Raw genomic sequence first — 57,671 nt, forward strand, 5'->3', positions numbered from 1 at the left:
CGCAAGCGCCCTGGCCGACGGCAGCCACACCGTGAGCGTCACCGATACCGATGGCGCAGGCAATACCGGTACCGCATCGGTCAGCTTCGTTCTCGATACCAAACTGACCGCGCCGACCGTATCGCTGACGACTGACAGCGGCAAGCCCGGCGACGGCCTGACCAATAAGGCCGGCCTCACCTTCAATACCGCCGATAGCGACGCAACACGGGTCATCACCGTCGACGGAAAAGTCGTGAACAGCTACGATGCCAGTGCCCTCGCAGACGGCAGCCACACCGTCAGCGTCACCGATACCGACAACGCCGGCAACACCGGAACTGCATCGGTCAGCTTCACGCTGGATACCAAGCTGACCGCGCCCACCGTCGCGCTGACGACTGACAGCGGCAAGCCCACCGACGGCCTGTCGAACAAAGCCGGACTCACGTTCAACACCGCGGATAGCGATGCGACCCGCGTCATCACCGTCGACGGCAAGGTCGTGAACGGCTACGATGCCAGCGCGCTGGCTGACGGCAGCCACACCGTCAGCGTCACCGATACCGACGGTGCGGGAAATACGGGGACCGCATCCGTTAGCTTCACACTCGACACCAAGCTGACCGCGCCGACCGTAGCGCTGACGACTGACAGCGGCAAACCCGGCGATGGTCTGACGAATAACGCAGGCATCACCTTCAACACCGCCGACAGCGATGCCACCCGCGTCATCACCGTCGACGGCAAGGTCGTGAACAGCTACGACGCAAGCGCCCTGGCCGATGGCAGCCATACCGTCAGCGTCACCGATACGGATGGCGCGGGCAACACAGGCAACGCTTCGGTCAGCTTCACCCTCGATACCAAGCTGACCGCACCCACCGTCGCGCTGACGACTGACAGCGGCAAGCCCGGCGACGGCCTGACCAACAAAGCGGGCCTCACGTTCAACATCGCTGACAGCGACGCGACCCGCGTCATCGCCGTCGACGGCAAGGTCGTGAACAGCTACGATGCCAGCGCCCTGGCCGACGGCAGCCACACCGTGAGCGTCACGGATACGGACGGCGCGGGCAACACCGGCACCGCATTGGTCACCTTCACCCTCGATACCAAGCTGACTGCGCCGACCGTCGCGCTGACGAATGACAGCGGCAAGCCCGGCGACGGCCTGACCAACAAAGCGGGCCTCACGTTCAACATGGCCGACAGCGACGCAACCCGGGTCATCACCCTCGACGGCAAACTGGTGAGCAGCTACGACCCGAGCGCCTTGGCCGATGGCAGTCACACCGTCGCCGTCACCGATACGGATGCCGCGGGCAACAGCGCCAGTGCATCGTCGACTTTTGTCCTCGACACCAAAGCGCCCGTGTTCACTTCCCCGGCGACCGCCAGCATCGCGGAAAACATCGGCACGAACCAGCTCGTGTATTCGGCGCTTGCAACCGACGATCACGCGATTGCGTTCAGCCTGGGCGGCGCTGATGCCGGCAAATTCGACATCAGCTCTTTGGGCGCCGTGACGCTCAAGGACAATCCGAATTACGAAGACATCAACCTCTACCACTTCTCCGTGGTCGCGACGGATGCCGCTGGCAACCATACCGAACAGGCCGTGGCGCTCGGTATCACCAATGTCAACGAAGCGCCGGTCGCTTCGCCGTCCAGCGTGTCGACCATCGAGAATTCCCCGATCACTTTCCAGTTCTCAGACTTCACCTTTGATCCGGATGCCGGGGACAAGCTCACCCTTTCACTCGCATCGGTGAAGGCCAGCCTGAGCTGGGCGAATACCGATCCCGCCGCCCCAACGACGCTGATCAATCCGGTCACGCATACCGCAGTTGACGTGTCATCGCTGAATGTGCAGGCCAGTATCTCGGCCGACGGCACGAGTATCACGCTGACGCCCCCTGCGGAACTAAACTGGATGGCCACAGGCCAGGCGGTGAAAGCGACATTCAATTACACGGTAACGGACTTGGGAGGCCTGTCGAGCAGTAACGCGATCACCCTGGTCATGACCGGTTCGACTAGTGACAAAGGCGTGAATCTGGTCGGTGGAAATGGCGACGACACGCTTTCGGGGAATCCGAATAACAATGCGGAAGACATCATCCAGGGTGGGAATGGCAACGACACTATTTCCGGCTACGGTGGCACCGATGTCCTTTACGGCGGCAACGGTGACGACAAGTTAAGTGGCGGCTCGGGCATCGACTATCTTTACGGAGACAGTGGCAACGATACCCTGGACGGCGGCGCCGACGGTGACTACCTTTTCGGCGGCAAAGGCAATGACATCCTCATCGGCGGCACCGGCGCTGACAAGTTCGTATTTGAACCGCAAAGCGGCAACGACCGCATCCTCGACTTCAATGCGGCCGAAGGCGACAAGCTGTATTTCGCGAACATCTTCCCGACCTCGATGACGGTAGACGCCTTTATTGCGAAGTACGTCACCGACACCGGGAACGATTTGTTGATCACTCTTCCCGGAGGTTCGATTGTGTTGGTCGGTGTCCCGAACGTCAGCGCATTGGCTGGCGCAATCTCCTTCGGCATGCCGTCATAAATACACCAACAAACCGTAAGTCCATCAAGGATGACCTTGAACTACAATCTCCCTGCGCTGATCCGATCAGCCTGAAAAACAAAATCAGCAAGGGGAGCATTGGTTTGAAATTTATTCGCATTATCGGGGGCACGCTGCCCCTGTTTATTGGTTTGACGAGTGTGGCGGCGGCACAAGACAGGCGCGAAGTCACGGAGCCGGTAGTGCCTTCGGCCTGCACCACGCTGCATGCGGAAAAATTCGTCGCCGACGACAGAAAATTATCGGATGCCGACGAAAGCAAACCCGACACACGGCTGATCCAGGCGGCGCTGGATCACTGCGCCCAAGGCAAGGCGGTGGAACTCGCAGCATCCCCTGGCAAAAACGCCTTCATGAGCGGGCCGCTTCAGGTGCCGGACGGCGTCACGCTGTTGATCGGCAAAGGCGTGACTCTGTACGCCTCGCGCAACCCGGCCGATTACGATTATCTTTCCGCTCGCGGAGTGTGCGGCACTTCCGAAGCGACCGAGCGGAAGTTTGGTGAAGCGGCTGCAGCACCGGAAGGCTTGCGCTCCATTTCCGGGCCGTCGAAGCCGATGGGCTGCCAAGCGCTAATTTCGATCATCGATGCAAAAAATGCGGCAGTGATGGGTGAAGGCACTATCGACGGCGGCGGCGACATGCAATTGATCGGCCGCGACTACAGCTGGTGGCAAATGGCGCGCAAGGCCGAACCCGGCAACAAAAAATATTACAGCGTAAAGCTGATCGTCGCGCGCAATGCGGACGGTCTGGTCTTATACGGCATCACCCTGCACAACTCACCGAACTATCACGTCACGGTCAACAATACGAACGGATTCACGGCGTGGGGCGTGCACCTGCAGACCCCGACCGTGGCGCATACCGATGCGCGTAATACCGACGGCATCGATCCTGGCAGTTCGACCAATATCACCATCGCCCACAGCTGGATCGATAACGAGGACGACAATATCGCGATCAAGACCGGCGTGACGCATATGAGCGTGCTGCACAATCATTTTTACAGCGGACATGGCATGTCGATCGGCAGCGAGACCTATAGTGGTGTCAGTAACCTGCTGGTCGACGATCTCGTCGAAGATCACACTACCAGCGGCATTCGCATCAAGAGCAATGTGACGCGTGGCGGTCCAGTGCATGATCTCGTGTACCAGAATATCTGCATGCGCGATGTGCAGGTGCCGATCGCCATCAGCCCCTACTACAACAACGGCACGATCGATCAGTTCTTCGATCCTGGATTCAAGGGCACCCGCATTCCAGACTACAAAGCGATCACCCTGCGCAATATCTCGGTCATGACGCCAGGCGACGTGCTGATCGCCGGCGCCGACGAAAGCCACCGCACCGCGGTCAGTCTTGAGAATGTGACGATCGCGGGAATACAGCCGGCCCTGGTTCACATAAAATTGGCGGACATCACCCACGCGCGCAGCAATATCCCGTTTGGCGGCCAGCCGGCGGACCTGAAGTTCGTGCCTGCCAGCGTGCCGGCGCCGGCCACTCCGTACAGCTGCGAAGGGAAATTCCTGCCGATGCGCTAAGTGCGCGGCGCGAGCTGCGCGCCCAGCTTGATGACCGCCGCGACATTGCGTCCGGCCTGGCGCAAATTGGCTTCGGCCTCCGCCAGCGCCTCGGCAACCGTGCACGGCCTGCATACGGCGCCGAACACCGCATCGATGCCATGCGTGTGCACGACGCCGACATCCTTCGCGAGGCTGCCGCCGATGCCGATCACGGGCTTTCCGTGGCGGCGCGCCACGTTCGCCACGCCGACCGGAGTCTTGCCGTTGATGCTCTGGCTGTCGATTCGTCCCTCGCCAGTCACGACGAGGTCGGCGTCGCGCACCGCCGCGTCGAGCCCGATCGCCTCGGCCACGATTTCCGCGCCCGGCCGCAGCCGGCCGTTCAGGAACACCAGCATCGCCAGCGCAATCCCGCCACCTGCGCCAACGCCCGGCACCTGCGCCGCATCCTTGCCAAGGTCCCGCTTGATGACCTCCGCATAATGGCTTAGATTGGCGTCGAGTTGCTCGACCATCGCAGGCGTCGCGCCTTTCTGTGGCCCGAAGATCGCCGACGCGCCTTGCGGCCCGACCAGCGGGTTGCTGACGTCGCAGGCGATGTCGAACACGCAGTCGCGCACGCGCGGGTCGAGGCCGGAAGCATCGATGCGCACGAGCCGCCCCAGTTCGCCGCCGCCTGGCCCGATCTCGGCGCCGTGCGCGTCGAGCATTCTCACGCCGAGCGCCTGCATCATCCCGGCGCCGCCGTCATTGGTGGCGCTGCCGCCGACACCGAGCACGAAGCGGCGCGCCCCGGCATCGAGCGCCTGGCGGATCAGTTCGCCCGTACCGTAGCTTGTGGTGACCAGCGGGTTGCGCGCATCGGGCGGCACCAGTTCGAGGCCGCTGGCGGCCGCCATCTCGATGACCGCCAACTGCCTGTCGCCGGCAAGGCCGTAGAAAGGCTGTACCGGGGCGCCGAGCGGGCCCGTCACCGTGCCGAACACGCGGCGCCCGCCCGTGGCGTCGATCATGGCCTGGACCGTGCCCTCGCCGCCGTCGGCCATCGGCTTCCTGACATACTCGGCGTCGGGGAAAATCTCGCGGAAGCCTTGCTCGATGGCGCTGGCCACCGCCATCGCCGACAGGCTTTCCTTGAATGAGTCAGGCGCGATAACAATCTTCATGTGACAGGCCCTGGTGCCTAGCGATTGACCAGTTTGGCGGGCACCAGCATCACGAGGAGCGCGCCGGCAAACAGGACCGTGGAAAGAATATACAGCGCGAGGTCGGTGCTGTGCGTCATATCCTTGATCCAGCCGACCAGGAAGGGGCTGACGAAGCCGGCGATCTGACCCAGCGAATTGATCAGGGCCAGGCCGCCGGCCGCCGCCGCGCTGCCGAGGAAAGCCGCCGGCAGCGGCCAGAACATCGGCAGGCCGGTCAGTGCACCCATCGTGGCGATGGTCAGGCCGACCATCACGATCAGCGGATTCGACGAGAACTTGGCGGCCAGCAGCAGGCCCACCAGCGCCATCAGCATCGGCACCGACAAGTGCCAGCGGCGCTCGCGGCGCTGGTCCGCGGAACGACCGGCGAACACCATGAATACGCCCGCGAACAGGTAGGGAATCGCACTCAGCCAGCCAACTGTCGCCGGATCCTTGAAGCCGAGCGCCTTGATGATCGACGGCAGCCAGAAGTTGATCGCGTACACGCCCATCTGAATCGAGAAGTAAATGGCGCCGAGCATCCAGACGTGGCCGTTGCGCAGCACGCTGGCGAACGACTGGCCGGCGTGGCTGATCGTGCGGCGGCTCTGTTCGTCCGCATCGAGCGCGGCCTGCATCGCGGCCTTCTCGTCTTGCGTCAGCCACGTCGCGTCGCGCAAGCTATCGGAGAGATAAAACAGTGCGATCACCCCGAGGATCACGGTCGGCAACCCCTGCAACAGGAATAACCATTGCCAGCCTGCCAGGCCACCCTGACCGCTGGTGAAATGATGCAGCATCCAGCCCGACAGCGGACCGCCGATCAGGCCCGACACCGGGATCGCGGACATGAACAGCGCCATCACGTGGCCGCGCTTTTCGGAAGGGAACCATTTGGTGAAGTACAGGACCATGCCGGGAAAGAAGCCGGCTTCGGCGACACCCGTAAGGAAGCGCAGCACGTAGAACGAGGTCGGATTACTGACAAACAGCATCGCCGCGGACAAGCCGCCCCACAGGATCATCATGATGCCGATGCAGCGCCGCGCACCTAGCCGGTGCAGCGTCAGGTTGGTTGGCACGCCGCTGAGGACGTAGCCCAGGAAGAAGATGCCCGCACCCAGCCCATACACGGTCTCGCTCAGCTTGAGCGCATCGAGCATCTCAAGCTTGGCGAACCCGACGTTGACCCGGTCCAGGTAATTGAACAGATAGCAGATGAAGATGAAGGGAATCAGGCGCCAGGTGGCTTTCCGATAGGCGCTGGCCAGGACCGATGTTGTTCCGTCCGCGCCCGGAAGATCGTCCGCGCCACCGCTGTACGCGCTCATGGCTTTGTTCATGATTGTCTCCGCTGTTATGTAGGTAGGGATGACGGCGATTATCGCGAAATGCTGCGCACAAATCCTCGTTCAGGCGCACTAGCCTGGACGGCGATTTTCTGCCATTTCTTGGGCATTTGCACAATCTGGAGTCGATCGATCAAACGGCAGGCATTTTTGTCAATTGGCAGGACTGCAGTCAAATCGTTTAGAGTTCAGGTCATGGATATCATAAACGCCGCCCTGGCAAACGACATCGTCACGCGAACGATGCACATCATCCCGTTCAACGTCAACGTCATGGACGTGCATGGCGTGATCCTGGCCAGCGGCGAACCCGGGCGCGTCGGCGAGCAGCACGATGGCGCCTTGCTCGCGCTGGCCCGGAAACAGACGGTCGAGATCGATGCCGTGTCGGCCAGGCTGATGCACGGCGCAAGGCCGGGCGTGAACCTGCCGCTCACCGTCAACGGGCAGATCTGCGGCGCGGTGGGGCTCTCGGGCGAGCCGGACGAGGTGCGCAGGTATGGCCAACTGGTGCAACTGACTGCCGAGATGATCTTGGAGCAGGCGAGCCTGGCCAGCGAACTGCAGCACGATTCGCGCTACCGCGAGGCCTTCGTGCTGAACCTGATCCGCTACGACGCGGCGGCGCGCCCGGAGCTTGAGGCGTGGGGACTGCGCCTTGGGGTGAACTTCGCGCGCATGCAACTGGTGTTCCTGCTCGAATTGCGGCCCGATCCGGCGCATGCGGACCGCGCGCTGGGCGAGATCCAACGCCTGCAAATGCGCCTGCTGGCGCGGCAGCCGGGCGTGCTCGCGGCCACCGTCGGGCCGCGCGAGATGGTCATCGTCGATTCCTTCGACCCAAGCAAGAAAGCGGACGCGATGCCGCAACGCCGCCTGCACGCGTTCGCGGCACTCATGCAGGAGGAATGCCAATTGCCGTTCACACTGGCAATGGGAATTGCCCGCGTGGGCGTGGAGGGCGTCTCGATTTCCTACCAGAGCGCCAGGGACACCGCGCGCCTGGGCCGGCGCCGCCAGCCGCACCAGCAATACTTCAGTTACTACGACCTGACACTGCCAGTACTGCTATCGGGCCTGGCGTCGGGCTGGCAGGCCGAACAGCTACGCGTGCCGATCGCGCGCATCGACCAGGACAAAAACAGGGAAATGCTGCGGTTGACCCTCGATACATGGTTCGCGCACAACGAGAATTCGAACCGCACAGCCCGCGCGCTGGACATCCACCGGAATACGCTCGACTACCGGCTGCGGCGCATCGCGGAGCTGACCGGACTGGACCTGACGCGCAGCGAGGATAGGCTGCTGTTGTATGCGTCAGTGCTGCTGTCGCCGGGGACTGCCAGCAGTAAGCAGCAACTACCGGCCATCCCGGCTGCCGGTGAATAGCAGCTGGCCGCCGCGAATGGTATAGCGGACGTCGGAGAAAGCGCGAATGCCGTCAGTCTTCGGATCGGCTCCAAGAACTGTCAGGTCGCCATCCATCCCCGGCGAGACTCGCCCCTGATGGCCGTCGATTTTGAATAACGCGGCAGGAGCCGTCGTCAGCATGGTCAGGATGTCGTCGGTTCCGAGACCGGCCAAGGTCAGCTGCCTGAACTCTTCGGCGACATCATAGTCAGTGAGGAAGCCCGTGTCGGTTCCGAAGACGAGACGAACACCCGCACGATGGGCCTGCAGGACGACGCTGCGGATCTCGCCGATGTTGTGGTCCTGTGAAAACAGCTTCAATGTCGGGATGATCGCAAGCCTCTTTCGCGCGAGTTCTCGAATCAGGGAAGAATCAATGCCCCCCACGTCTTCCGGTGCGTGAGCAAGGACATCCACTCCACTTGCCATCGCCACCCGGACGCCTGCGAGGTTTGTCGCATGCGCGAAAACCAGCAAGCCGAGCTGGTGGGATTGCAGGACAGCCGCGGCTGCGATGTCCTCGCGCATCGGCACCACCTTGTCTGGCGCCACGATCGATCCCGTAAAAAGCTTCGTGATATCCGCGCCCTCGGCACGATTGGCCAGGACGATGCGCCGCGCCTCATCGGCAGACTCTGGCTGGGGAAGCATGGCCCTGACCTCCGCAGGCAGGCCAGCAAGGTAAAACGGCAAGGCGTGCGCCGGATACAAGGGCAAGCCGGCGGTCCGGATGTGCGGTCCCGCTACTTCCCCGCTGTCGATACGGCGGCGCAGCGCGGTTGTGACGCCCGGGTCCGACCCGGTGTCGACGACTGAGGTAAAGCCCGCATGGGTGAGCATGTCCCGCAGCTGCTGCTCCAGCTTGTCGCGAGGAAGCGTCGAGGCGCCCAGCCACTTCGGCTCAGTGAAATGAACGTGCGCATTCCAGAAGCCGGCAAAGACAACGCAACCGTCGCAGGGCAGCACCGTTGTACCGCTCGGTAGCGGCACGTCTTTCGACACGGCGGCGATGCGGCCATCATGGATCAGCACCGTACCGTCGACGACAGGCGCGGCGCCGGGCTCCTTGTAGATCTTCGCATGCACGATGGCGAGGTCGGAAGCCCAGCAGTTTCCGAAAGCGAAGCTCATGGCTGCGGCGAGGATTACACTCTGCATCTTCATCTGACACTTCCTTCCGATGGTTTAGTCGAGGCAAGTGTAACTATATAATGGGATGAGTCCTTTCTGATGAGGTCGTCGATGGCTATTCCCAAGCGCATGCAAGCCTTCGTGTTGAAGGCATATGGCGGACCCGAGCTAGCGTCCCTGCAGGAGGTTCCGGTGCCGGAACCTGCTCCCCGGCAATTGCTCGTCAGGGTTCATGCTGCAGGATTAAATCCAGTCGACTTCAAGACGCGACGTGGCGACTTGCGCGTCGTGCAGCGCTATCCGCTGCCCGTTGTTCTTGGGAACGAGCTCGCGGGCGAGGTGGTCGCATGTGGCGCGCAAGTGCGTCGCTACAATGTGGGCGACCGCATTTTCGCGCGCGTCGACAAGAGCAGGATGGGTGCGTTCGCCGAGTTCGCCATTGTCGAGGAAGACCACGCGGCCGCGATGCCCGCAACGCTGGACTTTGCGACGGCCGCCGCCGTTCCGCTGGCCGGGCTCACCGCGCTGCAGGCTTTGCGCGATGAGCTGCACCTTGCGAGCGGCCAGCGCATCTTCATCTCAGGCGGCGCCGGTGGCGTCGGCACTTTTGCCCTGCAAATCGCACGGCATCTTGGCGCCCAGGTTGCGACGTCCGCTTCGCCGCGTGGAGAAGCGCTGGTCCGCCAGCTGGGCGCCGACACCGTGGTCGACTACACCCGCGAGCGCCCGGCCGATGTCCTCTCCGGATACGACGGTGCGTTCGATCTCATCGGCGGCGATTCCCTTGAACAGGCCTTTGCCATTGTGCGGCCCGGCGCATCGGTTGTCAGCGTCGCCGGCATGCCTGAGCCGCAAACGGCATCGAAAGACCTTGGCCGAGGGCTGGGATTGCAGGCGCTGTTCTGGGCCGCAAGCTTCTCGCTCAGGCGCCTGGCCAGCAAATACGGGGTACGCTACCGCTTTCTCTTCATGCACGCGAGTGGCGAAGAGCTGTCGGAACTCGCACGCCTGATCGACGGCGGAGAGCTCAAGGTGATTGTGGACAGCGTCTATCCGTTCGAACGAGTCGCCGAGGCGATGGCGCGGCTCGAAGCAGGCCACGCCAAGGGCAAGATCGTCGTCACAATGGCCGACAAATAAAACTGTATTTACCTGTTATTTGCCGCAGACCTGGCCTATTGTGATGTACGGAACCTGGGGAGATCTCCCTGCGAAGTGAGTGCCTCCTCAAGCTCTGATCTCATTTGCTTACAACAAACAAGGAGCACATCATGAGAAAAGGCAACTTGATCTCGATCTTTTTCGTCGGCGCCTGCTTCAGCACGTCGCTGGCTTTGAGCTCGCCTATGAGCAACGTCATCATGGTCGCCCCCGACCAGATCAAATGGGTGGACCTGCCCTTGATACCGGGCGCACAGATCGCAATCCTCGAAGGCAAGATGGATAAGAAAGGCCCGATCACGGCGCGCATCAAATTTGCGCCCAACACAAAGATCGCGGCGCACTGGCATCCGGGAATCGAGCGCGTGACGGTGCTGTCAGGAACCTTCAACTACGGCATGGGCGACAAGCTCGATGAAGGGAAAACGACAGCCCTCGGCGCGGGCAGCCTGATCGTCATGCAGCCCAAGATGCATCATTTTGCGTGGACAAAAGACGAAACCATCGTCCAGCTCAACGTGACGGGACCGTGGGCCATCCACTACGTCAATCCGGCTGACGATCCACGGAAAAAATAACGGTGAAGCATCGGGAAAATCATCGTCTGGAGCATCTTGGATGGCTGCGCGCTGCGGTTCTTGGCGCAAACGACGGCATTATTTCCACATCGAGCTTGTTAGTCGGAATCGCAGCGGCCCATGCATCGCATAGCAACATGATTTTGACCGGGCTAGCCTCGCTGGTGGCGGGCAGCATGTCAATGGCAACCGGTGAATATGTTTCGGTTTCCTCCCAGGCCGACACCGAAAAAGCGGCACTCAAACTGGAGAAAGCGGAACTGGCGCACGACCCGGAGGCGGAACATCGCGAGTTGGCCAACCTTTACATGCAACGCGGACTGGATCGCTCGCTAGCGCAAGCGGTAGCCACACAATTGATGGCGCACGACGCGATCGGCACGCATGCGCGCGATGAGCTTGGCATTTCAGAAATCACGCAAGCGCGGCCCTTACAAGCTGCGCTCGCTTCTGCATTGAGTTTCGCCGTCGGCGCGGCCATGCCGCTGGCGATTACAGCAATCACGCCGGGCCGCCTGCTCATCGGCGTTCTCGTTGCAGCGACGCTCGTCGGTCTTGCCGGGCTGGGGGCACTGGCCGCAAAGACCGGCGGCGCGCCCGCCCTGCCTGCCGCGATTCGCGTGACCTGCTGGAGCGCATTGGCGATGGGCTCCACGGTCGCGATCGGCAGCGCGTTTAATGCAAGCGTCTGAGATTTGCTGCTGATCGGGGAGTTTACGTGTAGACAGGACGAACAGAAGCCCCGCGTTCGGGGCTTCTGTCGGGGGTAAAAACCCACTCTCTTCTAGCTCATCGGTGGTGCCAACACATCGCCCCTTGGACGCAGCACCGCCGCCAGCGCGCGGCCTATGGAGCGGCTCAGAAGTATCGGACCCACGCCTGCTTCGACGTTCGTTTATAGCGCGCGAACGCGCGGCACGGGAAATATAGCACCGGCATCAGCGCCAGCGCCACCAGCCAGACCAGCCAGACGTGGTCAACACCGTAGCGCGCGCCGTGGTTGGCGCCGAACGTCGCCACCAGCAGGCGCTGCAGCCCCAGCAGCACATACAGGTGCAGCAGGTAATAGAACATCGGCGCGCCGCCAAAGGTGGCGCAGGCGCGCGTGAACCAGTTGTCGCGCGGCTCCAGCGCGGCCAGCGTCAGCGCCCCGATCCCCAGCGTCAGCAGCAGGTAGTCGAGCGAGGGTGGGTACTTGGTCAGGGCCAGGAAGGACATGACGGAGCGAATGGCGCTGTCCTGCACGGTCCACGGCAATTCTTCACCGTAGATGTTAAAGCCGCGCAGCAGCGCCAGCAGCAGCAAGGCGCAGACGCCGGCGGCGACCAGGATGCGGCGACGGCGTTCCGGGGCCATGGTGGCGGCGTACACAGGTCCCGCCGCGTAACCAGCCAGGATCACGCCGATCCAGGGCAGCAGCGGATACGCGACCTTCACCTTGACCGCGCCGTCGGCGACCAGATAGCCGCGGTGCAGCAGGAGCGTCCACGCGTCGTAGGCCACGGTGCCCGGCGCGAACGACATCCAGGTAAGCGCATTGTGGCCGAAGATGATGGCGAGGCCGACCGCGCCCAGCAGAGCGATCGGCAGCTTGTGCACCAAGCCCAGGAAGACCATGGACAGGCCGATCACCCAGATCACCTGCAGGAACACGGTCTGGGGTGGAAACACGCCGTACCAGGCGAAGTTGACGACCACCAGTTCGAGGAACACCAGCAGCAGGCCGCGCTTGACCAGGAAACCGGTCGCCGAGCGCGGGCCCGAGGCGGGATGCGCGTACAGCCAGGCCGACAGCCCCGTGAGGAACACGAACAAGGGCGCGCAAAAATGCGTTGCGATACGCGTGAAGAACAGCGGCGGGTCGGTATGGACCGCGTCCAACGGATCACTCAAGGGGACGTGCACATAGATCGCTTCGCGCACATGATCAAACAACATGATGAGCATGATGAGTCCGCGCAAGACGTCGATCACGGCGATGCGCGAGCGCGCCGGCTGCACCGCGGCGCGGGCCGCTGCCGGCGCGCTCGGGCCATTCCAGGCGGCGGTATTGTACAAAGTGGTCTGGTCCATCTGTCTGCCTTCGATTCAAGTTGATCATGGACTGCTGCCGCACCGTGGATCGCGCGACCAGACCATTGTAAGGAGACCGTTCCGAATTTTATGCTTAGTTCCCACTGCGCGGCAGTGCCAAGGCATCGAAAAAGGAAGCGAGATAGCATTTCGTATGGCATCCGCAGCGCTCCGGACTGCTGGCACGCCATGTCGTATGAAGACCCCAAAACCACTTTTTCTGTTTCCGGGACGGTCTCAAACAGGTCAATCTCACCTGACCGATATGTTGTAATGATCGGGACAGATGGCCGGCCCCCCGCGCGAGCGCGCCTCCACCTGCGCAAGCGGTCGGCATGGCCATGCTGGTCCAGCAGCCGCTCATGGGTTCGGCGACGATACCTGGTTCGCCGCCTGATTACCACTACGGAGAACATCTTGCCAACGACCTCATTACCGCTTCGAATCGGCCGCCTGCTGCTGCCGCTCCTGCTCGTCCTTGCCGCCGGCGCGGCCTGCGCCCACGGCGTCGCCGAGGACGACAAGGCGTATTTCGAGCAGACCAGCGGCGCCCACATCCTGCCCTTCATCTACCTGGGCGCCAAGCACATGGTAACCGGCTACGACCACCTGCTGTTCCTGTTCGGCGTGATCTTCTTCCTGTACCGCCTGAAGGACGTCGGCGCCTATGTGACCCTGTTCGCGCTCGGGCACAGCATCACCCTCCTGAGCGGCGTGCTCAGCGAAACGCGGGTCAATCCCTACATCATCGACGCCATCATCGGCTTTTCGGTTGTCTACAAGGCGCTAGATAACATGGGGGCGCTGCGGCGCGTCCTCGGGTTCCAGCCGAACACCAAGGCCGCGGTGCTGGTGTTCGGCCTGTTCCACGGCTTCGGCCTCGCCACCAAGCTGCAAGAGCTGGCACTGTCCAAGGATGGACTGGTGCCGAACATCCTGTCGTTCAACGTCGGCGTCGAGATCGGCCAGATGCTGGCGCTGTCCGCGATCCTGATAGCGATGGGCTACTGGCGCCGCAGCGCCACTTTCGGCCGCCAGGCATTCAACGCGAACGTCGTGCTGATGATCGCCGGCTTCGTCCTTATGGGGTACCAACTGACCGGCTTTGCCGTCGCTTAACGAGGAAAACATGACTACCTACGACACCAATCTGCTCCCTACCCTGCCTCAACTGGGCAAGGCCACCGCGGTCGCGCTTGCGGTGGCCGGCACGATCCTGGTCGGCGCCGTGCTGCCGGCCGAATACGGCATCGACCCAAGTGGCATCGGCAAGGCCCTCGGCCTGACGCAATTGAACGGCGGTGCCCGCCCGGCCGCGGAGGTGGCGCCGGCAGCCAGCGCCGCCGGCGCCACGACGGTCACCAAGACCGCACACCCATTCCGCAGCGACGAGATGAGCATCACCCTGCAGCCGGGCGAAGGCGCCGAGGTCAAGGCCGCGATCAGCAAGGGCGAGCAATTCGTGTTCAGCTGGTCTTCGGAAGGCGGGCCGGTCAAGTCCGACATGCACGGCGAGCCGTTCAACGCCGGCCCGCGCGAATTCAGCACCTACTGGAAGGCGGCGCAGCAGGAATCCGGACGCGGCACCTTCACGGCGCCGTTCGACGGCATCCATGGCTGGTACTGGCGCAACAAGGGCACGGTGCCGGTGACGATCCATGTCCAGGTCAGCGGCTTCCACGACAAGCTGTTCCGCCCTGCTCCCGGAGCCTGATCAGAATGTCCTGCTCGGGAATGCAAAAAAGGAAGGCCGAGGCCTTCCTTTTTTTTTGCGTCCCTTGAACTGCCGCTTACTTGACGACGAAGGTCGCCGGCACCTTGGTCTTGTCGGCCAGGACCACCAGCGCGATCACCTTGGCGCCCTTGGCAGCCTGCGCGCCGACGGCTTCGAGCTTGTTGCCGCCGGCCGGCTTGAGCACGTAGTCGGTCCTGGCGCTGCCGTTCTGGATGCTCACGTGGCCGCTCAGGCCCGCGCTCGGCATCGGGTCGCCGTCGTCCTCGACATACAGTTCGATCTTGCCGCTCGCGGGCACCAGTTCCAGCCAGGTGTCGCCCACCGCCTGCACGATGCCGCCGTGGTTCGGGGTCGGCGTGCCATGGCTGTGGGCGGTCGACAACGCCAGCGCGGCGGACACCGCCAGTAACACGGACAGGGATTTCTTCATCATCTAGTCTCCAGAGGTAATACGACGTTTATTCCGGTGCGTGCGGAAGCACGAAAGAAAGCGAGGCCAGGTGTTCCAGGTGATCGTACTTCTTCGGCTCTTCGGAAGGTGAGTTCAGGATCGCGACGATCACATTCAGGCCCTGGTTGCGCACCGGGATGGTGACCGTCCCGTCGGCGCCGGTCAGCACTGGCTTGCCGTCCGGGTCGTTGAGCCAGTCGTGCATGACCCTGGCGCCGGCCACCGGCTTGCCCTTGAAGTACACGCGCAGCTTGATCGGCTGGCCGAGCAGCGCGGGCAGCTTGTCCTCCACCGGTACGATCTGCAAGGTCTGCTCCGGCAGCAGCGGAAGCGGCTTGGTGAGCGGGCCGATGATGTGCACCGCGTACTTGGTGTTCTTTTCGCTGACGGTGGCGGTGGGCTGCTCGTCGCGCCCCTGCTTGTGCCACTTGCCGTCCGGGGTATGACTCCAGGTGCCGTTGTCCAGCACCGCCGCGACGATGGCCGGCTGGTTCTCCAGGTCGGCCAGTACCAGGCGGCCATCGATATGCAGCGAAGTGGGAACCGGCTTGCCGTCGGCGTCGTAGCCCTTCATGCTTGTCACCATCGAAAAGCGCTTGACGATATCGAGGTCGTCCGCGCCGATACCATACAGCAGCGCCAGCTGGGTGGCGCGCTGGGCGAACCAGATGCCATGCGACTGCGCCGCGCTGCTCGCGCCCAGGCCCGCGACCAGTGCCATGAGTGCCACTGCTTTGTTCAGACGTTTCATGATCTTGCCTCTTTTTGACGTGTTAAAAGCGGTTCAAAAGGAATGGCGTACGTTCAGCGACACCGTGCGCGAGGTGCCCGGCATGACCCATACCTGGCTGTACGAACTGGCGTAATAGCTCTTGTTGAACAGGTTGTCGACGTTCAGCGACACACGCGTCTTCTTGCTCGGAGCGTACGACGAAATCAGCCGGAAGATCGTATAGGCCGGCAATTCGAAGTTGGTGGAAGCGGCGACGTCGCCCAGGCGCGCACCGACGTAGTTGACGCCGCCGCCCAGCGAGGCGGTGCCAGAGCCGAGCGAAAAGCTCTGCGTCAGCACGACCGAGGCACTGTTCTTGGGGACGTTGGGGAAGCGGCTGCCGGTCACGATGGTAGCGTCGCCATGTGTGACGATCGCATCGGTATAGGCATACGAGGCCGACAGCTTGAGATTGCGCGCCAGCTCGCCCGAGACGTCGAGCTCCACGCCCTTGCTGGCGACCTCGCCGGCCGCCAGCGCGAAGTCGGTGTTGATCGGATTGGTGGTCAGCACGTTCTGCTTGGTGATGTGGTACAGCGCGAGAGTGCCGCTCAGGCGGTCATTGTCGTACTTGGCGCCGACCTCGTAGGACTTGCTCTTCTCGGGCGGAAAGGCCTGGTTCTCGATGCTGACGCCGTCGTTCGGACGGAAGGCGCGCCCGGCGGTGGCATACAGCGACAGCTGCTTGTCCGGCTGGTACACCAGGCCGGCACGCGGGCTGGTGGCTTCCGGGCTCTGCGTGCTGGTCGCGCTCACGCGGTAATTGACGACCGACTGGTCGGCGCTGTCGCGGCGCACGCCCAGCAGCATCTTCCACTGCTGGCTCAGGTCCACCTGGTCCTGGGCGTACACGCCGTGCGCGCGCTGCTCGGACTTGGTGTCGATCGACAGCGTCATCGGATCGGCGACGCCGCCGTAGACCGGGTTGTAGATGTCGATCGCGTACGGGTTGGTGGCGTTGGGATTGCGGCGGTACTGGATGCGGCGGTCGTCGAACTTGAAGGCGTCCACGCCGAACAGCAGGTTATGCTGGACCGGGCCGGTCGTGACCTTGCCGAGGATTTCCAGCCGGCCGGAGCGGTCGATCGCCTTGTTGTCGTTCAGGCGGTGCTGGCGGCGCAGCGTGCGGCCGTCGGCCAGCACGTTGTTGGCCTGGCTCGACACGCCATACAGGGAGCTGCTGCGGTAGGCCACGCCGGTCTGCAGGGACCAGTCGTCGTTGAACGGATGCTGGACGAAAAACTGCTGGCCGACCGAACGGATGGTCACCGGGCCGTCGGCTGGCTCGCCCAGGAAGCGCGATACCGGGATCAGGCCGAGCACGCCGTTGACGGCCAGGACGCCGCGGTCGAACGGCGCACGCTGCTCCACCGCCTCCACTTCATACGATACCGTAGTCGCCTCGCCGACCAGCCAGACGAAGGACGGCGACAGGAACTTGCGATCATGATTGAGCCGGTCGCGGAAGCTGTCGCCCTTTTCCCAGGCGGCGTTCAGGCGGTAGGCCAGGGTTTCGCTGATCGGGCCGGTAAAATCGACCGCACCGCGCCGCGTCCTGTAGCTGGCAAGCGTGCCCTCGATCGTGTACTCGGGCTGGAAGCGCGGCTTCTTGGTGGTGATGTTGACGGTGCCGCCTGGCTCGCCACGGCCGTACAGCGCGGCCGCCGGCCCCTTGAGGATTTCCACCGACTGCGTGTTCACGCCATCGCGCAGGCCGTTGTAGCCGCGGCTCGAACTGAAGCCGTTGACCATGTAGTCGGAGCCGAAGTTCGGGTCACCGGTGAAGCCGCGCATGGCATAGCTGTCCCACAGGCCGCCGAAGTTGCTGGCGCGCGAGATGCCGCTGGAGAGGTCAAGCGCGCCGGCGAGGTCGGTGACGCCCACATCCTTGAGCAGGTCGGCGGTGATCACACGGACGCTTTGCGGCAGGTCCTGCAAAGGCGTGTCGGTCTTGGTGGCGCCGGTGGCCGACAGGCTGCGATAGTTCTGGCGCTGGCCGGTGACGACCACTTTCGTGGTCGGGTCGCCGCCCGCCGCCGGCGCGGCGTCGTCAACGGCGGGCGACGCGACAGGGGCGGCGGCGGGCGCCTCGGGTGCTGCGGCCAGTGCCGCGATCGGATAGGTGGCGGCCAAAAACAAGGCCAGAGTGTGGTGCCGGGACGGATACATGCGAACTCCTGGTGTCGTAAGGTGTACTGGTGAACTTTGCGAAGTCTCTTCTGATTCCCGGCCGATGCTGTCGACCGTCGCTTCCACGTCCTTTCCCTGCTTCCTGCGCAGCGTCGTCCGCGGTGTTGATGCTGTTGATTACAACACGCCGAAACCGCGGGGTTATCGTGTAATGGCGCCGTCACAAAACAGAAACGGTTGTTTTCGACCCGCTATTTAGCACAGCTTGCTGTCCGCCCCGAGGTCGCACGCCTGCGGTGCACTCCTCCCACCGGCGCCCCTCGATGACGCACGCGCATGCACCGGATTGCGCATGCGCCGATGGGCCGGCCGGGCGCGCAAAGTCCAGGACCCGCGGTGAACGGCAACTCGCGAGCACATATGAGAACGCCCCCTCGGCCTTGCCTTCCGGTGTACAGCACAGCAATTCATGTTGTCGGGCACCCCCAAAACCGTAGTTTCTCTTCTACCCATCCTCGAAATCGCGATAATGTGACGACGCCGGTATGGTGTAATTCTTATCGGAAGCACGGTCGCCGCGCTGAAGGCCCGACGCGGGCGCTGCAGAACGGATAGCCCGGCCTTGACCTGCTCATTTACTTGATCGAACCATGCACAAAGGCGTCATTTGCGCGCTGCTCGCAGCAGCCCTGTTCGGTGCCAGCACGCCATTCGCGAAGCTGCTGGTCGGCTCCGTGCCGCCGCTGGTCCTGGCTGGCATGCTTTACCTGGGCAGCGGCCTCGGACTGCTGGCCTGGCTCGGGCTCCGCTCCTTGCGCAGCTCGAATGACCTGGACCGCCCCGCCGGGCTGACGGCACCCGACTTGCCCTGGCTGGCCGGCGCGATCCTGGCCGGCGGCGTCGCAGGCCCGGTACTCTTGCTGGCTGGCCTGGCGCTGACGCCCGCATCGTCCGCCTCCTTGTTGTTGAACATGGAGGGGGTGCTGACGTCGATGCTCGCGTGGTTCGTGTTCAAGGAGAATTTTGATCGCCGTATCTTCATCGGCATGCTGTTCATTGTCGTCGCAGGCGTCGTGCTCTCATGGGAGCAGGTGCCGGCGCTTGGCGCTCCGACCGGTGCGCTGGCCATCGTCGGCGCCTGCCTGTGCTGGGCGATCGACAACAACCTGACGCGCAAGGTCTCGGCCAGCGATGCAGTCCAGATCGCATGCGCCAAGGGCCTCGTGGCTGGCGCCGTCAACCTGGGGATTGCCCGCGCGCTCGGCTTTGGCTTGCCCGACATGAAAGCGATGCTGGGCGCTGCCGCGGTCGGATTTTCCGGCTATGGCCTCAGCCTGGTCATGTTCGTGGTGGCCCTGCGGCACCTGGGCAGCGCACGCACAGGCGCCTATTTTTCCACTGCGCCCTTCGTCGGCGCCGCGATCTCCTTGCTGATGCTCGCAGAGACGCCGACGCCGGGCTTCTGGCTGGCGGCCGGCCTGATGGGCGCCGGCATCTGGCTGCACCTGACCGAGCGGCATGAGCACGAACATGTCCACGCGCCGCTTTTCCACGCGCACACGCACGTCCACGACGAGCATCATCGGCATGAGCATGACTTCGACTGGGAAGACGCGGCGCCACACAGCCATCCCCATCACCACGCGCCGATCCGGCACACGCACGCGCATTACCCGGACATCCACCATCGGCACGAACACTGACAAGAGGATTTATGTTGACGTCCAACCTTTGCGCTACGATCGTAACATGACGCGTTTGTTCTTCCGCCTGGTCCTATGGCTGTCGATAGCGGTGCTGTCCCTTCACGGCGGCGCTGCAATAGCCATTGGACAAGCTGAAGCGCCCGCGCACCCAACGATGTCCATGGCGGGCCATGCACATCATCATATTGCCTCACAAAGCGGCGGCGACCACTGCTGCGAGTCCGGTTCCAAAGCGCCGGCAACTTCCCACGCAAAGTGCACTGCTGGCGCAAGCTGCTGCGCCGGCAGCGCGGCGCCTCCAGCCCAGCTGCCGCACTTCCATGCGCAGTCGACGGCGACCTCGCCACACGCGAGAGTGGAAGCCGCCATGACTTCCTTCGTGCCCTCCACCCTGGAGCGGCCGCCGCGGGACTTGTTCGTTTGATTTTCCAGGCGCGCTGACATGCGCATCGGGGCCGCACATCGGCCTTCAATCGACACGAACTAAAAATATGAAATTTTCACACCTGCTGCTGTTCGCGGCCGGCATGCCGTGGTTTGTTTTCGCGCAAATCCGAAAAACACCGGGGAGCGCCCCCATGAATTCACTGACAAGACCAGGCCTGCGCCGCTTGGCTGTCGCGGCAAGTGCCGCCTTCTTGGCGGGCTGCGCCAGCCTGTCCAGGGATGGCGGCACTGATGACGTTGCTCGCATGACGCAGGAACGCATCGCCCAGCCGGCGCCATGGAAGCGGGATCAAGCCGCGGAGGCCACGCAATCGGAAGTGAAGGCCGTTCTTTCCAAGCCGATCGGCGCTGACGCCGCGGTGCACCTTGCCCTGCTCAACAACCAGGGGCTACAGGCATCGCTGGCCGAGTTGGGGGTCGCCGAAGCGGACTTCGTCCGGGCCGGCCGGCTACCCAACCCGGGCTTCAGCTTCGGCCGCATCCGAGGTGGCAGCGAGACCGAGATCGATCGCAGCCTGTCGTTCGACCTGGCCGCGCTCCTGACCATGCCAGCGCGCAGCGGCATCGAAAGCCGGCGCTTCGAGCAAGCCAAGCTCCAGGCGGCGATGCAGGCAGTGCGACTGGCCGCGGACACGCGCAAGGCCTGGTATGTCGCCGTCGCCGCGGCGCAGGCATCGACTTTCGCCGGCCAGGTGCTTGGCGCGGCCGAGGCAGCCGCCGAGCTTGCCGCGCGCATGCAGGCTGCCGGCAACTGGAGCGCATTGGACGCCGCGCGCGAGCGTGCCTTTTACCAGGACGCCGTGACCCAGCAGGCGCAGGCGCGCCTGCTGGCCGACACGGCGCGCGAGGAACTGGCCCGCCTGCTGGGCCTGTGGGGACCGTCCCTTGACTTCACCCTGCCGGACCGGCTGCCCGACCTTCCGGCCCAAGCACGCGCGCCGGCGAATGCCGAGGCGGACGCGCTGTCGCAGCGGCTCGACGTCCTCGTCGCGCGCCACGACGCGCAGGCGACGGCGCAGGCGCTCGGCTTGGCGAAGACGACGCGCTTCATCAACGTCTTCGATGCCGGCTATGCCAACAAGAGCACGACCGGCGCGCCGCGCGAGAACGGCTATGAAGTCTCGCTCGAGCTGCCGCTGTTCGACTGGGGCGGCGCACGCCTGGCGCGGGCGCAGGCCTCGTACATGGCGGCGGTCCACCGTACCGGCGATGTGGCTGTGAAGGCGCGCTCCGAGGTGCGCCAGGCCTACGCCAGCTACCGCACCGCCTACGACATCGCGCGCCATTACCGCGACGACATCGTCCCGCTGCGCAAGCAGATCGCAGACGAAGTCCTGCTGCGCTACAACGGCATGCTCGCCAGTACCTTCGAGCTGCTCGCCGAGTCGCGCGAACAACTGGCCGCCGTCAATGCCGCGATCGCCGCGCAGCGTGATTTCTGGATCGCCGACACCAACCTCCAGTTCGCCATGAACGGCGGCACCACCGATGCGAGGAGCGCACAATGATTTCACGTCGAGATTTTTTCAGGGGCGCCGGCGCGGTTGCCGTGAGCACGGCGGCCGTCAGCCGCGTGGGAGCGGCGTCGCTGCCCGAAGCGGTGGTCATGGACAATGCGAAAACCCATGTGCCGCCACTGCCCGCCACCGGATTGCCATTCAACCCCGTCGTGACGCTGAACGGCTGGTCCCTGCCCTGGCGGATGAACAATGGCGTCAAGGAGTTCCACCTGGTGGCCGAGCCGGTCGTGCGCGAGTTCGCGCCGGGGATGAAGGTCAAGCTGTGGGGTTACAACGGCCAGTCGCCGGGTCCGACGATCGAAGTGGTCGAGGGCGACCGGGTGCGCATTTTCGTGACCAATAAACTCCCCGAGCACACCAGTGTGCACTGGCATGGGCAGCGCCTGCCCAACGGCATGGATGGCGTGACCGGCCTGACCCAGCCCGGCATCGCGCCAGGCAAAACCTTCGTCTACGAATTCGTGGCGCGGCGTCCCGGCACCTTCATGTACCACCCGCACGCGGACGAGATGACGCAGATGGCGATGGGCATGATGGGCTTCTGGGTGACGCACCCGAAGGACCCGGCGAAGTTTGCCGTCGACCGCGACTTCGTCTTCCTGCTGAGCAGCTACGACATCGACCCGGGCAGCTCCACCCCGAAGGTCAACACCATGCTGGACCAGAACCTGTGGACCTTCAACAGCCGGGTCTTCCCGGGCATCGACTCCCTGCCGGTGCGCCAAGGCGACCGGGTGCGCATCCGTGTCGGCAACCTGACCATGACGAACCATCCGATACATCTGCACGGACACGAGTTCGAAGTCACCGGCACCGACGGCGGCTGGACGCATCCGGCAAGCCGCTGGCCCGAGGTGACGACCGATGTCGGGGTGGGCCAGATGCGGGCAATCGAGTTCATCGCCAACGAACCCGGCGACTGGGCCCTGCACTGCCATAAGGCCCACCACACGATGAACGCGATGGGCCACAACGTGCCGACCATGATCGGCGTCGACCACCGTGGCATCGCCGAGAAGATCAGCAAGATCGTACCGGACTACATGGTCATGGGCGACCAGGGAGGCTCGATGGGCGGCATGGAGATGCCAATCCCGGAAAACACCCTGCCGATGATGACCGGCGACGGCCCGTTCGGCGGCGTCGAGATGGGCGGCATGTTCACCGTGCTGAAGGTGCGCCACGACCAGAAGCGCGGCGACTACAGCGATCCGGGCTGGTACAAGCACCCGGCAGCTACGCTCGCCTACGAATGGACTGGCCAGCTATCCGAGCCCGAACGCAGCCATGCCGCGGGACGCAGCCTGATGCCGGCGGCCGGCAAGCGCGACGTCGAGCTGCAGGTGCGCAAGCCGACCGGGCACGGCGAACACTGACGGCGTGGGAGCACGAAATATTTGCCTTCTCTCGACTGTCATTGAAACGGAACCGCCAGCGGCCGGCATGGTCGTTGTACGTCCACACCATCATGATAAATTTGCTTTGGAGCTTACGATGACTCGTTTATTTTCTCTGTTTGGCGCCCTGTTCGTCACTACCGGTCTTGCGCTGGCGGCGGCCGGTGCATCGGCACGCATGCAAGTGCAGATGCCCGGTCACGACCAGCACGCCGCCATGGCCATGCCTTCCCAGGATGATCCGGATACACTATCCGAGGGAGGAATCCAGAAGGTCGACAAGGACGCCGGCAAGCTGACGGTCAAGCATGGCCCGCTGAATAACCTCGGCATGCCTGCCATGACGATGGCGTTCAAGGTCCAGGACCCCGCAATGCTCGACCAGGTGAAAGTTGGCCAGCTGGTCCGGTTCCGGGTGGAGCGCGCCAATGGCAGCCTCACCATCACCAGACTCGAAGTGTCCAAATAAAGTTGGCCGTCCTGTGACCCGGCACACGGGGAAACAGGACGCGCATTTACCCTTACTGACTCAATTAACCTACCCAAGGAATCAACATGTCCATCAAACGCATCCTCGCCGTCGCCACCTTTGCCCTCGCCAGTGCAGTGACCTCGTCCACTTTCGCGCACGCGAAATTGCAATCGTCCGATCCCGCGGCCGGCAGTGCGATCGCCAGCGCACCGAAGCAGGTTCGCCTCAAGTTCAACGAAGCCCTGGAGCCAGCGTTCAGCAAGATCGCCCTGGCAGCGGCCGATAATAAGGAAATCCCGGTCACCGCCGTCGCCGTCGACAAGGAGGACCATTCGGTCATGACGGCCCAGTTGCCGGCGTTGCCTACTGGCGCGTATCGTATCCAGTGGTCGGCAATGACCCACGACAGCCACAAGATGAAGGGCGAAGTCCCGTTCACAGTCAAGTGATGGCGCTCGACCTTCAGACCACGCAGCGACTGGTGACGGCGCTGCTGAACCTGGGGGCGGCGGTGCTCATGGGTGCGAGCGTCTCGCGCCTGTGGCTCGGCCGCGACGGCTCCAGCTGGGCCCGTACGCGCCGTGAGCCCGTGCGCAAGGCCGCCGTCATCGCTGGCTTGCTTGCGCTGGCCGCTGATGTTGCATGGCTGTGGCTCGAGTCGGCTGCAATGGCCGAGGTTCCGGTCACCGAGGCGGCGAGCGCCACCTGGGCGATGGTGAGCTCCTCGCACCTCGGATTCGCGTGCTGCATCGGGATCGCCGCCTTGGTCGTCGCCACCGCCGGCGCCTTCATGCGCGGCACTGGCGGTTCGGGTCCAACGCTGCTGTCGCTGGCCGCGCTCGCCGTGTTCTGGTACGCGCGCAGCATGGTCAGCCATGCGTCGAGCGATGGCGACTTCAGCGTACGCCTGCTGGCGGATTGGGCGCACCTGGGCCTGATCAGCCTTTGGGTCGGCGAAGTCATGGTTGCCGGCGCAATCACCCTGCGCGCGTCCGCGAACATGGCCGCAAGCGACCGGCGCGCCAGGGCAGCATACGTCGCGTCGCTATCGAGTTCGGCGACGTTTGCATTGACCGGGATCTTCGTCACCGGCTTATACGCGGTCTGGCGAAGCATTGACGGGTGGGCGAACCTGATCGGAAACCCCTACGGGAATACCCTGGTGGTGAAAATGCTGATGGTCGGCGCAGCTGCGGCACTGGGCGGATACAACCGCTTTTTTGTGATGCCGCCATGGCTCGCCCGCGAGTCCGCAGGTGACGCGGCAGCGGAGGTGTTCCCGGTGCGCTTCAAGCGTGTTCTCTGGATCGAAGCGGTCGTACTGCTGGCGGTTGTTGTACTGGCCGCGTGGCTTGCATCGACGTCCCCTCCGGGCGAACAGATGTGAGCCAGCCCGGCAAGCGTCGCTCCGGCCGCTTCGGTCTGGTGCATTTCGCGAGCATCGTCGGCGCCGGCGGCACCAGGATGCAGCGCGGCGCCCCACTTGTTTGCACGGCCCTTACTTGTGCTGCCTCGCCCCGCCGAAACAGCTTTTTCTCTTTTTTGGCATGGCCAAATAGGCGTCTTCGTGTCGGGCGCCCATGATGTAATCGTTTCGACCGCATGCAATCCCGCGCGTCGCCAAAACAACATGACATTTACCTGAGGATACAATGCCCAAGATGCATCGCGCGCCAGTTCGGCACCAACCATTACCTGTTCCTCGCGTAGGCCTGGCGCCGCGCGCCATCCACGTCGCGGTCGCCACCTTGCTTGCCACGCCGTCCGCAGCCGTTTTTGCCCAAAGCACGGTTGCCGACAGCACCGCCGCTCCGGCGGAGACCGTGATCGTGACCGGAACCCGCAGTATCGGCACCAAGATGCGTGACAGCGCGGCGCCGGTGGCGGTGCTGTCGGCCGACGCGCTGCGCGAAACGGGGGCGTCGAACCTGTTCGACGCGATGACCACACTGATGCCGTCCTATAACTCGCAGTCTGTTGGCGGCGACATCGGCAACATGATCCGCTCGGTGCAGCTGCGCGGCCTGGGCCCGAACCATGTGCTGGTCCTGGTCAACGGCAAGCGCCGCCACAACACGGCCAGCATCGCCGCCGATGCCGGCCCCAACCAGTATTCCTCGCCAGCCGACCTCGACCTGATTCCGGTCTCGGCGGTCGACCACATCGAAATCCTCCAGGACGGCGCCGCCGCGCAATACGGCTCGGATGCGATTGCGGGCGTCATCAACATCATCCTCAAATCCTCGCCGAGTGCGGGCGAAGCCAGCCTGACGGTCGGCAGTTACGGCGACAGCAAGGTCAACCCGCACCATGACCACAACGGGCTGACACGCGACCTGCTGATCGACAAGGGCTTCGCGCTCACATCCAGCGGCTTCGCCCACCTGTCGGCGCAACTGCGCGACCACGATTTCACCAACCAGACCGGCGCCGACCTGGTGACCACCAACGGTTTCGGCACGCCCCTCGTGCCGCGCTCGCCGGCATCGGACCCCTTCCCCAGCAAGGTCAGCGGCGATTCGAAGAGCCAGGTCGGCGGCGCGGCCTTGAACGCGGGCTTCCGCCTGGCGGGCGGCGCCGAAGCCTACGGGAATGCCACCTATGCCCACCGCAAGGCCTGGAGTTACCAGAACTGGCGCACCCCGGCCAAGGCGCCGACCTTCTACCCCAACGGCTTCGAACCGGTCGAGACGGCGAAGGAAGACGACTACGCGGCCAGCGTCGGCATCAAGGGCGCGGCCAGCAACGGCTGGCATTGGGACCTGAGCACCACCTATGGCCGCGACGACATCGCGATCGGCGTCGAGGACAGCGTCAACCGGCCGTTGCTGCGCAAGACGGGCAGTTCGCCGACCAGCTTCTACGACGGCCAGTACACGTTCTCGCAGTGGACCAGCAACGCCGACTTCAGCAAGTCCTTCGACCTCGGCTGGCGGGCCCCGCTGGCCCTGGCGTTCGGCCTGGAAGCGCGCCACGAATCCTACAGCCTGGGCGCCGGCGACGAGGCTTCGCGCTACGACTTCGGTCCCGACGGCTTTCCCGGGTACGCGCTGGCCGACGCCGGCACGCACACCCGCCGCAACGTGGCCGCCTATGTCGATGTCGGCGTGCGCCCGATGCCGCAGTGGCAGGTCAACGTCGCCGGCCGCCAGGAGCACTACAGCGACTTCGGCAACACCTTCAATGCAAAGCTGACCAGCCGTTATGACTTCACGCCCTCGTTCGCCCTGCGCGGCACGGTGAGCAACGGCTTCAGGGCGCCGACGCTGCAGGAAGAATTCTATTCGGCCACCAATGTCGGCCCCACCTACGCCGACGTGGTCCTGCCGGCCAATTCGCCTTCCGCCTCGTTCGCCGGGGCCAGGCCGCTGGCGCCCGAAAAATCGAAAAACCTGAGCCTGGGCCTGGTGGCGACCGTGGCGCCGCGCCTGGCGGTCACGCTGGACATGTACCGGATCGAGGTCCGGCATCGCATCGTCGGCTCGGGGACGATCAGCGGCGCCGGCGCCGATGCGGCGATCGTCGCCCATGGCAGCGTACTCGACCCGAGCATCACCGACGCCACCGTCAGCTACCTGACCAATGGCGTCGACACCCGGACCCACGGCCTGGACGCGACCGCCGACTATCCGATGGACCTCGGCGACTATGGCAAGGTCAAGTGGACCGCAGGGCTGAACCTGAACCATAACCGGGTGACCGGCACCAACCTCGCCGGCGGCGTCAATCCGGCGGCGATCTCGCCGGTGATCGATGCGACGCCGAAAAGCAAGCTGATCGTGGGTGGCAAATACTTCTACGGCGACTGGAACCTCAATCTGCGCGTGACCCGCTACGGCGACACGCAACTGACGGTGGCCGACCCCGACACCGACGGTGCGCCGTTCCACACCAACCGCATCAAGCCGACCACGATCGCCGACCTGGAGACGGGCTATGACTTCACCAGCAAACTGAGCTTGACCGCCGGCGTGAAGAACCTGTTCAACCATTTCCCCGAGCACGCGATTTCGCAGGGCTACACGCATGCTTACGTGCTGCCGAGCTTCTCGCCCTTCGGCATCAATGGCGCGTATTACTACGTCAAGCTCGCGTATTCGCTATAGGTGATGCGCCGGTGGCCGTTCAGCCGCGTTCCGACGCGGCTGAACGGCCACCGGCAAGGACCATCGGGTGAGTTGATACGCTGGGCATCGAGAGCCCAACGCCCGCATGCCGTGCAAGCCGCGCGGCATGCGGGCGAGCTATGCCTGGCCGGTCAGGCGCTGCACGCCCAAGGCTTCGTCCAGCTGCGCCGCGCTCATCAGCTTGCGTTCCAGGACCAGCTCGGCGACGCGCCGGCCGGTCGCCTGCGCATCGCGCGCCAGCTTGCCCGCGCGCTCGTAACCCAGGTACGGACTGAGCGCCGTGACGAGCCCGATCGATTCGTGCACGCTGGTGCGTAGCGCGTCTTCGTTGGCACGGATGTCCGCGACGCAGCGTGTCTGCAGCGCCGCGCAGCCTGCCCGCAAGTGGGCAAGACTCTTGAACAGCGCGAAGGCGATGATCGGTTCGAAAGCATTCAACTGCAGCTGTCCCGCCTCCGCCGCCATGCACACGGTGAGGTCGTTCCCGATCACCTCGAACGCGATCTGGTTCACGACCTCGGGTATGACCGGATTGATCTTTCCCGGCATGATGCTCGACCCGGCCTGCATCGGCGGCAGCACGATCTCGCCAAGACCGGCGCGCGGGCCGGACGACAGCAGCCGCAGGTCGTTGCTCGTCTTCGACAGCTTGATTGCAACCCGCTTGAGTACCGCCGACAGCGCCACCAGCGCGTCGGTATCCTGGGTCGCGGCGATGAGATCCGGCGCCGTCGTCAACGCCAGCCCGGTCAGGCGCGCCAGCCGGTCGCGGACCCGGTTGCCGTAACCGTCCGGTGCGTTCAGCCCGGTGCCGATCGCCGTCCCGCCCAGGTTTATTTCGAGCAGCCCATGCAGGGCATGGGCGAGCGCGCGCTCGTCACCGGCGAGCATCGCGGCGTAGCTGGCGAATTCCTGGCCCAGCGTCATCGGTACGGCATCCTGCAACTGGGTGCGGCCCATCTTCAGGACGCCGGAGAAAGCCTGCGCCCGTTCCTGGAACGCTTCGCGCAACGAGGCCAGCGCTTGCAGCAGGCGCACGCCTCCGGCGTGCAGCGCCAGCCGCAACGCAGTCGGGTACACGTCGTTCGTGCTCTGCGAGAGGTTGACGTCCTCGTTCGGGTGCAGGTATTCGTACCGGCCGCGCCCATGCCCCATCAGCTCGAGGGCGCGGTTCGCAATCACCTCGTTGGCGTTCATGTTGGTCGAGGTCCCCGCGCCGCCCTGGATCATGTCGACCACGAATTGTTCGTGCAGGGCGCCGGCGCGCAGCTCCTTGCACGCCGCGACGATCGCCTGTGCCTTGGCCTGCGGCAGGATTCCAAGTTCGTGGTTGACCTCGGCCGCCGCCTGCTTGATATCGGCCAGCGCCACGACCAGGTCCGGGAACTGCCCGACGCTTGCGCCGCTAATCGAAAAATTCTCGCGCGCGCGCTGGGTGTGGATGCCATACAGGGCCTGTTCGGGCACCGCCAGCTCGCCGAGCAAATCGTGTTCAATCCTATGCGTCATTACCGCCATGGTGATCTCCGTTCCTGGATGTTTGTTATAGCAACAGCTGGATGCCGAACGTGAAGGCAAGCTGGCGCTTGTCTGCGCGCGCCGGGCCGATGTCGCGGCCGGCGCTGCCTTGCAGGATGAGGCTGTCGGCCAGCCGCCATTTGAATCCGACGCTCGCCAGCGTCTGGCTGCCCTCGCCCGCGGCCCGCGTGTGCCCGACTTCGACGCGGCACTCGACCGTCGCCATGCACTGGCGCGTCAGCTTGACGCCGGCCAGCCAAGCGTTCGTCCCCCCCTGCACCAGGTTCCGGCCGGCCTCGACGAACAAGGCGTTGTCGCCGCGATGGACTCCGAGCACCAGCGGCAGCAGCAGGCTGGGGCCTGGATCGCCCAAGCCACGCTCGACGGAACTGGCCGACAGGTTCCAGCTATAGGCGGGAAACATGGCCAGGGCGACGCCGGCCGGCTCGAGCTCGGCGAAGCGCCATTTGAGCCCGACCGTTGCCGACCCCAGGCCCGACCGCGTATCCGTTCCCGGCTCGCGCAGCATCAGGTGCGGAATCGCCACCACGAGCTGGGTTCGTTCGCTCAGGCCGTAGTTGACGTCCATTGCCGGCACCGCATATTTCCGGCTGTCGGCCGTACGCTCGCCGCTGGCGACGATGTTGATCTCCCAGTTGCGCGCGCCGGGCGTATCGGTGTCCTCGGTCGCCTCCGCATTGGGCAGCATCCCGGCCAGCAACAGGGCTGCGAGCCGCGCCTTGGCGCGGCGCCGGATGCCGCGCCGCAGCCGGGGCGCGATCGCCAAGTGCGGGACCCGCAGCTTGCAGGCTTGCTGTTCGCCGACGCAGGGGGCGGCGTCGTACAAATCGGTATCGTCCATCCGCGTGCCTCGGTGTCGAATTGAACATGCAGTGCCGGTATCGCTCGTGAGCGCACGGCCCGATGTATTTTAGGTAGGCAGCGGTGGGTTTTTCTGCCGAGTTCCCGGGTCGAGCCAGTGCGTCAGCGCCGAAGATGATCGCCAGACGGCATATCGTATTGCCCGTTCGAGAATCAGTAACCGCTCACCCGGTCGACCAGGCCAATCATCGGCAAGCCTTGCCGGTGGCGGTGGATGTTGCCGATGACCGCTTCGACCGCGGTTTCCGGCTGGGTCATGCTGGCGATGTGCGGCGTCAGTGTCACCCGCGGATGTGTCCAGAACGGATGGCCTGGCGGCAGCGGTTCCGGTTCGCACACATCGAGGATGGCATTTCCCAGTTGCCCATCCTCCAGAGCCTGGAGCAAGTCCTCCTGGACCAGGTGGCCGCCGCGTCCGACGTTGATCAGGGTGGCGCCGCGCGGCAGCTGGTCGAACAGCGGCTTGGACAGGATGCCGCGAGTACTGCCGGTCAAGGGCAACAGGCAGATCAGGATGTCCGTGCGCATCAGGAACGCTGGCAATTGCTCCGGGCCGGCATGGCATGCCACCCCCTCGATCCGTTGCGGCGAACGGCTCCAGCCCGCGCAGTCAAAGCCGAAACCGGACAGGCGCTCCAGCACGGCGCGCCCCAGCATGCCCAGGCCGAGTACACCGACACGGCGCGACGCGGCAGGATGCACGCGATGGGCCTGCCAGTTTGCGTTGCACTGTTGTTCCAGGTAGGTGCGCCAATTGCGATGGATGGAGAGCACCGCCAGGCTCACGTACTCGACCATGCCGGCGATGATGCCGGACTCCACCATGCGCACCACCGGCAGCGTCGCGGGGATGGCGGAGAGATCGAAATGATCGGTGCCCGCCCCGGTCGAAAACAGGACTTCCAGATTGGGAAACCGGGCCGCGATGTCATCCGGCGGCTGCCACGCGGCCAGGTAGCGCACCTGGCGCGGGTCGCCAATGTCGGGCCAGATGCGAAACGGCAGATCCGGCATCTGGCGGGCAAACAGTTCCGCCCAGACGGCGCCGCGAACCGGGTCGGCTTTGTAGACGAAACTCATGGCGCTCAGGCCGGCCGATAGATGACATACACCTTCGCCACGTGTTCGCGGCTCTCCCAGCTGCACCTTGCTCCCTGCTCGACCAGGAAGATGTCGCCTTTCGAGAACCTGCCCTCGCGGCCGGTCTCATCGACAAACGTCACGCTGCCCTCCAGCAGGTACATCAGTTCGAAATGGCGGTACAGCATCGCGCGGCGGTGGTACGGCGTCGAATCCCAGGTGCCGCAGACAAACTCCCCATCGGCGGAGCGATAGTCGGTGTAGTTGCGGCATGCCGGTGTTGGCGTCAGCAGGAGTTCGGCCAGCGGCGTGCCGGACGGTTCGAGCTGCGGGTTCTCCTTGATCGGCACGATGGCGCGCTCGCCGGGCTGGCTGCCGTTGTAGCGCGCGAAGATCAACGATACGGGACCGTCGGCGGACCAGGAGAACGCCGCGCCCTGCTGGATCACCGCACTCTGGCCGGCTTCCAGTGTCAGGTCCGCGTCCGGGTACGACAGGGTCACGCGGCCCTCGTCGACGATGATGAATTCGTCGGCCGGCATGGATGGCACCGCGCCGCCGCCGGCCCCGAGGGTAATGACGCCCGCGGTCACCGGGCCCGGCGCCCAGTCCAGGCAGCGGCGGCTGGCAAGAAAACGGTCTTCGCCGGCCGCCGCCGCCACGGCATTGCCCTGGTTCGGGTCGCGCGCAAACTGGCGCAGGTCGACGAATGATGGCGGCGTGCTCGCTTGGGGAAGTGGATTCGGCATGATCTGGGCTTTCGATGGTCTGGTGATGAACTTACCGGGCAGTAGACCATGAACGGCATGCTCGACAAGCTCGTTTTCATGCCCGCGTTCCACAGAATGATTGGAATTCAGGGGCACACGCGGCATAGCCTGCCGCGCTGCATGACAACCCGCGGTGGCAGGGACGCACTGTCCCCGCATATGCGCCAGGTCGATGCTCATGCTGGCTTCAGCTTTCCAGCCACACTTGTTCGGCGAACGAGAACCCCATCAGGCCGCCCAAGGGGTGCGAGCCATAGCCTTTCAGCTTGTTGGTGAAGCCATCGAGCGAATGGTTGAAGATCGGGATGCCGACGCCGCAATGGTCGTGCACCAGCACTTGCATGTCCGCGTACATTTGCTTGCGCCTGCCCTCGTCGGTTTCGCCACGGGCGAGGTCCAGCAGTTGGTCGAATTGCTCATTCTTCCAGCCCGAGACGTTGGTCGGCGCCGTGGATTTGAAGAACATCGTGAACAGCAGGTCGACCGTGGGGCGCGGATTGATGTTGCCGAACGTCATAGGATGCTTGGCCCAGTGGTTTGACCAATAGCCGTCGGGCGGCATGCGCTTGACCTCCAGGTGCATGCCTATCTTTTGCCCGGTCAGTTGCAACACTTGCGCGGTATCGACCGAACCGCTCGCGGGCGTGGCGGCCACGATCGGCAAACTTCTTCCGGCCATGCCCGACTTGCGCAAGTGGTACCTGGCCTTGTCCAGGTCCATCGCGCGCTGCGGCAGGCCCGCAAAATAGTATTTGCTGCTGCGCTGGACCGGCTGGTCGTTGCCGATGTCCGCATAACCCCGCATCGACACCTTGCGGATGAGCTCCCGGTCCATCATGTATTTCATCGCCAGCACGAAGTCCGGGTTCTTCACCGGCCCCAGGTAGTCACGCATGATGAGATCGGTGTAATTGCCGGTATTCGATTCGAACAGGGTGTAGCCGGCCGCCGCCTTGACGGCCTGCGCCGAGCGCGGGTTGACGCCGTTGATCAAGTCGACGTCGCCCGACAGCAGCGCGTTCACGCGCGCCGCGTCGTCGGGAATCGCGAAGTATTCAATCTCGTCGAGGTAGGGCTTGCCCGGCTTCCAGTAGTCCTTGTTGGCAACGCCGACCGAACGTATGCCTGGACGAAACTCCTTGCATCGATATGGGCCGGTCCCGTTGGCGGTAGTGAAATCCCGCGTGCCATCCCGGACGATGAGGAAATTCGATGTTCCTAACAAGAGCGGCAAGTCGATATTCGGCGCCTTCAGCACGATCTTCACTTCGTTCGGGCCGACCGCTTTGACGTCCGCAAACTCGTCCGCGATGAGCTTGGCCTTGGACGCGGTGGCCGGGTCCTTCTGGCGCAGCAACGAGTACACCACGTCGGCCGCGGCCAGAGCCTGGCCATCGTGGAACATCACGTCCTTGCGCAGCTTGACCGACCACGTCACCGCGTCCGCGGTGTCGATCGACTCGGCGAGTTCCAGCCGCGAATTCAGGCTGGCGTCGATCGCGGTCAGGCCGTTGTAGAACATGAAATGGCGCACGTAGTCGGCGATGGTGCCACCCTTGGCGGGATCCAGCGTATCGGAGGTCGAACTGGCGGCCGCGGCCACGCGAATGCGCCCACCCTTCCTTGGCGTCTGCGCCTGCGCGACGCCGGCATGCGTCAGCAGGGCACCCGCGACGCCCGACATCATGCCGCCCGCCACCAGGCTGCGCAGGACGTCGCGGCGCGAAAGGCCGCGCCTGAGATCGGCGGACGGCGGAAGGATGATGTCGGAGTCGCGCATGGATGTGTCCTCGAGGTTCTGGTAAATGGCCTGCTGGCGTGGCCTGCCGGCGAGCCAGTGCTATTGTAAGTTCCTTCACGAAGTATATTCTGCGGTCGGGCTCCGGGCCGGTAGCAGATGCTTGCATTCTTCGGCAGCTAATCAGTGATTGTCGTTCATTGCAAACACCGTGGGGCCGGCCCCCTGCGCCCAGGAGTTACCAGGGCCAGTGGACTTCGATGCCCAGGCCACCATCCCGGGCCTTCTCGTAGATCAGCCGCGCGACCGTCAAATCTTGCAGCGCGAGCCCGGTCAAATCGAACACGGTGATGTCGTCCGGCGCCCGCGCCAGCCTTGCCTTGCCGGTCAACAGGTCGCCGATTTCGACACAGGGGGTCGCGGGCGCCCATTGCGACTCGCCGAGCTGGCGCGACTGTGCCAGGTCGTCGACGACCAGGCGCGCGCGTGCCAACAGGCCGTCCGGCAGTTCACGTTTTCCCTTGGTATCGGCGCCGACGCAATTCACATGCGCGCCCGGCTTGAGCGCGTCCGCGGCGAACAGCGGCCCGCCTCCGGGCGTGGCCGTGATGATCACGTCGCTGCTCGCCACGGCGCTGTCGGCATCGGCGGCGCAAGCGGCCGGCAAGCGTCCGGCGAAAAGGCGCTCGAAGCCTTCATCGCGCTGACGGTCGACGCTGACGTAGCACAGCGCGTCGACCTGTGGCAGCACGCGCAGCGCATAGTCGACCTGGACACGCGCCTGCACGCCGGTACCGAACACGCACAGCCGCCTGCTGTCGGTACGGGCAAGCTGCTGCAGGCCGATCGCGCCGGCGGCTCCGGTGCGCGCGGTGGTGATCGCATTGCCATCGATGATGCAGACCGGGCGGCCGGTGGCCGGGTCGACCAGCATCACGGTGGCCTGGTGCGGCTCGCCGCCCAGCTGGCGGTTCGACGGCCAGAACCCGGCCGCTTTAAAGCCGAGCAATCCTTCCGCTGGCACGTCGCCAGCCTTGATGCCGAAGACGCCGCCCGTGGCCAGCTTTTCGCGGATCACCGGGAACACGCGGCCCTGCCGCTCGCTGTGAAGGACAAAGGCGCGCTGGACGGCTGCCAGCACGTCGTCGGGCTGAAGCACGGCGGCGACCGCTTCGGCATTCAGCATCAGGAGTCGGGATTGCATGGCCGCTCACTCCCCTTTCGAAATATCGATCAGTACGCTCTTGACACGAAGACAAGCCTCGTACGCGTCGCGCCCGAGATCCTTGCCAAAGCCGGAACGCTTGTAGCCGCCGGTCGGAATCACGAAGTCGGAGGTGCGCCCATAGCGGTTGATCCACACCGTGCCCGCCTCGATGCTGCGCGCCATCCTTAATGCGCAACCGATATCGGCGGTATGGACGCCCGCAGCCAGCCCATATTCCGGATGGTCGGCGAGCGCCAGCGCCTCTTCCTCGTCGTCGAACAGTTGCACCGTTATCACGGGTCCGAAAATCTCACGCTGCACCGCATCCATCCGGCTTTGCACGCCGGTCAGGATCGTCGGCCGGTAGTAGGCGCCGCCGGGCCCCGCCTCGAAGGCGCGCCCTCCGGTCACGATCGCGCCGCCCTGCGCAACGGTGCGCTGCACGATGCCGTGGATGCGCTCCATCTGCGGCAGCGAAATGATGGGTGCCAGGGTCGCATCCGGGTCCCAAGTGGTGCCAGGCCTGAGTTCCGAGAAAATGGCGGAGAGCCGGTCAATGATCCGCTCGCCGATCGCACGCTGCACGATCAGCCGCGAGCCGGCATTGCAGACCTGCCCGGCATTGAGCGTGATGGCACGGGCCACGGTTCGCGCCGTCCTGTCGAGGTCGGGCACGTCGGCGAACACCACTTGCGGACTCTTTCCGCCCAGCTCGAGCGTGACCGGCTTGGTGCCGTTTTCAGCACATGCCGTCATGATCGCCGCGCCCGTCGCGGTCGATCCGGTGAACGTGACCTTGGCGATTCGCGGATGGCGGCACAGGGCGGCGCCGGTGGTGCGGCCATCGCCCTGCACCACGTTGAACAAGCCCTTCGGCAAGCCCGCTTCGATGGCCAGTTCGGCCAGCCGCAAGGTGCTGTACGGCGTCATCTCGGACGGCTTGACCACGACCGCGTTACCCGCCGCCAAAGCCGGAGCGATCTTCCACGACGTCGTCACCAGCGGAAAATTCCAGGGGATGATCGCGCCGATCACCCCGTACGGTTCGGTGATCGTCATGCCCAGATGGCCGGTGCCGGTCGCCGCCACGGCGCCGCCGGCCTTGTCGGCCCACTCGGCGAAGAAACGGATGCCTTCCGCGGTGAACGGCACGTCCCAGGCTGACGCATCGCGTAGCGGCCGGGTCGAACTCACCGCTTCCAGCGGCGCAAGCGTCGCGAGGTCGGCCTCGACCAGGTCGGCCCAGCGCCGCAGCACGCGCGCCCGCTCGCGCGGCGCGCGGCTGGCCCAGCCGCTGGTCTTGAACGCGCGCCAGGCATCCTGCACCGCCTGGTCGACGATGTCCGGGCCGGCCACCGGCAGGCCGCCACAGGACACGCCGTCGGAAGGCCGCCTGGTGTCGAGTGTGGCGGCGCCGCCCTCGACATAGTGGCCACCGATAAAATGTGCATTGCGCAAGACTATGCGATCCGGATCAAAGTTTTCCATCTTCATTCCTTTCCAGTCGGTTCACCTGTACAGCCAGGCGACCTCAGCCCAGCAACCTTCCCAAGCGCACCACCGTCACCCCGGGGCGCAGCTGGCGCACCGACGGCATCACCAGCACGCAATCCGGATATGGTGTCTTGACCGGCTCCCCATCGCGCCAGCCGATCACGGTGCCGGCCCCGGGAAAGGTCTCCAGTCCGGTGTAGTCGCCGGCGAACCTGAAGTCCATGGTGGAGGCGACGACGGGCTCGGTGACGCGCACTACCCTGGTTGCCGCAGGCGCGGGCAGGCGCCAGCCCGCCGGCACATCGGCGACGGCGACAATGCCGGTCAGTTCGAGAAAACGCGACACCGCGTCGCGCGCAACGTTCGCCGCACCAGCCTCCCAGTGCTGGCCGCACTCGACCACCAGGGCGCACTTCGGGCTGGCCGGATCACCAAAGCCCGCATAGTCGCGCAAGCGCTTGCCTTCCGGATGGCCGTCGTCGCTGATGATCCATTCCGGCGTCCCCATGCTGCGCGCCAAGGCGATGCTCTTGTCGAGCGGGCCGCAGACGGCCAGCGGCGCGCAGCGCTCATGCATGGAATGCAGATCGAGCAGGTAATCGACAGTGTCCACCAGTGGGCGCATCTGCCGTGCGCGCCGCAGCTCGCTGCCATCGCGGCTGGCATCGTCCAGCACGGATTCACTCCAGAGGCGGTTGAAATCATGGTCCAGGAAGCGCGAGGCATCCGGTTTGGCGGGATCGAAGCGGTGGTATGCATCGACATTGGCGAACGACAGGGTCAGCTTGCCTTTGCGTGGACAGACCCCGAGGTCGAGCAGGTCCTTGACCGCGATGGCGCCGCTCACTTCGTTGCCGTGGGTGAGCGCGTTGATCATGACGTGCGGGCCCGGTACGCCGCTGTCAAGGCTGTGGACGTAGGGGATGCCGGTATTGCCCTTCGCATAGGGAATGAGATCGGGGAAACCGGATTCGACCGGGTAAGCGGACAGTGTGGCTTGGCTCATATTCATGACCGATTGGTGTTCAAGGTTGCGCAAATTATTGGCTTGAAGGGACGTCATTCATTTTTGTAACGAGGACATGTCTCTAGCGCTCACCAGCCCTGGAAGCGCGGCCAGACATCGTCGATCGCGCTGCCGTCGCCGGCGACGACGTGGTACCGGTCGTGCTGGGCACAGGTCGCGCAGGCATGATTCGGCAAGATGCGCAACAAGGTACCAGCCGGGAAATACGGGGTCTTCTCCGGGTCGCGCGAGCGGTGCGCGATCACGCCATGTTCCTGGTTAGCGTCGATCATGATGATGTCCTCCAGGATCGCGCCGCTCACATCGCAGACGGCGCCATAGCCCTGGTCCACGCGCTGGCGGCTGGTGCCGCGGTCGCGCGACATCGCCATCCAGCCGGCGTCCACGATGGTCCATCCCTTTTCCTTCTGGTGGCCGATGACACAGGCCAGCACGGAGACCGCGATATCTTGCGGCGCGACGACGCCAAGTCCGTTCATCACCAGGTCGCCGAACACGAACACGCCGGCCCGCACTTCCGTCACGCCCGTCAGGTCGGTGGCGAAGTAGGCGGTCGGTGTGGAACCGACACTGACCTCGGGACAGGAATAACCCTGTTCGCGCAGAATCCGCGCGCACCCAACCGCCGCGTCGCGTTCCTGCCGCGCCATCGCGGCGATGTCTTCGGTCGACTTGCAGGAATAGGAGTTGCCTGCGTGGGTGATGACGCCTTTCAGGGTCAGCCCGCCGGCTGCCAGGCGCTGCGCGATGGCGAGCAGCTCGCCGGAACCGGGCTGGACGCCGGAGCGGTGGCCGTCGCAATCGATTTCGATCATGACCTCCGGCCTGGCCGCGCGCCCCTGGGCGTGGGCGGCGAGCGCTTCCGCCATTTCGCGGCTGTCCAGGATCACTGTCAGCGCCACACCGCGCGCGCACAAGTCGAACACATGCGCGAATTTGTTCGGGGTGATGCCGACGGCATACAGGATGTCGGTGAAGCCGTAGCCGAAGAAGTATTCCGCCTCCTTCAAGGTCGACACCGTGACGGGGCCGGTGCCGGCGCCGATGGTCCGGCGTACCACGTCGATCGACTTGCTGGTCTTGACGTGCGGGCGGAACGCCACGCCGAGCTGCGCGAGATGGCTGCGCATGCGCGCAATGTTGTCGTTCATTTTCAGCCGGTCGAGAATCAGCGCGGGGGTCTCCAGTGTCCGCAGGTCCTTCGCGTCTGCTGGCTGTGGCATATGCATGGTTATCCTCTCATTTTTCACGATCTGTCCGGGTGCGAAGCGCCGGCCGGCGCCGGCGGCTTGAACAGGATTATGTTGCATCGGCATTCAATTGTGGTTAAATTACCCTGAGTACTAAATTAAGATTGGCTTAATAATGCTCGTACTCGACGACATCCGTTTCTTCCAGGTCCTGGTCAAGGCCGGCAGCATGGTGGCTGCCGCGCGCGAATTGAACGTGTCGCCGCCGGCCATCACGCAAAGGCTGCAGCAAATCGAAGCGAAGCACGGCATTCGCCTGGTCGACCGCTCGACCCGGCGCATGCAGCTGACGGATGAAGGCGAGCTGATGTACGAGAAAGGCGCGCTGATCTGCGCGGAGGCCGACGCCTTGATGGACATGCTCGCGGCGCGCACCGGCGCGGTGACGGGGCACTTGCGCGTGAGCGCACCGTTCGGCTTCAGCCGCCGCCACCTCGCGCCGCTGGTCGCCGACTTCCATACCCGCCATCCGTCGCTGAAGATATCGCTGTCGGTGGCGGACAACCCGAGCCTGCACGACGCGGGCACGGCGGATGTGATGTTCCATATCGGCGAGCTGCACGACTCGAGCATGGTGCGCTACACGATTGCGCCGAACGACCGGCTGCTGTGCGCGGCGCCGAAGTATGTGCGCCGGCGCGGCATGCCCGCCGCGCCGGAGGAGCTGGTGGCTCACGAGTGCATCACGCTGCGCGAGAACAACGAGGATGTCAGCTTGTGGAAGTTCACACGTGGCAAGGCGAGCCGGCATGTGCGCATCGAGCCCACGCTGATTTCCAACGATGGCGAGATCGTCTGCCAGTGGGCGTTGCAGGGCAAAGGCATCATCGTGCGCTCGGAATGGGACGTGGCCGATGCGCTGAAGTCGGGGAAACTGGTGCGCCTGCTGCCGGATTGGGAACTGGCGCCGGCCGGCGTGGTGGCGCTGGTCCCCCAGAGCAAGGGCATGTCGGCCCGGGTCAAGGCCTTCCTCGATTTCGTCAATGGCCATTTCTCGCCGCAGCCGCCATGGCGCCGCTGAGCGGCCCAGCCTGGCGCGCGCCGGCTCATTCCCAACTGTTGTTCGCGCTGAGGATCACCCTCAGCGGCACCGTGCGCGGGGCGAGCGGCTCGCGCAAGACGATGCGGCTGGAGAATTTCGAGATGCCGAGTTCGTCGTCCAGCAGGCGATCCATCAGGGCCTGGAAATGCGCCACGCCGGGCGCGACGATCTTCAACAGGTAATCGTAGCCGCCGCAGATGTTGTAGCATTCGACGATTTCCGGATACTTGGCGACGCCTGCTTCGAACTTGCGCAAGTCCTGCGACCGATGGCTGGCCAGTGTCACCTCGCAAAACACGATGACATGCGCGCCCAGCTTGTCCAGCGCGACCTCGGCGCCATAGCCCCGGATCAGGCCGGCGTCCTGCAACTGCCTGGTGCGCGCCAGGCATGGGCTTTCGCTGAGTCCGACCCGCTTGGCAAGCTCCACGTTCGAACAGCGCCCCTCGCGCTGCAGGTGCTCGAGGATCTTGATGTCGAACGAGTCGAGGGAGGCTGGGGTGTCCATGGTTCGGCTCCGTCGATGGGGCCGCTCAGGCGGCGGAGGACGATTGCGCCGTCGTCAGCGCTTCGTCCAGCGCCGCGATCACCATGCCGGCCTGTGCGGGCGTCAGGACCAGCGGCGGCCGGATCTTGAGCACGTTGTGCCCGATTGCGCAGGCGCTGAGCAGGACGCCCTGGTCACGCATGCGATTGACGACGCGGGTCGTGAGCTCGCGGTCCGGCGTGCGCGCCGCGCGGTCGGACACCAGTTCGACGCCGACGAACATGCCGACCCCGCGCACGTCGCCGATGGCCTCATGGCGTCCGGCCAGGCCGGCGATGCCCTCGCGCAGGATCTTGCCGACCTGGGCGGCGTGCTGCACCAGGTGGTCCTCCTGGATCGTGTCCAGCACCGCCAGCGCGGCCGCGCAGGAGACCGTGTTCCCGGCGAAGGTGTTGAAGTAGCGCGAATTCTTGCCGAACTGCGCCAGCGCATCGGCGCTGGCGAGCAAGCCCGCGACCGGCTGCCCGTTCCCCATCGGCTTGCCCACGGTGACGATGTCCGGCACGACGCCGTGGCGCTGGAAGCCCCACATGTGCTCGCCGGTGCGGCCGAAGCCCGGCTGCACTTCGTCGGCGATGAACAGGCCGCCGGCGCGCTTGATCGCTTCCACCGCCCCCTTCAGCAGGCCCGCCGGTTCGGGCAGGATGCCGTCGCTGGTGAACACCGAATCGACGATCAGGGCCGCCGGCTTGATGCCGTGGCGCCGCAGGTCGTGGATCGCCGCCTCGACGTCGCGCGTGAAGCGGTCGGCGAGGTCGGCGCCGCCGGCATGGTACAGGCGCGGCGCCGGCACCAGGCGCACGTGCGCACCCAGGTCGACCGACGCGCCCAGCGACGGCGAGAATTTCGCGACGGCGTCGGTGAAACCGTGGTACGCGGTTTCGGTCACGATCACGCCGGTGCCGCCGGTGCGGACCTGGGCGATGCGGTAGGCCAGGTCATTGGCCTCGCTGCCGGAACAGGTCAGCATCAGGTGCCCCAGCCCGGTGTCCGGCACCGTCGCGAGCAGGCGTTCGGCCAGTTCCAGGATCGTGTCGTGCAGGTAGCGCGTGTTGGTCGCGAGCGTGCCGGCCTGGCGGCAGATCGCCTCGACCACGGCCGGGTGGCAATGCCCGAGCGAGGCGACGTTGTTGTAGACGTCGAGGTAACGGCGGCCGTCCGGATCGATCAGCCAGGCGCCTTCGCCACGCACGATGTGCAGCGGATGTTCGTACATCAGGCGGTAGGCCGGCCCGAGCAGCGCATCACGCCGTGCGATCATGGCGGCGGTGGCGGGCCCGACGTCGACGCGGCCAGGGATGTAGGCGTTAACCATGTTCAGGTCGATGGTGCTGTTCATTGGCGTCCCTTTCTTTGAATTTCGTTCAATAGGCGGTCGCGCGCCTCGTTGCGCGAGATGTCCGCGAACTGGGACAAGGCCTCCCACGCCGCGGGGTTGTGGCGCATGATGTAGGCGCGATTCTCCGGGTAGCGCACGACCCGCCATTCCGAGATGAGCGCAGTGACGAGGTGGCGCGTTGCCATGAGGTCGGCCACGATCTCCTGCTCGACCGGCGCCAGCGGCAGCACCGCATGGTAGGCGCCGACAAACTGCGCCGGCCCTTCGAACGGATCGGCGTTGCCGGTCATGTGGAACGCCGCCGCGGTCGCCACCTCGCCGACCAGCGGCGCGTGCAGCATGTCGCCGAAGTCGATCACCCCGGCGATGCGCTCGTGCTGGCCCGGAGCGACCAGCACATTGTAGAGGTGGAAGTCGTTGTGGATGACCTGGGCCCTGACCTCCGCCAGGCGCGGCAGGACATGGTCGATGAAGCGCTGCATGAAGGCGCCGGCGAGCGCGCGGCGCGCCGGATCGCCGATGCCGTCGAGCTTGGCGCGCAGGCGATGCGCCGCCGACACGTTCCACAGCAGGTCGTGCGCGGCGCCGGGATGGTTGAAATCACGCAGCGCGAGATCCAATGCCGCCAGCGTCGCGCCCATGGCGCGGCGTTGCGCCGCCGTTCGCGGGGTTTCGCGGATCTGGACGCCATCGAGGAAGGTGAGCATGCGCACGAACGCCTGGCCGCCGGCCAAGGCCAGCCGCCCGCGCGCGGCGCCGTCGAGCGTGTGCACCACGCGCGGGACCGGCAGGTCCGGTGCGGCACCGGCGATGTGCTCCAGCGCTGCGATCTGGAAGTCGACCACCGAAACCGGCTCGGACAGATTGCTGATCTTGAGCACGTAGCGGACGCCGTCCGCGGTCTCGATGGCGCAGTTCTGGTCGCGCTCCCCGCCCAGCGGCGTGGCCGTGCCATGGATGCCGTACAGGCGTGCGGCCAGGGCCGCCGCCTCGGTCATGGACAGGCTGGGCGCGGCGGTGCTCAACGCGGCCGCCGCCAAGGCTCGGCCGTCGTCCATCATCCGACCCGTTGTGCCTGGGATGCCTGCGAAGGCAGCGTCACGCCCACCAGCGCGGCGAGCTGGCGGAAGTCCGGCAGGCGCTGGACGCCATACCCTTCGCACATCGGCTCGTGGCCGCGGTCGATGAAGGCCTGGCCCTTGAAGCCGAGATCGAACGCCGTCATGTGGTCGTAACGGAAGCTCGACGATACGTGCATCATCTGGTCCGGCCCGCAACCGAGCTGGTCGAACATGTATTCGAACGCCTGGGCGCGCGGCTTGTAGGCGTTCGCTTCTTCCGCGGTGTAGACGGCATGGAACGGGGCGCGGAGGTGGGCGACGCTGTGCGGGATCAGGTCGACCATCGAATTCGACAGGATCACCAGCGGAATCTGCTGCGCAATCGCCTCCAGCGTCTCGACCACATGCGGGTGCGGCTGCCAGGTCTTGACCGCGTCGTAAATGGCGGCGGCATCGGACGGACGGTACTCGACCCCGTGCGCATGGCAGGCGCGCTGGATCGAATTGGCCACGACGTCGAAGAACGGCTTGAAATCGCCCAGCACTTCATCGAGGCGGTAAAACCTGAAGCTATGCAGGAAGGCCGGCATCCGTTCCGCCGGCACGCGGTCTGCGAACAGCCGCTTGGCGGTGGGCCCCATTTCGAAATTGATGAGGGTGCCGTAGCAATCGAAGCTGATGAATTTGGGCTGGAAGGACATCGTATTTATCTCCTCGGGTGACAGGACAGTGATGGTGCAACAGCTTATGATCGTACGGACTTCCGGGCCGTCGGGATGCTGTAATGCCAGCTGGTGGCAGCAGAATCTTTGGAATTGGCGGCGGCACCGGCATATCGCTTGGCGGCCAGCACTGTCCGGCCGAATCCATATGAAAAAGCGGCGCGGCCCGTCGAGGACCGCGCCGCCGTGAGCGCACCCGCCGCGACCTGCGCCTAGGCAGGCACCTTGTCGAAGCGTCGGATATCGAAGTAGTCGATCGGCGTGCTGGTGGCGCCGGTGGCGATCAGTTCCGCCATCACGTCGCCCACGCCCGGCCCCAGCTGGAAGCCTTCGCCGGAAAAGCCGAACGCGTAGTACAGGCCGGGCACGCGCGCGCTCGGCCCCATGACCCCGCGGCTGTCCTGCATGTACCCTTCGATACCGGCCCAGACGCGGATGATGCTCAGGTGCTTGAATGCCGGGACCACGCGCGGCGCCTGCGCCAGCTTCATCAGCGTGCGCATCGGATTCACGTTGGCGCGCCGGTTGACCATGTCGACCTGCTCATGCCCGCCGCCACCGATGACGATGTTGCCGCGCGCGACCTGGCGGAAGTAGACACCCGGCTCGGGCGTGTCCGAGATCGCGCCGGTGGTTGGCCCGATGGCATAGGGCACCGGCTCCGTGACGGCCATCTGCGGCGCCTTGACGATCATCGGCACCGGGTCGCCGAAGCTGGCGCTGATGCGGTCGCCCCACGCCCCGGCCGTGATGAGCGCGACCGGCGCGCAAAATTCGCGGCCATCGGCCGCACTCACGCGAAACTCGCCGCCGTCCTTCTCGACATTCACGATGTCGGTGTTTTCCAGCACCTGCGCACCCGCGCGCGCGGCCGCGCGCCCGATCGCCGGCGCCGCCAGCCGCGGGTTGGCATGGCCGTCATTGGGCGCGAGACAGCCGGCGACGATGTCCGGACCCAGATAGGGGAAGCGCTCGCGCAACGCCTTCGCCGTCATCATCTGCATGCCGATGCCGTGGTCGCGGGCCTCGTGCGCGTAGCGCTGCATCCTTTCCTCGTGTTCCTCGAGGAAGCCGACGCGCAGATGGCCATTCAGCAGCAGCTCGGCGTCCGCGCCGAACAGCTCCGGAAACTTCAGCCAGATCCCGCGCGAGCGGTTCGACAGCGGCAGCTCTCCGAGCGCGCGGCCCATGCGGCGCACGTTGCCGAAATTGACCCCGCTGGCCTGCTGGCCGATCAGGCCGCGCTCGAGCAGGATGACCGAACGGCCGCGCTGGCGCAAGAAAAATGCCGCGGCGGCGCCCATGATCCCGCCGCCGACGATCACGACATCGGCCGCTTGCCGGCTCATACAATCTCCTTTTGAATCGCGATCGGAAGCGGCTTGACCGGCGCCTGGCCGCGCAGCCGCCCGACCACTTCCACCGGCACGCCGGCCGCGGCGGCAATCACCTCCGCCCCGGCGTGGCCGCAATACCGTCCCTGGCAGCGTCCCATGCCGACGCGGCTGAACGCCTTGGCGCGGTTGGCTTCGGACGCGCCCATCTCGCACACGACCCGGCGCAGCTCGCCTGCCGTGATCGCTTCGCAACGGCAGACGATGGCGTCGTCCGGCAAGCGCGCGGCTTGCTCTGCCGGCCACGGGAATGCTTGCGCCAGGCCTTGGCGGAAGCGTTCCATGCGCGCCTGTTCCGCGCGCAAGTGCGCCAGTTCGTCATCCCGCACCGGATGCCCAAGATCTTTCAACAGCGCCAGCGCGGCCAGCCTGCCGCCGATCTCGGCCGCGTCGGCGCCCAGCACGCGCATGCCGTCGCCGGCCAGGTAGACGCCTGGCACCGAGGTGCGGCCGTCTTCGCTCACCGCGGGCAGCCACTGGCGCGTTTCCTGGTCAAAGCGGAAGGCGCAGCGCGCCAGGTCGGCCAGCTGCGTTTCCGGGCGCAAGTGGTAGCCCATGGCGAGCGCATCGCATTCCAGCGAGCGCATGCGGCCCCGGGCATCCTTGAACACCACGCCGCGCACGCCCGTGTCGGGCGAACCCTTGATTTCGACCGGCGTCGTTCCGGTCAGCACCTGCACCCCGGCCCGCTTGAGACCGGCCATCAGCGCGAAGCCGTTGCGCAGCAGGCGCGGCCGCGCCAGCAATTTCGGCAGCGCGGCCAGCCGCCGCATCAGCGGCGAGGTATCGAGCACCGCGGCCACCGTGGCCCCGGCTTTCACATATTGGGAGGCCACCAGGTAAAGCAGCGGTCCGGTACCCATGAACACGATCCGGCGGCCGATGGCGCAGGCTTGGGCCTTCAGCGCGATCTGCGCGGCCCCCAGGCTGTAAGTGCCGGCGTAATGCCAGCCCTTGACCGGCATGAGGCGGTCGGTGGCGCCGGAACAGATCACCAGCGCGTCGTAGGGAAGGCCGCGCGTGCGCTGCTCGTGCGCCACATGGACCTCGCCTTCAAAAATATTCCAGGCCAAAGTCTCCGGCAAATAATCGATCTGGCCGCGCAGCGCATCGAAGCTCTCGTGCAGCGCGCGCGCCCGCCCGGCCTCGGTGCCATACAGCTTGGCGTAGGGGCGCGTAAAATTGTCCGGCTGGCGACGGTAGATCTGGCCGCCGTCGCGGCGGTTTTCATCGATCACCGTCGGGCGCAGGCCCGCGGCCACCAAAGTCTCGGCGCAGCGCACCCCGGCGGGGCCGGCGCCGATCACGATTACGCGAGGTTCGGCCATGTCGCCCCCGGTTGTGTCGTTACGATATGCATTCCTTCTTTCACCACGGTGGTGCAGGCGCGCAGGCGCTCGCCATCGGCAGTCCACACCCAGCAATCCTGGCAGGCGCCCATCAGGCAAAAGCCGGCGCGCTTGCCGTCGCCGAATTCGGATTCACGCAACTGGCCGGCATTGTTGAGTACCGCGACCATCAGCGTGTCCCCCGCGAGCGCTTCGGCCGGGCGTCCGTCGATGGCGATCCGCACCGGCGTCCGGTTCGTCTCGCCCAAGCGGACAAATCGTTGACTCATGCTACTTCTCCTTCGATGACGCCGAGCGGCGTTTGCAATTCGCGCAGCGCGGCCGCGCTGTGGTGGCACAGGATGCTGCCGCCGTTGTCGAGCTCCCGGCGCGGTGGCGGCAGCAGATTGCAGACCCCGTCCATCCGCAGCGCGCAGCGGTCGAGGAAGGGGCAGGTGTCCAGCGCCTGGCTGGCCGACAGCAGTGGCGGCAGCGCCGCCGGCGTCCGCCCTTCCACTTCTTCGAGCCAACCGCGGCGCAGCACCGGCACCGACGAAATCAGCAGGTGCGAATACGGATGGAACGGCGCCGCCGCCAGCGCCTCGCGCCGGCGCGACTCGACCTTGCGCCCGGCATACAGCACCACGATCTCGTCGCAGATGGCGCGCACCGTGTTGATGTCGTGGCTGATGAACATGTAGGACACGTTCAGTTCCTTGCGCAGTTCGGCCATCAGTTCGAGGATCGCCGCGCCCACCACGGTGTCGAGCGCCGACGTGACCTCGTCGCACAGGATCAGGTCCGGCTGCGCCGCCAGCGCCCGCGCCAGGTTGATGCGCTGCTTCTGGCCACCCGACAGTTCGCCCGGCAAGCGCTCGGCCACCGCGGCCGGCAGCTTCACCAGGTCGAGCAGCTGCAGCACGCGCCGGCGCCGCTCCTCGCCCTTCATGCCGTGGTAGAACTCGAGCGGGCGCCCCAGGATGCGCTCGATCGAATGGCGCGGATTGAGCGCGGTGTCGGCGTTCTGGAACACGAACTGGACGCGCCGGCACTGTTCGCGCGTGCGCCCCTCCAGCGTCGGCGCCAGCGCTTCGCCATCCAGCAGGATCTCTCCCGCCGAGGGCGCCACCATGCCGGCCAGCGTGCGCGCCAGCGTGGTCTTGCCGCTGCCGGATTCGCCGATCACGCCGATGGTGGCGCCGCGCGGGATCACAAGGTCGATGCCCTCCAGCACGCGCTTGACCGGCGCCCCGCCCTTGCCCGAACCGTAGCGCGCCGCCAGGCCGCGTACTTCGAGCAGCGGCCGCGCCTGCGGCGCCTTGGCTTGCACGGCCGCCGGGCCCGCCGCCGGTGCGATCGCCGCCAGCAGGCTGCGCGTGTAGGGATGCGCGGGCGCAGACAGGATTTGCGATGTCGCGCCATTTTCCTGGATCTCGCCATGGCGCAGCACCACGATGCGGTCCGCCATCTGCGCCACCACCGCCAGGTCGTGCGAGACGTACACGGCCGTGCTGCCGCGTTCCTGCACGACCTTCTTGAAGGCGCGCAGCACGTCGATCTGGGTGGTCACGTCCAGCGCCGTGGTCGGCTCGTCCAGGATCACCAGGTCGGGATCGGTGATCAGCGCCATGGCCGCCATCAGGCGCTGCAACTGGCCGCCCGAGACCTGGTGCGGGTAGCGCTGCCCGATGTGCGCAGGGTCCGGCAGCGCAAGCTCGCGGAACAAGTCGACCGCCTTGGCTTCGGCCGCCGCGCGCGGCATCAGCCGGTGGATCAGCGCGCTCTCGATCACCTGGTCCATGATGCGCTTGGACGGGTTGAACGAGGCCGCCGCGCTCTGCGCGATGTAGGCCACGGTGCGCCCGCGCAGCGTGGCCAGCTGGCGCTCGCCGAGCGCGAGCATCTGGTGCCCGGCCACGCTGACCGTGCCGCCGGCCAGGCGGCAGCCGGCGCGTGCATAGCCCATCAGCGCCAGCGCGATGGTGCTCTTGCCCGACCCGGATTCGCCGATCAGCGCCAGCACCTCGCCCTTGTTGATCGAGAACGCGGCGTCGTGGACGATCGTGACTTCCTCATCCAGCTCGTTGCGGGCCGTGACCCGCAATCCGGACACCTTGACTAGTTCATTCATATCACGCTCCGCGCCGCTTGCGGCCGGCAAAGCCGTCGATGGCCATGTTCACGCCAATGGTCAGGGTGGCGATCGCAATGGCCGGCACGATCACGGCCGGCGACCCTTCGCTCAAGCCGATGATGTTTTCCCGCACCAGCGAACCCCAGTCGGCGTCCGGCGGCTGCACGCCCAGGCCCAGGAAGCTCAGGCCGCTGAGCAGCAAGACGATGAACAGGAAGCGCAGGCCGAAATCGGCCAGCACCGGGCGCAGCATGTTGGGCAGCATCTCGTGGAAGGTGATGTAGGCCAGGCCCTCGCCGCGCGCACGTGCGGCCTGCACATACTCCATGGCCTGCACGTTCACCGCCAGCGAGCGGGCGATGCGGAACGCGCCGGGCAGGTAGCCGATGCCGATCGTCAGGACCAGCACCGGCACCGAGGAGCCGAAAGCGGCGATCATGATCAGCGCCAGCAGCTTGGTCGGGATGCTGAGCTGGACGTCGACGATGCGGCTGACGACGCTGTCGAACCAGCCGCCGCGCGCCGCCGCGAACAGGGCCAGCGCGGTGCCGCCGACGCTGGCCACCAGCACCGCCGCCAGCGCCACGCCAACGGTGTAGGGCGCGCCCTGCAGGATCCGCGACAGCATGTCGCGCCCCAGGAAATCGGCGCCCAGCGGATACTGCGCGCTGATGGGGGCGAACACGGCGTCGCCATTCATGTTGCCCGCGTCGTCCGGCGCGAGCCAGGGGCCAAGCACCGCCATCAGCAGCCAGAACCCCACCACGACAGCGCCGGCCATGCCGGCGATGGACAGGGGCCGGCGCGGCTTGCGCTTGCCCGGGACGGAAACGATGGAAGGCGGCACGTTGGTTTTCATTTGCGCAGTCTCGGATTGGACAGGATGGCGGCCAGGTCGGCCACGGTAAGCAGCACCAGGTAGCCGGCGCAGAACAGCATGGCGCAGGCCTGCACCACCGGCATATCGCGTACGGTCACGGAATCCACCATCAGGCTGGCGATCCCGGGGTAGTTGAAAATCGATTCGACGATGATCACGCCGCCGATCAGGTACGACAGCGAGAGCGCCACCGCATTCGCGATCGGCCCGACGGCATTCGGCAAGGCATGGGTCAGCACCATGCGCACCGGCCGCACGCCCTTCAGGCGCGCCATCTCGATGTAGGACGAGGTCAGCTGGTCGATCACGGCGGCGCGGGTCATGCGCGCCATCTGCGCCACGATCACGCAGCACAGGGTCAGCACCGGCATCGCGTACACGCGCAGGAACTGGCCCAGGGTCGCGATGTCGTCGGGGCGCGACAGCGCCGCCAGCCAGTGCAGCTTGACAGCGAAAACCAGCACCGCCACCGTGGCGATCAGGAACTCCGGCACCGACACCACCCACACGGTGGCCATGTTGACCATGCGGTCGTAGAGCGAACCGCGGAACATGGCGCTGGTGACGCCGACGGTCAGCGCCAGCGGTACCGAGACGGCCGTGGTGGCCGCCGCTAGCATCAGGGAATTGGGCAGCCGCGCGCCGATCAGCTGCGCCACCGGCAGGTCGTTGGCCTGCGCGTTGCCTGGGTCGCCCAGCAGCAGGCCGCCCAGCCAGCGCGCGTAGCGCACATAGCCCGGCTGGTCGAGGCCGAACTTGTGGCGCAGAGCGGCCAGCAGTTCCGGCGTCGACTCCTGTCCCAGCATGGCCTGGGCGGCGTCGCCCGGCAGCATGCTGGTGATCGCGAACACCACCACCGACACCGCGAGCAGCGTCAGCAGCGCCACCCCGACCCGATGCGCGATCAGGCGCATGGCATGGCTTTTCAAGATCATTGCGTTATCCCCCTCAATGCAGCCAGTCCTGGAACCGGTAGTAGGCGCCGACGAACGGCAAGAACCATGGCTTGCCGAAATGGCCGGCAATGGCAGGCCATTCCAGGCCGCGCCACGGATTACGCTCCGGTTTGCCGGCCATGACATCGGCCATCACCTGGCCCATGTGAACCGACATCTGCACGCCATGGCCACTGTAGCCGGTGGCGAAATACATCCCGTCGTGCTCGCCCGCGCGCGGCAGGCGGTCGGCCGTCATGTCGACCAGGCCACCCCAGCAGTAATCGATGCCGATCCCCGCCAGCTGGGGAAACATGTGTTCCATGGCGGCGCGCAAGATCGCGCCGCTTTTCACGTCGGAACGGGGGTTCGACAGGGCGAAGCGCGCACGGCCGCCAAATACAAGACGGTCGTCCGGCGCCAGGCGGAAGTAGTTGCCGATGATCCTGGAGGTGACGTAGTTGCGGCGATGCGGCATCAGCTGCTGGATCAGCGCCGCCGGCAGCGGCTCGGTGGCGACGATGAAGCTGCCGACGGAAATCATGCGGCGGCGGAAATGGGAAAACGGGCCGGTGCGGGAATTCCCCGTCGCCAGCAACACTTGCCTGGCTTCGATCACGCCACGCGCACTGGTGACGCGAAAGCCGCCGTTGGCGAGGCGTTCGAGTCGCGTCACGGGCGCCTGCTCGAACACCTGCGCGCCCGCGCGCGCGGCGGCATGCGCCAGGCCGACGCCAAACTTACCCATGTGCATCTGCGCGCTGTTGGTCTGCAGCATTCCGCCATGGAACTTGTCCGACCCGACTTCCTCGCCGATGTGCGCCGGGTCCACCATGCGCACACCCGGCTCACCCTCGCGTTGCAGCAATTCGCAGGCGCGCGCCAGCTTGTCGTAATGCTCGGGCTTGGCGGCCAGCTTCAGCTTGCCGACCACGGCAAAGTCGCAGGCGATGCCTTCGTCGCGCACGATGCCCGCCACCGTATGGAAGGCGGCGTTATACGCGCGCTGGAAGTCGCGCGCCTTGTCCACCCCCAGGCGCGCCGCCAGCGCGCCGAAGTCGTGGGCCAGGCCGCTGCTGCAATGGCCGCCATTGCGGCCGGAAGCTTCGCCGATCACGCGTCCGGCTTCCAGCACCGTCACCGAGGCGCCGCGACGGGCCAGCGCCAGTGCGCCGGACAGGCCGGTGAAGCCGCCGCCGACCACCACCACGTCGGCGCGTCCCTCAACCGGGCCCTGCACGCCCGCGCCGAAGGCGGGCGCGGTATCGAGCCAATAAGATTCAAGCTTCATCGCAGCGTCCTGTGCTAGTCATCGGCTTACAGGCCGACCAGACCCGGCAGCCCGCCCAGGTCCTTGATTTCGTGGTAGTCGTAACCAGGCGTGCCCGGTTCGTGGCCGCGGTTGACGAAGACCTTGTTCTTGATGCCCATGTCATGCGCGGACATCAGGTCGTAGCGCGGGCTCGACGACACGTGCAGGATGTCGTCCGGGCTGCAGCCCAGCTGGTCGAGCATGTATTCGAACGCCTGCAGGCGCGGCTTGTAGGCGCCGGCTTGCTGCGCCGTGTAGACGCGGTGGAAGGGTGCGCCCAGCTTGCCGACGTTGTGCGGCAGCTGTTCGTCCATGGCGTTCGACAGGATCACCAGCTTGTATTCCTGGGCCAGCCTGGCCAGCGCCTCCGGCACGTCCGCGTGCGGGCCCCAGGTCGGCACCGCGCGGTAGAACGCCATGCCTTCGTCATCGCGATATTCAATCCCCCAGCGCTTGCAGGTGCGCTGCAGGGCGTTGCACAGGACCTGGTCGTACGGCTTCCAGTCGCCCATGACCTGGTCCAGGCGATACGCGGCGAAATCGCGGGTGAACTGCTGCATCTGTCCGGGTGCGATGCGGCCGGCGAACAGCTCGCGCGCCACGTCCGCCATGCGGAAGTTGATCAGCGTGCCGTAGCAGTCGAATGAAATGTACTTGGGCCGCAGGTGGGTCGTCATGGTGATGGTTCCTTGTCTCGATGGTTCAATCCGGTTCCGAAAGCACGTCCAGGGACGCTGCCGTCTGACACGATTTAACCATCGCGGACCGTGGCGAATGTCTTTAATTGGCGCGGTCAAAACACAGAATGCATGGTATTTCCCGACTGCAGCAGCATATATTGCGGCGCTAACATCAGCCACCGCTCAGGCCGCGAAATCCACCAATACGCTCTTGAAATGCAGGTTGGCCTCGTAGGCCTGGCGGCCCAGGTCCTTGCCGATGCCGGAGCGCTTGTAGCCGCCGGTCGGAATGACGTAGTCGGCGCTGCGCCCGTAGCGGTTGATCCACACCGTGCCGGCTTCGATGCCGCGCGCCAGGCGCATGGCGCGGCCGATATCGGCCGTATGGATGCCGGCTGCCAGGCCGTAGTCCGGGTGGTCGGCCAGGGCCAGGGCCTGGTCCTCGTCGTCAAACACCTGCACGGTGATGACCGGGCCGAAGATTTCGTTCTTCACCGCGTCCATCGTGCCGTCGACCCGGGTCAGGATGGTCGGCTGGTAATAGGCGCCATCGCCGCCGGCCGGGATGGCGCGGCCTCCCGCCACGACCTGCGCGCCAGCCGCCACGCCGCGCTGCACGATGCCGTCGATGCGCTGCATTTCGCGCCGGTTGATGATCGGGCTCAGGGACGCGCTGCTGTCCCAGGTGGGCCCGGCCACGAGCTCGGCGAACACGGCGGCCAGGCGCTCGATGAAGCGCTCGGCGATGGAGCGCTGCACGATCAGGCGCGAACCGGCCACGCACACCTGGCCGGCATTCAGCGTGATCGCGCGCGCCACGGTGCGCACGGTCTTGTCGAAGTCGGGCGCGTCGGCGAACACGATTTGCGGGCTCTTGCCGCCCAGTTCCAGCGTCACCGGCTTGGTGCCGCTCTCCGCGCAAGCGGCCATGATGGCCGCGCCGGTGCGGGTCGAACCCGTGAACGTCATCTTGGCCACTTGCGGATGGCGGCACAGGGCGTCGCCCGTGGTGCGGCCGTCGCCCTGGACGATGTTGAAGAGTCCCTTCGGCATGCCGGCGGCGACCGCCAGTTCCGCCAGGCGCAGCACGCTGAACGGCGTGAGCTCGGACGGTTTCAATACCACCGCATTGCCGGCGGCCAGCGCCGGCGCCACCTTCCAAGAAGCCATCACCAGCGGCAGGTTCCAGGGCGCGATGGCGCCCACCACGCCATAGGGCTCGGCGATCGTCATGCCGAGGTTGTCGCTGCGCGTGGGCGCGACATCGCCGCCGATCTTGTCGGCCCACTCGGCGAAGAAGCGGATGCCGTCGGCGGTGAAAGGCACGTCCCAGGCCGCCACATCCTTGACCGGCCGGGTCGAACCGACGGCCTCCAGGCGCGCCAGCGTGTGCACATCGGCCTCGATCAGGTCGGCCCAGCGGCGCAGGATGCGCGCCCGTTCGCGCGGCGCGCAACGGCTCCAGTCGCTCGTCTTGAATGCCCGCGACGCGTCCTGCACGGCCTGATCGACCAGGTCCGCTCCGGCCACCGGCACCGCGGCGTAGACCTGGCCATCGGAAGGCCGCTGTACCGGCAGCTCACCGGCACCCTCCTCCACGAAGCGTCCATGGATAAAATGCGCCATGCGCACGTCAACCTCATTCGGGTCGAAGCCTTCCATTCACTATCCCTTTCTCTCGTGCGAACAGGGCCACGCGGCCGATGCGGGCGACCCACCTGTATGGAAAGATTATAGGGTTACCCCCAAAGCATTTTGTGCGGTTGAGGACCGGGAAGCCAGCACAAACCGCGCTTTCGCCGCCGCCCATGGCCGAATGTTTGGATTTGCATTTCCCCCGTCGCCAGCGCCATCCGGGTATGGCAATATTGCCGTCACTGAAGCGTCAAGCGGGAGCAAATCGCATGAAAAATCGCAAGACCGATAGCGTGGTCCAGTATCGCCGCATGACGGCCGATGACTTGCCGGCAGCGCACAAACTGTCGCTGTCGGTGCTGTGGCCGCACCGGCTCGAAGACTGGAAGTTCGTCCATGGCCTGGGCGAAGGCATCGTCGCGGAAGACGAGACCGGCGTGATCGGCACGGTGATGTGCTGGCTGTACGGCCAGGACTATGCGTCGGTGGGCATGGTGATCGTCGCCCCCGAGCGCCAGAACGCCGGCATCGGCCGCGCACTGATGGCACGCATCATGCGCGAAACGGGCGGGCGCAATGTCCTGCTCCATGCCGTCGCCAGGCACCACTCGTTTTGCGAAAGCCTTGGTTTCGCGCGGATCGGCTGCGTGCACCAGCACCAGGGCAGCGTCTTCCGCGCGCCGTTCGTGCAGCTGCGCGAAGGGGAGCGGATCCGCCCGGTCGGCCCGCGCGATGAAGCCGCGCTGGCCGAGCTGTCCCGGCGCGCGCTCGGCAGGTCGAGCACCGTCTCGCTCAAGCACCTCACGGGCGTGGCGAGCCTGGTTGCCATCGACCGCTACGGCGAGTTGATCGGCTACGCCGCGCTGCGCAAGTTTGGGCTCGGCCATGTGATCGGCCCGGTGATCGCGCCCGACGCCGAACGTGCCAAGGCGCTGATCGCGCACTGGGCCGGCGCGCGCGCCGGTTCGTTCGTCCGCCTCGATGTTCCCGACGCCAGCGGGCTGAGTCCCTGGTTGACGGAGATGGGCCTGGTGCAGGTGGAAGCAACCGTACCGGTGCTGGTGCGCGGCGAGGCGCCCCGTCCCGACCCATCCATGACGCGCTTTGCCCTGCTCAGCCAGTCATTGGGCTGACGCGACCGACAGGCGATGGCGGGTTGCGCCCGCCGCGGATTCAGACATTGCCGGCAGCGGGCCGCAACGCGCTTGCCCGCCGGCGCCGCCATCATCCACAAGGAAACCGACATGCTCACCCAAACCGGCAGTACCGCCGTCAACTACCGCCGCATGAACGAAGGCGACATCCCCACCGCGCACGCGCTGTCGCAGGCGGTGCGCTGGCCGCACCGCGCCGAGGACTGGCAGTTTGTGCTGCGCGTGGGCAGCGGCTACGTCGCCGAACAGGATGGCGCCGTGATCGGCACCGGACTTTGCTGGAAGCAGGGCGAGCACCATGCGTCGCTCGGGATGATCATCGTGTCGCCGGAGCATCAGGGCAAGGGCATCGGCCGCGAACTGATGCGGCTCCTGCTGGAAGAACTCGGCGATCGCTGCGTCCTGCTCAACGCCACCGCCGCCGGCCAGCCTCTGTACGAACGCATGGGATTCGCGGCGATCGGCACGCTGTGCCAGCACCAGGGCACATTGGCGGCCATTGCGCCGGTCGCGCTGGATGGCGGCGCGCGCGTGCGCCCGGCCGGGCCGGAAGACCTGCCTGCCATGATCGCCCTGGCCAACGGCGCCACCGGCATGAGGCGCGATGCGCTGGTGCGCGCACTGGCCGGCATGGGCCAGGTGTCGATGCTGGAGCGCGACGGCATGCCGCTGGGTTTTTCCATCATGCGGCAGTTCGGGCGCGGCCACGTCATCGGCCCGCTGGTGGCGCCCGACGTGGACGGCGCCAAGGCGCTGATCGCGCACTGGTCGGGCGCCTACGCGGGCACTTTCGTCCGCATCGACATCAGCGGCGCCGCCGGCCTGGGCGCATGGCTGGAAGCGGCTGGCCTGGCGCAGGTCGACACTGCGGTGATCATGGCGCGCAACGGCCTGCCGCGCCGCGATGGCAGCGCTGCGCAATTCGCGATCATCAACCAGGCCTTGTGCTAGCGGCCTGGCGTAGCGGTAGCGCATGGGCCCCAAAACAGAAAATGCCGAATCCTCCCTCAAAACGCAATTTCCGCTGATTTAGCGCCCCCTTTCCGCAAGCTATCGCTGCAAGGGCCTGGCTACCATAAGCGAGAAACATTCGCTTTTCAACCGGAGCCACTCATGCACAACAACGAAATTACCGAGCTCACCTCGCTGGACCGCGCCCACCTCATCCATCCAGTCGTGGATTACCGCAGCCATGAGCAGCGCGGCGCCACGATCCTCGTGTCAGGCCATGGCGCCTACCTGGAAGATGCCCAGGGCAAGGAGCTGCTGGACGCGTTTTCCGGCCTGTGGTGCGTCAACGTCGGCTACGGCCAGGAAAGCATCGTGCGCGCAGCAACCGAGCAGATGCGCCAGCTCCCATACGCGACCACCTATTTCCACTTCGCGTCCGAGCCGGCGATCCGCCTGGCGGCTCGCCTGGTGGAACTGGCGCCGGCATCGCTGCGCCATGTGTACTTCACGCTGGGCGGCTCGGACGCGGTCGACGCGGCGATCCGCTTCATCACGCACTACTACAATTCGACCGGCCGCCCGCAAAAGAAGCACTTCATTTCACTCGAGCGCGGCTACCATGGTTCGTCGTCGCAGGGTTCGGGCCTGACCGCCATCGCGGCCTTCCACCAGAACTTCGACGTTCCGCTGCCCCACCAGCACAAGATCCCGTCGCCCTACCCCTACCGCAACGCAGCGGGGCCGGACCCGCAAGCCATCATCGACGCGTCGGTGGCGGCCCTGCGCGCCAAGGTGGGGGCGCTGGGCGCGGACAAGGTGGCGGCGTTCTTCTGCGAGCCCGTGCAGGGCTCGGGCGGCGTGATCGTGCCGCCCAAGGGCTGGCTCAAAGCCATGCGGGAGGCCTGCCGCGAACTGGGCATCCTGTTCGTGGTGGACGAGGTCATCACCGGCTTCGGCCGCACCGGCCCGCTGTTCGCGTGCGAAGCCGAAGACGTGCAGCCGGACCTGATGACGGTCGCCAAGGGCCTGACGGCGGGCTATGCGCCGATGGGCGCCGTGCTGATGTCGGAGGCGGTGTATGCCGCCATCGCCGACGGTTCGCCCGGCATGCCGGTCGGGCATGGCCACACCTACTCCGCGCACCCGGTCAGCGCCGCGGTCGGCCTGGAAGTGCTGCGCCTGTACGAGGAAGGTGGCCTGCTTGCCAACGGTGTGGCGCAAACGCCGCATTTCGAGGAGGGCTTGCGCGAGATGCTGTCCCATCCGCTGGTGGGCGATGCGCGCAACCGCGGCTTGCTGGGCGCCCTGGAACTGGTCGCGGACAAGGCCGCCAAGACGCGCTTCGACCCGGCGCTCAAGCTCAGCGAGCGGATCGCCGCCGCGGCCTACCGCAACGGCGTCATATTCCGTGCCTTCGGCGACAATATCCTGGGCTTCGCACCGGCGCTGTGCTATACCGCCAGCGAGTTCGAACTGCTGTTCGCGCGCCTGAAGCAGACCCTGGACGAGGTGCTGGACCAGCCGGATGTGCGCCGGGCCGTCAAATAAGCCGGCCAAGCTCGGCGGGAACTACTTATTTACTGTGAGCAGCGCGCCTGTTAGCATGCTGGTTAACTATTGCGAGACTACCAGGAGCGGCGACGCACGATGATGCCGGAAGCGCTAAAACTCGACCGTATCGACATCCGTATCCTTGGCCACCTGCAGGCCAATGGCCGGATTACCAACGTCGACCTCGCCGACGCGGTCGGCCTTTCACCCAGCCCTTGCCTGATTCGCGTCAAGCGGCTGGAAAAGGCCGGCTACATCACCGGCTACGGGGCCCTGAT

Annotated in this window: 49 protein-coding genes (1 of these 49 running past the window's edge); 20 read left to right on the forward strand and 29 right to left on the reverse strand. The window is 65.5% G+C overall.

Annotation, left to right across the window (positions count from 1 at the left end; translation table 11 throughout):
- The coding region (locus NX778_RS20945; protein WP_258813744.1) for an Ig-like domain-containing protein at window positions 1-2,560 on the forward strand (2,560 nt) is incomplete at its 5' end.
- A gap of 104 nt (window positions 2,561-2,664) precedes the next feature.
- The gene (locus NX778_RS20950; RefSeq protein ID WP_258813745.1) at window positions 2,665-4,131 is read left to right on the forward strand and encodes a glycoside hydrolase family 28 protein; all 1,467 of its coding nucleotides are present in this window, start codon (window positions 2,665-2,667) and stop codon (window positions 4,129-4,131) included.
- Here the strand turns inward: NX778_RS20950 and NX778_RS20955 are convergent.
- Both NX778_RS20955 and NX778_RS20960 read right to left on the reverse strand, forming a co-directional pair.
- Window positions 4,128-5,279, reverse strand: coding sequence for a glycerate kinase (locus tag NX778_RS20955; protein WP_258813746.1), 1,152 nt, complete (start codon window positions 5,277-5,279; stop codon window positions 4,128-4,130). The two genes, NX778_RS20950 and NX778_RS20955, sit on opposite strands and share 4 nt — an antisense overlap.
- A 17-nt stretch (window positions 5,280-5,296) precedes the next feature.
- Window positions 5,297-6,634, reverse strand: a complete 1,338-nt coding sequence (locus tag NX778_RS20960; RefSeq protein WP_370661362.1) for an MFS transporter — start codon at window positions 6,632-6,634, stop codon at window positions 5,297-5,299.
- Between the two features lie 213 nt (window positions 6,635-6,847).
- On the opposite strand from NX778_RS20960, the gene NX778_RS20965 reads away from it, so the two are divergent.
- Window positions 6,848-8,041, forward strand: a complete 1,194-nt coding sequence (locus tag NX778_RS20965; RefSeq protein WP_258813748.1) for a sugar diacid recognition domain-containing protein — start codon at window positions 6,848-6,850, stop codon at window positions 8,039-8,041.
- Here the strand turns inward: NX778_RS20965 and NX778_RS20970 are convergent.
- Window positions 8,012-9,226 (reverse strand): amidohydrolase family protein, encoded by a 1,215-nt coding sequence (locus NX778_RS20970; RefSeq protein WP_258813749.1) that lies wholly within the window; start codon window positions 9,224-9,226, stop codon window positions 8,012-8,014. The two genes, NX778_RS20965 and NX778_RS20970, sit on opposite strands and share 30 nt — an antisense overlap.
- Window positions 9,227-9,304: 78 nt before the next feature.
- On the opposite strand from NX778_RS20970, the gene NX778_RS20975 reads away from it, so the two are divergent.
- The 3 genes from NX778_RS20975 to NX778_RS20985 all read left to right on the forward strand — a co-directional run bounded on the left by NX778_RS20975 (window position 9,305) and on the right by NX778_RS20985 (window position 11,624).
- Window positions 9,305-10,333, forward strand: a complete 1,029-nt coding sequence (locus NX778_RS20975; RefSeq protein WP_258813750.1) for an NADP-dependent oxidoreductase — start codon at window positions 9,305-9,307, stop codon at window positions 10,331-10,333.
- A gap of 131 nt (window positions 10,334-10,464) precedes the next feature.
- On the forward strand, window positions 10,465-10,932 hold the full coding sequence (locus NX778_RS20980; protein WP_258813751.1) for a cupin domain-containing protein: 468 nt from the start codon (window positions 10,465-10,467) through the stop codon (window positions 10,930-10,932).
- 2 nt (window positions 10,933-10,934) lie between these two features.
- Window positions 10,935-11,624, forward strand: a complete 690-nt coding sequence (locus NX778_RS20985) for a VIT1/CCC1 transporter family protein (protein ID WP_370661359.1) — start codon at window positions 10,935-10,937, stop codon at window positions 11,622-11,624.
- 166 nt (window positions 11,625-11,790) lie between these two features.
- On the opposite strand, the gene NX778_RS20990 is transcribed toward NX778_RS20985, so the two are convergent.
- A complete protein-coding gene (locus NX778_RS20990; protein ID WP_258813752.1) occupies window positions 11,791-13,005 on the reverse strand; it encodes an acetyltransferase domain-containing protein in 1,215 nt (404 codons plus the stop codon).
- 417 nt (window positions 13,006-13,422) lie between these two features.
- Between NX778_RS20990 and NX778_RS20995 the strand changes: the two genes are divergently transcribed.
- Together NX778_RS20995 and NX778_RS21000 are read left to right on the forward strand one after the other, a co-directional pair.
- Complete coding sequence (locus tag NX778_RS20995; RefSeq protein ID WP_258813753.1) at window positions 13,423-14,124, forward strand: HupE/UreJ family protein; 702 nt, start codon at window positions 13,423-13,425, stop codon at window positions 14,122-14,124.
- Window positions 14,125-14,134: 10 nt separating this feature from the next.
- Window positions 14,135-14,719, forward strand: coding sequence for a transmembrane anchor protein (locus NX778_RS21000; RefSeq protein ID WP_258813754.1), 585 nt, complete (start codon window positions 14,135-14,137; stop codon window positions 14,717-14,719).
- A 76-nt stretch (window positions 14,720-14,795) separates the two neighbouring features.
- Here the strand turns inward: NX778_RS21000 and NX778_RS21005 are convergent, their stop codons facing one another.
- From NX778_RS21005 to NX778_RS21015, 3 genes are read right to left on the reverse strand one after another with little or no spacing between them, the layout of a single operon-like run.
- A complete protein-coding gene (locus NX778_RS21005) occupies window positions 14,796-15,173 on the reverse strand; it encodes a hypothetical protein (protein ID WP_258813755.1) in 378 nt (125 codons plus the stop codon).
- Window positions 15,174-15,198: 25 nt separating this feature from the next.
- The gene (locus NX778_RS21010) at window positions 15,199-15,942 is read right to left on the reverse strand and encodes a DUF4198 domain-containing protein (RefSeq protein WP_258813756.1); all 744 of its coding nucleotides are present in this window, start codon (window positions 15,940-15,942) and stop codon (window positions 15,199-15,201) included.
- A 33-nt stretch (window positions 15,943-15,975) separates the two neighbouring features.
- A complete protein-coding gene (locus NX778_RS21015; RefSeq protein WP_258813757.1) occupies window positions 15,976-18,132 on the reverse strand; it encodes a TonB-dependent siderophore receptor in 2,157 nt (718 codons plus the stop codon).
- Between the two features lie 611 nt (window positions 18,133-18,743).
- On the opposite strand from NX778_RS21015, the gene NX778_RS21020 reads away from it, so the two are divergent.
- From NX778_RS21020 to NX778_RS21050, 7 genes are all read left to right on the forward strand, one after another.
- Window positions 18,744-19,796, forward strand: coding sequence for a DMT family transporter (locus tag NX778_RS21020; RefSeq protein ID WP_258813758.1), 1,053 nt, complete (start codon window positions 18,744-18,746; stop codon window positions 19,794-19,796).
- A 581-nt stretch (window positions 19,797-20,377) separates the two neighbouring features.
- Window positions 20,378-21,754 carry a TolC family protein gene (locus NX778_RS21025; RefSeq protein WP_258813759.1) on the forward strand — a complete coding sequence of 459 codons (1,377 nt, stop codon included), beginning with the start codon at window positions 20,378-20,380 and terminating at the stop codon, window positions 21,752-21,754.
- Window positions 21,751-23,142, forward strand: a complete 1,392-nt coding sequence (locus NX778_RS21030; RefSeq protein WP_258813760.1) for a multicopper oxidase family protein — start codon at window positions 21,751-21,753, stop codon at window positions 23,140-23,142. Before NX778_RS21025 ends, NX778_RS21030 begins: the two co-directional genes overlap by 4 nt.
- 118 nt (window positions 23,143-23,260) lie before the next feature.
- On the forward strand, window positions 23,261-23,632 hold the full coding sequence (locus NX778_RS21035) for a copper-binding protein (RefSeq protein WP_370661360.1): 372 nt from the start codon (window positions 23,261-23,263) through the stop codon (window positions 23,630-23,632).
- Between the two features lie 86 nt (window positions 23,633-23,718).
- Window positions 23,719-24,084, forward strand: a complete 366-nt coding sequence (copC, locus tag NX778_RS21040; RefSeq protein ID WP_258813761.1) for a copper homeostasis periplasmic binding protein CopC — start codon at window positions 23,719-23,721, stop codon at window positions 24,082-24,084.
- Complete coding sequence (locus tag NX778_RS21045) at window positions 24,084-25,022, forward strand: CopD family protein (RefSeq protein ID WP_258813762.1); 939 nt, start codon at window positions 24,084-24,086, stop codon at window positions 25,020-25,022. Before copC ends, NX778_RS21045 begins: the two co-directional genes overlap by 1 nt.
- A gap of 265 nt (window positions 25,023-25,287) precedes the next feature.
- The gene (locus tag NX778_RS21050) at window positions 25,288-27,741 is read left to right on the forward strand and encodes a TonB-dependent receptor plug domain-containing protein (protein ID WP_258813763.1); all 2,454 of its coding nucleotides are present in this window, start codon (window positions 25,288-25,290) and stop codon (window positions 27,739-27,741) included.
- Window positions 27,742-27,879: 138 nt separating this feature from the next.
- On the opposite strand, the gene NX778_RS21055 is transcribed toward NX778_RS21050, so the two are convergent.
- The 9 genes from NX778_RS21055 to NX778_RS21095 all read right to left on the reverse strand — a co-directional run bounded on the left by NX778_RS21055 (window position 27,880) and on the right by NX778_RS21095 (window position 38,701).
- The gene (locus tag NX778_RS21055) at window positions 27,880-29,280 is read right to left on the reverse strand and encodes an aspartate ammonia-lyase (protein ID WP_258813764.1); all 1,401 of its coding nucleotides are present in this window, start codon (window positions 29,278-29,280) and stop codon (window positions 27,880-27,882) included.
- Between the two features lie 25 nt (window positions 29,281-29,305).
- Entirely contained in the window at window positions 29,306-30,142 is an 837-nt protein-coding gene (locus NX778_RS21060) for a hypothetical protein (RefSeq protein ID WP_258813765.1), read from the reverse strand.
- 173 nt (window positions 30,143-30,315) lie between these two features.
- Window positions 30,316-31,242: a 2-hydroxyacid dehydrogenase gene (locus NX778_RS21065; protein WP_258813766.1), complete on the reverse strand. Its 927-nt coding sequence runs from the start codon at window positions 31,240-31,242 to the stop codon at window positions 30,316-30,318.
- 5 nt (window positions 31,243-31,247) lie between these two features.
- Entirely contained in the window at window positions 31,248-31,991 is a 744-nt protein-coding gene (locus tag NX778_RS21070; RefSeq protein ID WP_258813767.1) for a cupin domain-containing protein, read from the reverse strand.
- Window positions 31,992-32,199: 208 nt separating this feature from the next.
- Window positions 32,200-33,792: an ABC transporter substrate-binding protein gene (locus NX778_RS21075; RefSeq protein ID WP_258813768.1), complete on the reverse strand. Its 1,593-nt coding sequence runs from the start codon at window positions 33,790-33,792 to the stop codon at window positions 32,200-32,202.
- Between the two features lie 196 nt (window positions 33,793-33,988).
- Entirely contained in the window at window positions 33,989-34,954 is a 966-nt protein-coding gene (locus tag NX778_RS21080) for an ornithine cyclodeaminase family protein (protein ID WP_258813769.1), read from the reverse strand.
- Window positions 34,955-34,960: 6 nt separating this feature from the next.
- Window positions 34,961-36,445: an aldehyde dehydrogenase family protein gene (locus tag NX778_RS21085; RefSeq protein ID WP_258813955.1), complete on the reverse strand. Its 1,485-nt coding sequence runs from the start codon at window positions 36,443-36,445 to the stop codon at window positions 34,961-34,963.
- Between the two features lie 43 nt (window positions 36,446-36,488).
- Window positions 36,489-37,463, reverse strand: coding sequence for a M14 family metallopeptidase (locus tag NX778_RS21090; RefSeq protein ID WP_258813770.1), 975 nt, complete (start codon window positions 37,461-37,463; stop codon window positions 36,489-36,491).
- A gap of 83 nt (window positions 37,464-37,546) precedes the next feature.
- On the reverse strand, window positions 37,547-38,701 hold the full coding sequence (locus NX778_RS21095) for an alanine racemase (RefSeq protein WP_258813771.1): 1,155 nt from the start codon (window positions 38,699-38,701) through the stop codon (window positions 37,547-37,549).
- A gap of 142 nt (window positions 38,702-38,843) precedes the next feature.
- On the opposite strand from NX778_RS21095, the gene NX778_RS21100 reads away from it, so the two are divergent.
- Window positions 38,844-39,749, forward strand: coding sequence for a LysR family transcriptional regulator (locus tag NX778_RS21100; RefSeq protein ID WP_258813772.1), 906 nt, complete (start codon window positions 38,844-38,846; stop codon window positions 39,747-39,749).
- A gap of 25 nt (window positions 39,750-39,774) precedes the next feature.
- On the opposite strand, the gene NX778_RS21105 is transcribed toward NX778_RS21100, so the two are convergent.
- The 13 genes from NX778_RS21105 to NX778_RS21165 all read right to left on the reverse strand — a co-directional run bounded on the left by NX778_RS21105 (window position 39,775) and on the right by NX778_RS21165 (window position 53,764).
- Window positions 39,775-40,278 (reverse strand): Lrp/AsnC family transcriptional regulator, encoded by a 504-nt coding sequence (locus NX778_RS21105; RefSeq protein WP_258813773.1) that lies wholly within the window; start codon window positions 40,276-40,278, stop codon window positions 39,775-39,777.
- 25 nt (window positions 40,279-40,303) lie between these two features.
- Window positions 40,304-41,656 carry an aspartate aminotransferase family protein gene (locus NX778_RS21110; protein WP_258813774.1) on the reverse strand — a complete coding sequence of 451 codons (1,353 nt, stop codon included), beginning with the start codon at window positions 41,654-41,656 and terminating at the stop codon, window positions 40,304-40,306.
- Entirely contained in the window at window positions 41,653-42,714 is a 1,062-nt protein-coding gene (locus NX778_RS21115; RefSeq protein WP_258813775.1) for a phosphotransferase, read from the reverse strand. The genes NX778_RS21110 and NX778_RS21115 overlap by 4 nt, the downstream gene beginning before the upstream one ends.
- Window positions 42,714-43,418: a haloacid dehalogenase type II gene (locus NX778_RS21120; RefSeq protein WP_258813776.1), complete on the reverse strand. Its 705-nt coding sequence runs from the start codon at window positions 43,416-43,418 to the stop codon at window positions 42,714-42,716. The genes NX778_RS21115 and NX778_RS21120 overlap by 1 nt, the downstream gene beginning before the upstream one ends.
- Window positions 43,419-43,651: 233 nt before the next feature.
- Window positions 43,652-44,788 carry an NAD(P)/FAD-dependent oxidoreductase gene (locus NX778_RS21125; RefSeq protein WP_258813777.1) on the reverse strand — a complete coding sequence of 379 codons (1,137 nt, stop codon included), beginning with the start codon at window positions 44,786-44,788 and terminating at the stop codon, window positions 43,652-43,654.
- Window positions 44,785-46,161 carry an FAD/NAD(P)-dependent oxidoreductase gene (locus NX778_RS21130; RefSeq protein WP_258813778.1) on the reverse strand — a complete coding sequence of 459 codons (1,377 nt, stop codon included), beginning with the start codon at window positions 46,159-46,161 and terminating at the stop codon, window positions 44,785-44,787. Before NX778_RS21130 ends, NX778_RS21125 begins: the two co-directional genes overlap by 4 nt.
- The gene (locus NX778_RS21135; RefSeq protein WP_258813779.1) at window positions 46,143-46,451 is read right to left on the reverse strand and encodes a (2Fe-2S)-binding protein; all 309 of its coding nucleotides are present in this window, start codon (window positions 46,449-46,451) and stop codon (window positions 46,143-46,145) included. Before NX778_RS21135 ends, NX778_RS21130 begins: the two co-directional genes overlap by 19 nt.
- The gene (locus NX778_RS21140) at window positions 46,448-48,292 is read right to left on the reverse strand and encodes an ABC transporter ATP-binding protein (protein ID WP_258813780.1); all 1,845 of its coding nucleotides are present in this window, start codon (window positions 48,290-48,292) and stop codon (window positions 46,448-46,450) included. Before NX778_RS21140 ends, NX778_RS21135 begins: the two co-directional genes overlap by 4 nt.
- Before the next feature lies 1 nt (window position 48,293).
- Window positions 48,294-49,154 (reverse strand): ABC transporter permease, encoded by an 861-nt coding sequence (locus tag NX778_RS21145; protein ID WP_370661361.1) that lies wholly within the window; start codon window positions 49,152-49,154, stop codon window positions 48,294-48,296.
- The gene (locus tag NX778_RS21150) at window positions 49,151-50,104 is read right to left on the reverse strand and encodes an ABC transporter permease (RefSeq protein WP_370661363.1); all 954 of its coding nucleotides are present in this window, start codon (window positions 50,102-50,104) and stop codon (window positions 49,151-49,153) included. Before NX778_RS21150 ends, NX778_RS21145 begins: the two co-directional genes overlap by 4 nt.
- A 19-nt stretch (window positions 50,105-50,123) precedes the next feature.
- Complete coding sequence (locus NX778_RS21155) at window positions 50,124-51,401, reverse strand: NAD(P)/FAD-dependent oxidoreductase (protein ID WP_258813782.1); 1,278 nt, start codon at window positions 51,399-51,401, stop codon at window positions 50,124-50,126.
- Window positions 51,402-51,427: 26 nt separating this feature from the next.
- Window positions 51,428-52,099 carry a haloacid dehalogenase type II gene (locus tag NX778_RS21160; protein ID WP_258813783.1) on the reverse strand — a complete coding sequence of 224 codons (672 nt, stop codon included), beginning with the start codon at window positions 52,097-52,099 and terminating at the stop codon, window positions 51,428-51,430.
- A 186-nt stretch (window positions 52,100-52,285) separates the two neighbouring features.
- Window positions 52,286-53,764 carry an aldehyde dehydrogenase family protein gene (locus NX778_RS21165; protein WP_258813784.1) on the reverse strand — a complete coding sequence of 493 codons (1,479 nt, stop codon included), beginning with the start codon at window positions 53,762-53,764 and terminating at the stop codon, window positions 52,286-52,288.
- 242 nt (window positions 53,765-54,006) lie between these two features.
- Here NX778_RS21165 and NX778_RS21170 point away from each other — a divergent pair, with 242 nt between their 5' ends.
- The 4 genes from NX778_RS21170 to NX778_RS21185 all read left to right on the forward strand — a co-directional run.
- Window positions 54,007-54,870: a GNAT family N-acetyltransferase gene (locus NX778_RS21170; protein WP_258813785.1), complete on the forward strand. Its 864-nt coding sequence runs from the start codon at window positions 54,007-54,009 to the stop codon at window positions 54,868-54,870.
- 111 nt (window positions 54,871-54,981) lie between these two features.
- Entirely contained in the window at window positions 54,982-55,842 is an 861-nt protein-coding gene (locus NX778_RS21175; protein WP_258813786.1) for a GNAT family N-acetyltransferase, read from the forward strand.
- A gap of 162 nt (window positions 55,843-56,004) precedes the next feature.
- Window positions 56,005-57,390, forward strand: coding sequence for an aspartate aminotransferase family protein (locus NX778_RS21180; RefSeq protein WP_258813787.1), 1,386 nt, complete (start codon window positions 56,005-56,007; stop codon window positions 57,388-57,390).
- 102 nt (window positions 57,391-57,492) lie between these two features.
- Window positions 57,493-57,671: the 5' portion of an Lrp/AsnC family transcriptional regulator gene (locus NX778_RS21185; protein ID WP_370661364.1), read on the forward strand. Its footprint extends 316 nt past the window's final position; 179 of the gene's 495 nt are visible here — the first part of the coding sequence; its start codon is at window positions 57,493-57,495; its stop codon lies off the right edge, out of view.

Origin of the sequence: Massilia terrae, assembly GCF_024753145.1 — a bacterium.
In the GTDB taxonomy this organism is placed as follows: domain Bacteria; phylum Pseudomonadota; class Gammaproteobacteria; order Burkholderiales; family Burkholderiaceae_D; genus Telluria; species Telluria terrae.

What these genes read in the sequence shown, in the direction of transcription:
- NX778_RS20955 (WP_258813746.1), bottom strand. Translation starts at nt 5,279, where the DNA reads ATGAAGATTGTTATCGCGCCTGACTCATTCAAGGAAAGCCTGTCGGCG.
- NX778_RS20960 (WP_370661362.1), bottom strand. Translation starts at nt 6,634, where the DNA reads ATGAGCGCGTACAGCGGTGGCGCGGACGATCTTCCGGGCGCGGACGGA.
- NX778_RS20965 (WP_258813748.1), top strand. Translation starts at nt 6,848, where the DNA reads ATGGATATCATAAACGCCGCCCTGGCAAACGACATCGTCACGCGAACG.
- NX778_RS20970 (WP_258813749.1), bottom strand. Translation starts at nt 9,226, where the DNA reads ATGAAGATGCAGAGTGTAATCCTCGCCGCAGCCATGAGCTTCGCTTTC.
- NX778_RS20975 (WP_258813750.1), top strand. Translation starts at nt 9,305, where the DNA reads ATGGCTATTCCCAAGCGCATGCAAGCCTTCGTGTTGAAGGCATATGGC.
- NX778_RS20980 (WP_258813751.1), top strand. Translation starts at nt 10,465, where the DNA reads ATGAGAAAAGGCAACTTGATCTCGATCTTTTTCGTCGGCGCCTGCTTC.
- NX778_RS20990 (WP_258813752.1), bottom strand. Translation starts at nt 13,005, where the DNA reads ATGGACCAGACCACTTTGTACAATACCGCCGCCTGGAATGGCCCGAGC.
- NX778_RS21000 (WP_258813754.1), top strand. Translation starts at nt 14,135, where the DNA reads ATGACTACCTACGACACCAATCTGCTCCCTACCCTGCCTCAACTGGGC.
- NX778_RS21005 (WP_258813755.1), bottom strand. Translation starts at nt 15,173, where the DNA reads ATGATGAAGAAATCCCTGTCCGTGTTACTGGCGGTGTCCGCCGCGCTG.
- NX778_RS21010 (WP_258813756.1), bottom strand. Translation starts at nt 15,942, where the DNA reads ATGAAACGTCTGAACAAAGCAGTGGCACTCATGGCACTGGTCGCGGGC.
- NX778_RS21015 (WP_258813757.1), bottom strand. Translation starts at nt 18,132, where the DNA reads ATGTATCCGTCCCGGCACCACACTCTGGCCTTGTTTTTGGCCGCCACC.
- NX778_RS21020 (WP_258813758.1), top strand. Translation starts at nt 18,744, where the DNA reads ATGCACAAAGGCGTCATTTGCGCGCTGCTCGCAGCAGCCCTGTTCGGT.
- NX778_RS21025 (WP_258813759.1), top strand. Translation starts at nt 20,378, where the DNA reads ATGAATTCACTGACAAGACCAGGCCTGCGCCGCTTGGCTGTCGCGGCA.
- NX778_RS21030 (WP_258813760.1), top strand. Translation starts at nt 21,751, where the DNA reads ATGATTTCACGTCGAGATTTTTTCAGGGGCGCCGGCGCGGTTGCCGTG.
- NX778_RS21035 (WP_370661360.1), top strand. Translation starts at nt 23,261, where the DNA reads ATGACTCGTTTATTTTCTCTGTTTGGCGCCCTGTTCGTCACTACCGGT.
- copC (WP_258813761.1), top strand. Translation starts at nt 23,719, where the DNA reads ATGTCCATCAAACGCATCCTCGCCGTCGCCACCTTTGCCCTCGCCAGT.
- NX778_RS21045 (WP_258813762.1), top strand. Translation starts at nt 24,084, where the DNA reads ATGGCGCTCGACCTTCAGACCACGCAGCGACTGGTGACGGCGCTGCTG.
- NX778_RS21050 (WP_258813763.1), top strand. Translation starts at nt 25,288, where the DNA reads ATGCCCAAGATGCATCGCGCGCCAGTTCGGCACCAACCATTACCTGTT.
- NX778_RS21055 (WP_258813764.1), bottom strand. Translation starts at nt 29,280, where the DNA reads ATGGCGGTAATGACGCATAGGATTGAACACGATTTGCTCGGCGAGCTG.
- NX778_RS21060 (WP_258813765.1), bottom strand. Translation starts at nt 30,142, where the DNA reads ATGGACGATACCGATTTGTACGACGCCGCCCCCTGCGTCGGCGAACAG.
- NX778_RS21065 (WP_258813766.1), bottom strand. Translation starts at nt 31,242, where the DNA reads ATGAGTTTCGTCTACAAAGCCGACCCGGTTCGCGGCGCCGTCTGGGCG.
- NX778_RS21070 (WP_258813767.1), bottom strand. Translation starts at nt 31,991, where the DNA reads ATGCCGAATCCACTTCCCCAAGCGAGCACGCCGCCATCATTCGTCGAC.
- NX778_RS21075 (WP_258813768.1), bottom strand. Translation starts at nt 33,792, where the DNA reads ATGCGCGACTCCGACATCATCCTTCCGCCGTCCGCCGATCTCAGGCGC.
- NX778_RS21080 (WP_258813769.1), bottom strand. Translation starts at nt 34,954, where the DNA reads ATGCAATCCCGACTCCTGATGCTGAATGCCGAAGCGGTCGCCGCCGTG.
- NX778_RS21085 (WP_258813955.1), bottom strand. Translation starts at nt 36,445, where the DNA reads ATGGAAAACTTTGATCCGGATCGCATAGTCTTGCGCAATGCACATTTT.
- NX778_RS21090 (WP_258813770.1), bottom strand. Translation starts at nt 37,463, where the DNA reads ATGAATATGAGCCAAGCCACACTGTCCGCTTACCCGGTCGAATCCGGT.
- NX778_RS21095 (WP_258813771.1), bottom strand. Translation starts at nt 38,701, where the DNA reads ATGCCACAGCCAGCAGACGCGAAGGACCTGCGGACACTGGAGACCCCC.
- NX778_RS21100 (WP_258813772.1), top strand. Translation starts at nt 38,844, where the DNA reads ATGCTCGTACTCGACGACATCCGTTTCTTCCAGGTCCTGGTCAAGGCC.
- NX778_RS21105 (WP_258813773.1), bottom strand. Translation starts at nt 40,278, where the DNA reads ATGGACACCCCAGCCTCCCTCGACTCGTTCGACATCAAGATCCTCGAG.
- NX778_RS21110 (WP_258813774.1), bottom strand. Translation starts at nt 41,656, where the DNA reads ATGAACAGCACCATCGACCTGAACATGGTTAACGCCTACATCCCTGGC.
- NX778_RS21115 (WP_258813775.1), bottom strand. Translation starts at nt 42,714, where the DNA reads ATGGACGACGGCCGAGCCTTGGCGGCGGCCGCGTTGAGCACCGCCGCG.
- NX778_RS21120 (WP_258813776.1), bottom strand. Translation starts at nt 43,418, where the DNA reads ATGTCCTTCCAGCCCAAATTCATCAGCTTCGATTGCTACGGCACCCTC.
- NX778_RS21125 (WP_258813777.1), bottom strand. Translation starts at nt 44,788, where the DNA reads ATGAGCCGGCAAGCGGCCGATGTCGTGATCGTCGGCGGCGGGATCATG.
- NX778_RS21130 (WP_258813778.1), bottom strand. Translation starts at nt 46,161, where the DNA reads ATGGCCGAACCTCGCGTAATCGTGATCGGCGCCGGCCCCGCCGGGGTG.
- NX778_RS21135 (WP_258813779.1), bottom strand. Translation starts at nt 46,451, where the DNA reads ATGAGTCAACGATTTGTCCGCTTGGGCGAGACGAACCGGACGCCGGTG.
- NX778_RS21140 (WP_258813780.1), bottom strand. Translation starts at nt 48,292, where the DNA reads ATGAATGAACTAGTCAAGGTGTCCGGATTGCGGGTCACGGCCCGCAAC.
- NX778_RS21145 (WP_370661361.1), bottom strand. Translation starts at nt 49,154, where the DNA reads ATGAAAACCAACGTGCCGCCTTCCATCGTTTCCGTCCCGGGCAAGCGC.
- NX778_RS21155 (WP_258813782.1), bottom strand. Translation starts at nt 51,401, where the DNA reads ATGAAGCTTGAATCTTATTGGCTCGATACCGCGCCCGCCTTCGGCGCG.
- NX778_RS21160 (WP_258813783.1), bottom strand. Translation starts at nt 52,099, where the DNA reads ATGACGACCCACCTGCGGCCCAAGTACATTTCATTCGACTGCTACGGC.
- NX778_RS21165 (WP_258813784.1), bottom strand. Translation starts at nt 53,764, where the DNA reads ATGGAAGGCTTCGACCCGAATGAGGTTGACGTGCGCATGGCGCATTTT.
- NX778_RS21170 (WP_258813785.1), top strand. Translation starts at nt 54,007, where the DNA reads ATGAAAAATCGCAAGACCGATAGCGTGGTCCAGTATCGCCGCATGACG.
- NX778_RS21175 (WP_258813786.1), top strand. Translation starts at nt 54,982, where the DNA reads ATGCTCACCCAAACCGGCAGTACCGCCGTCAACTACCGCCGCATGAAC.
- NX778_RS21180 (WP_258813787.1), top strand. Translation starts at nt 56,005, where the DNA reads ATGCACAACAACGAAATTACCGAGCTCACCTCGCTGGACCGCGCCCAC.